Origin of the sequence: Roseinatronobacter sp. NSM, from assembly GCF_052379845.1 — a bacterium.
Classification (GTDB): Bacteria; Pseudomonadota; Alphaproteobacteria; order Rhodobacterales; family Rhodobacteraceae; genus Roseinatronobacter.
Window position 1 is genome coordinate 1 of the sequence record NZ_JBQTCF010000006.1, and the last position, 55,883, is coordinate 55,883.

Genomic DNA, 55,883 nt, shown 5'->3' on the forward strand with positions numbered 1-55,883 from the left:
ACCCCCACCCGCATGTATGCGACCGGAGAGTATTCCATCAGTGATCTTGCTGAGGTGTTCCCCGTATCGCGCCCTATAGTCTACTGCACCATCAAGCGCGCCTTATAGCGCGCGTGTTCATGCTGCCAGCAAATCAAAACTTGTCTGATCGGTCGCGTCCAGTCGCACCAATTGCTTTGGTGCGATCTCATCCCAATGCTCGGACCTGCCGTCCAGAGGCTCTGACGCAACGACCAGTCCCCCGCCCGCAAACGCGCGAGAGACATAGAGCGTTGGGCACCGATTATCACTTGCATAGCGGAAGCAATAAAGGCTTTGACCATCTGAGAAGACGCATGTTTGACGAAAGAACGCGGGCACTCCGGCAGATTGGGCCGTGTCCGTCATCTGCGCTATCACGCTACGGCAGGCATGTTCAGGATCATCCGCAAGGCCCGCCCGGAGCAACAACAGAAATATCAGTTCAGAATCTGTGCTGCCCTTGCGTAGCGCGTAGAGATCATCCGGCACGCTCGCCTCAAGGGGTCTGCGCAGGGTCGTAAACGAACCAGTCTGACCGTTGTGCATGAAGCTCCAATTGCCATAGGTGAAAGGATGGCAGTTTGCGCGCGCGGTTTCGCCTTCGGTCGAGGCACGCACATGTGCCAGAAACAGCGGCGCGCAGATATGCTGGCATATGCCAGCGTGTTCGGACATGCAACGATGACCACCGCCTTTCTCTATCGCTTCACTCCTCGCGCTTTGGCCATCTCAGCCACGTCGGGCTGCAGGGGGGCGCGGGCATCAGTGGCGCAGAAACAGGCTGTATTGGAACGATTGCGTGTGTCCCCACGGAGTTGTGTGGTTGTAGGCGCGCTTGTCGACAAGGGCGAATTGCCCCCCCCAATGTTTCGGCCAGCGTGGCGGGGCTGTATCTTGTCACGCGAAGGCCGCTGCAGGTTTCGGGACCATCTGGCGCAAAAGTCGCTGTAATCGCGTGTGCGCCGGGTGCCAGCGCGCTGGACAGGGCGTCAATATATGCGGTCCTGTCTTTTGGGTCGGTCAGGAAGTGAAACACCGCGCGGTCATGCCAGAGATCATATGTCCTTGTGGGCCGCCAAAGGGTAATGTCCCCGACGATCCACGATACTGTTTGCCCACTTGTTCCAAGGCGCGCGCGGGTTGCATCAAGGGCAGCTTCGGACATGTCCAGCACCGTCGGATCGTGCGGACCGCGCGCCAAAAGTGCATCGACCACACGCGATGTGCCAGCACCCACGTCAATGGCGGACGTTGCCGCAGCCAGACCCGCTTGCGTCATCAGGTCCAAGGACACGGAAGGGTCAGTCTGGTGCCAACTGAGGTCCGCTTCCCGCTTGTGGTTGTAAACTGCGTTCTAATGGGTCTTATCGTTCATGCTGATCCCCTGTTTTTCACTCCCTCGGCCCGTGCCATGGGGCGGGTTTGCGTCCGATGGCCAACACTGCATGACCAAGACTGCCGTGACAAGGGCGCGGGGGCGCTATGGTCACATGATGCAGGAGGTTCCATGACGTCAGGAACGGGGGCTTAGGTCACTGGACGCGCGTAGATTGTCGCACAGCATGTCGATAAAGCGCTGGGACGCCGGGGATAATGTGCGCCCGCGGCGCGTAATTATGGCGGCAGGGCGCGTGACCACCGGGTCCACCAGCGGCCGCCAGACAAGGCCGGGGTCACGCACGGCGCGCGCGAGGTGTTCGGGGAAAATGCACATGCCCATGCCACAGGATGCCAGCCATGATGCGCTGTATAAAAAACCGATTTCATTTGCGACCCGCAATTTACCGCCCACATCTTGCAAGGTGCGTTCGACCAGATCGCGCACACCATAGTCGCGCCGGGATACGATAAGTGGCTCGTCACTCAGGGCGCTCCATGGCACATGATCGTATTGCGCCAGCCGATGGTCGCGCGGACACACCAGAAACAGCGGGTCGTCATGCAAGATGATGCGGTCGAACTCGGTCATATCCGCAGGGGGGGTGCCAATTCCGAAATCGGCCTTTTCTTCGCGGATGATGGAATAAAACTGGTTGGGCGCGCAATCATCCAGAACAAGCCTGACCGCCGGATAGGCCGCCCGAAACCCGCGCACCGTTTCGGGCAACAATGCGATGCCGGTTGCAGGCGTGGCCGCGACGCGGATCTGGCCGCGCTCCAGCCCGTCCAGATCACTGATGACGGACCCCAGCGTTTCAAGATCACCCAGCATGCGTTCTACAATGCCGATGATCTGCTCAACTGCCGGGGTGGGGGCAAGGGACCGGGTGGTGCGGTCAAACAGCCGTGTGCCAAGCGCGGATTCCGCCTGACTTAACAGCACGCTGACGGCGGATTGGGTTACATTCATCCGGTCTGCGGCAATGGCAATGCGCCCGCTTGCATAGACGGCGGACACGGCGCGCAGCTGCCGAAGGGTCAGGTGATGGACGGCCATTTTATTCATAACCTTATCTAATGAATTAATATGAACATTTCATAACACTGCACGATAAATGCGTATAGTCTGAACTTGCGCGACGCCCCGGAGGAGGGGGCACCCGCGCAGCGCGCATCGCGCGCCGCATCGCACAGGGAGGACAACATGATCGGACGCATTCTGGCCGTGGGGCTGGCAGTTGCCGCTGCCACGGGACTTGGCACAACCGCGCAGGCACAGCGCATCACCATCGGAACCAACCCGCAGGGAACGCTTTATTACACCGTCGGCAGCGGGATCGCGGCGGCGCTACAGGAAAATCTGGGCCGTCAGGCAACTGTTCAGCCTTTTACCGGGTCATCCGTCTATATTCCCCTGATCGCCGAGGATGAGGTCACGCTGGGACTGAATTCATCCATCGATGTTGGGGGATGGTATCGCGGTGAATTCGAGAATGAACCCTACACGCAACTGCGTGTTCTCGCGCGGCTGTGGCCCCTGCGGCAGGCGTTCATGGTGCGCGCTGACAGCGGCATGCACGACGTGTCCGACCTGGCGGGCATGCGCGTGGTCACCACAGTTTCAGGGCAGGCCGCAACGGGCAGGGTGAATCAGGCCGTGCTGCAAGCGGGCGGCGTCGCGCTGGATCAGGTTGAACATGTGACAATCTCAGGCATGCCTGCAGGCGTTGAAGGGCTTGTTGAAGGCAATCTTGATGCGCATGGCATTGCAGTCGGGATTCCGTTGACACAACAGGCACATGCCACCATTCCCGGCGGCATTCGTTATGTGTCAATCACAGGGCCTGATGCAACGGATGAATTCATCGGGGAGATATATCCCGGTGTGTATCTGTTGCAGGTGGACCCCTCGCCGCGCTTGCCAGAGGTGACAGAGCCGGTCACCGTTGCCGCATATGACGTGTTTCTGACCGCAAGCGCAAACCTGCCCGATGATCAGGTTCAGGAAATTCTTGGCGCGCTTTATGATGCACTTCCGCAACTGGTCAGCGATTATCCCGCGATGGCGGGCGCGCAGCAGGACCGGATGACAAGCCCCACGAACACGATTCCCTTCCATCCCGCAGCGGTCGAATTCTACCGCGAGAAAGGGATCTGGTCGGACGAAAACGCACAGCGCGACGCGTCCATCGACTAAGGCAGCAGGTGGAAACCCATACCGGGTTTCCACATCACCCCTTTTTGTTTCTGTCCCTTCGGTCCTCGATGCAAGCGGCGTGGCGCTGCTTGCGTAACCTTGCCCGCCCCAAACCTGCACCCGAACCTGAAAGCTGCACCTATGAAGCCTGTCTATGTTACCGCCGCAATTCCGGTGCTTGGCCTGTTGTGGTTGCTGGATGCGCCGCGCAGGTTGGGCTTTGTTTTGCTGACGGAACAATATCTTGCCGTCATTCTTGGGGTGACGGTCTGTGTGGCCATTGTGCTGCGTCCCATGCCGGGATGGCTGCGTTGGCCTGATCTGGCGCTGGGGGTGCTGGCCTGTGCCAGCTGGGTCTGGCTTGCATGGAATTATGAGGCATGGTTGTTGACCGCCACCAGTCGCGGGCCGGAAAAATGGGTGCCTGCACTTATCGCGGTTGCCACCACCCTGGAGGCCACGCGCCGCCATTGCGGGGGCGTTCTGGCCGCGCTTGCCCTTGGGTTTACGGCCTATGGCTTCTGGGGCTGGATGGCACCTGGCCTGTTCGAGGGGGCCTATCTGCGGCCGGCGCGCTACCTGCTGTATCTGTATAACGACACCAACGGCATTCCCGGCCTTGTTCTGAATGTGGGGGCCACGCAAATTCTGGGCTTCATCATTTTCGGGGCGGTGCTGAACGCTGTTGGCGGCAGTCAGGCCCTGACGGGGTTGGCGCTGGCCACAATGGGGCACCGGCGCGGTGGACCGGCGAAGGTGGCCATTTTGTCGTCATCCCTGTTTGGCACCTTGTCGGGGTCCACTGTGGCCAATGTCATGTCCACGGGCACTGTCACTATTCCGATGATGAAGAAGGCAGGCTTTCCCGCGCGCCACGCCGCCGCAATTGAAGCGGTGGCGTCTAATGGCGGTCAGATCGCGCCGCCCGTGATGGGGGCCACCGCGTTTGTGATCGCTGAATTTTTGCAAGTGGCCTATGTCGATGTGATTACGGCCGCGCTGTTGCCGGCTGCGTTTTATTATTACCTGCTTTATCGTCAGGTGGACCGCTACGCCGCCGCAAAGGGTATCGCGGGCGAGCCGCGTGAAAACCTGCCAAAGCTGCGCAGCGCCTTGTTGGGGGCGTGGCCGCTGCTGGCCCCGCTGGGCGTGCTGGTGTGGTTTCTGTTTGTGCTGGGCTATTCGCCCGGCAAGGCCGCGCTTTACAGTGCGGGGGCTGCGGTGGCGCTGTATCTGGTCACCGCGCCGCGCGGGGCGTCGCGCCTTGCGCTGCTGGGGCAGGCGCTGGTCAATAGCGGGTCAATGCTGGTTCCTGTGCTGCTGGTTTGTGCGGTGGCGGGCATTATCGTGGGCACAATCAATGTCACGGGTCTGGGTTTTGCGCTGACATTGGCGCTGGGGCGCATCGCGGAACTGGGCGGGTTGCCTGCGCTTTTGCTGATGACCGCGCTATTGTCGATCATTCTGGGCGTGGGCATGCCCACAACAGGGGTTTACGTCATTGTTTCGGTGCTGCTGGCCCCGGCGCTGGTGCGTTTTGGCGTCACTGAAATGTCTGCACATCTGTTCATCTTCTATTTCGGGCTGCTTTCGATGCTGACGCCGCCCGTGGCGATTGCGTCCTATGCGGCGGCCAGTGTGGCAGGGTCTGACATGTGGTCCACGGGGATAACCGGCATCAAGCTGGCGCTTATGGCCTATCTGCTGCCCTTTGTATTTGCGATGAACCCCGCGCTGTTGATGGATGGCAGCTGGATCGAAATTTCCGTGTCCTGTCTGACCATCCTGGTTGCCGGTCATTTGCTGGCAGAGGTGCTGGCCAACAAGAACGCCTATGGCGGCGGTTGGCAGCGGCGCGCGGTGGCCGTTCTGGCGCTGGGCATCGGGGCGCTGACCACAGTCTTTCCACCCGAATCTTTCATTGTCCTGACATTGGCATTGCTTGCTGTGCTTGTGGCCTGGGCACTTTCGCGCCGGTTCGGCGCCCCACTTCCCGCGCGCGCAGCGCGGGCGCAAACGGAGCCTTCGAATGACTGACCGCTACCCCCCAATGCCACCGCGCAAAGCGGCCCCGCCCTATAAGCGCATAGCCGCTGAAGAAGCGTGGCTGCCCCCTGAAATCATGAACCTGTATCTGAAAGGGTTGGAAGATGGCACCATCACCGACCCCGGTTTCCGCAGTCTGTGGGGGTTTTTTGGCACCAGCACCACCGAGAAGGCCCGCGCCCATTCCCGCCGCATCCAGACCCTTGGCGCCGATCGCATTGCCGATATGGACGCATCGGGAATTGACATGCAGGTGGTCGCGCTGTCTGCGCCCGGTGTGCAGGTGTTCGACCCCAAGACCGCAAGCGCGCTGGCGCGCAGCGCCAATGACCAGCTGGCCGAAGGGGTTGCCGCCAATCCTGACCGTTTTGTTGGGCTGGCCGCCTTCAGCCCCCTTGATATTGGCGAGGCCGAGCGCGAATTGGAACGCGGGGTCACCAAGCTGGGCCTGCGCGGCGGTATCCTGAATTCCCACACCCTTGGCACCTATCTGGATGATGAACGCTACTGGGGCCTGTTTGAAGCGGCCGAGGCGCTGGATGTGCCCATTTACCTGCATCCCAACACGCCAAGCCCGCAAATGATTGAACCGTTCCTGAACCGCGGGCTGGATGCTGCGGTTTACGGGTTTGCCTGTGAAACGGGCCTGCATGCCTTGCGTCTGGTTGTGTCGGGGTTGTTTGACAGGTTCCCGAAACTGCAGATCATCCTTGGCCATTGCGGCGAAGCCCTGCCATATTGGCTGTATCGCATTGACTACATGCATGGCCATATTTCGGTGACGGGCCGCTACCCCGATGTCAAACCCCTGAAGCGGCGGGCATGGGATTATCTGATGGATAATTTCTACTACACCTCCAGCGGCATTGGCTGGGCGCCCCCCATTGAATATGTGCAAAAGGTCATTGGCATGGACCGCATGCTCTATGCGATGGATTACCCTTGGCAGTTTGTGCCCGATGAAGTGGGCGCATTGGATGCGATGAATATTGGCGATGAAGGGCTGAAAATGTTCTTCGAAGACAATGCAAGGCGCGTTTTCAAGATCTGACGCAGGGTAGGCGCTGCCGTCCCCCGCTTCTGGCAGGTTCAAATCCCCAGATGCGGGGGGCGCGCAAGCGTTATCGTGTTTTGCCAGCTGCGCCGCGCATGCGTTTGGGGTGCGCGAAATCCCACATGTCGCGGTAAACGACCAGCGCGGGACGGCCGAAGGCCATGTTTGCCCCGATAATGCCGGGCTGCAGCGCGTGCAATGCCGCTGCAAACTGCGCTTCGGCTTGGACGGAAACGGGCCGCACACGGTATGCGAGGGTCAGATGTAGTGGACCGCGCAGGCCATGGTCGCTGTGACGCAGTGCACGGGCCAGCCTGTCACGCAGCCGGTCCAGTTGAGTGGCGCGCGCGCGCCCTTCGGGCTGCAGGGTCAAGCGGATATCGCCGGCCCCGGTCAGGTCCAGCCCTTGCACGACCAGCCGCAACGCGGGCGGCAGCGCCACTGGCCACAAGCGGTCCTGCATCCGCGCCACCAGATGCGACAGGCACGCCCCGCGCGCCAATCCGCGCGGCCATGCGTCCTGACGGCGGCGCAGGTTGACGCCGCGCAAGACTGTCATGTGCCAGCATGACGCGGGCAGAAAACTGAACGGTCCAGCCCCCGGCAGATTCTGCAGCGTGGCACACAGGCGGTGCAGCTTGGCGATGGTGCAAGGATCACGTCGCAAGGGGGCGCTGATGGTGATACCCGCATAGGGGCGCGGCCACCCGTCGGGGCGGAACTTCGCGGCGCTGACAGGATGGACGGGGCGCATCATGCAGGCTGCACCGTCACGGCAATCAGGTCATGATCGGAAATCGCCTGCCCGCTGGTATCAGTGGCGGCCAGGGTCGCGGGTGCGGTGCCCTGCACCCCACGCCCCAGAAACCAGTCATACCGCGCGGTGTTTTGTTGTCGGGCGTTCGTCACGCGGCTTATGCGGCTGGTAGGCCCCGGCGCGTTCAGCGTATTCCAGTGATAGCCTTGGCGAAGGGCCTCGGAAAACAGCGGGTCGGTCAGGGTGTCGCGCGCGCCATCGCCTGCGCCTGCGTTCAGATCCCCGCCTATCAGCACCGGATCGCCTGCGGCAAAACTGTCCAGCCGGTCCAGCAGATAGGCCAGTTGCGCAGCCCGCCCCGCACCGTCTGTGTCGCTTTCCAGATGCACGGCACAGACCACCAGCGCGTCCGCCCCCTGTCCGAACCGTGCGGCCAGCGCCATGCGCCCGCCCAGCCGCCGCTGCCCGCGACGGGGCGCGATGAACCAGTCCGCCATATCCGGCAGGCGGATCAGCACGACCTCTCGCGGGGGGGTGCGTGCCGTGATGGCGTTGCAGTGCCAGCCCAGATCGTTTTCGGGGGCGTTGCGCAGTTCCAGAAATTCGGGCGCATAGATTGCCCCGTGACCCTGCGCCGTCGCCAGTTCGGCCACAGTGTCGCGCTGCCCGGTGCGGCCCATGCCGATATCCAGTTCGGTCAGCAAGGTGACATCCAGCGCCGCGCCGCGCAGCAGTGCCGCACTGTCGGGGCCGAAATGGCATTGCTGCACGTTCCATGCGCCCACGCGCAGCGCGCGGGCTTGGGGGGGGGCGGGTGCATGGGGGGCGGGGAACGGGTGCAGACCGATCTGGCGCAGCGCGGGCACGCGCCCCTCAGCTAGGCGGCGCAACCGTGCCGTGGGGGTTGCGGGTTCAGCCAGACGGGCGCGGCAATCGCGCGGCACGGGTGTCAGGGCGGGCACGGGGGGCGTGGGGGGGGGCAACTGCGGTTCAGATATGCGGGAAAAGGGGCGCTGGCGCGTCATCTGCGCCCCCTTGCGGCCAGCGTGGCCAGCGCCATTACCGCCACCATGCCCAGCACAATGGGGCTGTATAGAAAGACCAGATGATCCCCCTGCGCCAGTTTCACCGCCAGCCGGTAGTTGTCTTCCAGCATCGGCCCCAGAATTAGCCCCAGAACCAGCGGCGCGATGGGGTATTGCGCGCGGCGCAGCCAGTAGCCCACGACCCCCAGTGCCAGCGCGACAGCCATATTATACCCCGCCTTGATCGGGGCCTGCCCGTCCACCGCGAAGGTGCCGACGCAAGACAGGATCAGAACACAGGGGATCAGGAACGACAGCGGCACCCGCAACAGCAGCGGAAACAGCCGCACGCCCAGCAACTGGAACACGAACATTGCCATCAGCGCCGCACCCATGCCAAGGAAGATCGCATAGACCAGCGGCATGTCATTGGCAAACAGCGCCGCGCCGGGAACCACCCCTTTGATCATCAGCGCACCCAGAAGCACAGCGGTTACAGCGTCGCCCGGAATGCCCAGCGACAGAACCGGGATCAGCGCGCCGCCGGTCACGGCATTATTCGCGGCCTCGGGTGCAATGACGCCCTCAATCCGCCCTTCGCCCACGGCGGGTTCGCCATCAACGGGGCGGGAGGTCTTGCGCGCCCGCTCATGCGCCAGAAACACCGCGACGCTGGCCCCGGCCCCGGGGATTGCCCCGATCAGCGTGCCGATGCCGGTGGATTCCAGAAATACCCGCCACATGCTGCGCAGCCGTGCCCATGATGGAAAGACATTGCCGATACGCGCGACAGGTTCTGCGCCAGTCGTATTGCGCAACCGCGCCAGATCCAGCAGCGCCTGTGAAATCCCGAAAAGGCCGATAAGCGCGGGAATAAGCTCGATCCCGTTGTGAAACGGCGTGCTTGCCAGCGTGTCGGCAAAGGGCAGGCGCGCCGCATTGGTGAACGGGTCCGATCCCAGCAACGACAGGCACACCCCCAGCGCGCCCATGGCGATGCCGCGCAGCAGGTTTCCTTCGGACATGGCTGCAATGATCAGCAGACCAAGGGCGGCAATGGCGAATTTCTCCGTCGCACCGAAGGCCAACGTCGCCGCCGCCAGATAGGGCGCGAACAAGATCAGCACCATCAGACTTAGCACCCCGCCCACCAGTGACGCCACCGCCGCCGACCCCAATGCCAACCCCGCCTGTCCGGCGCGGGTCATGGCATGGCCATCGCGCACTGTGGCCAGCGCGTTGGGATTGCCCGGAATGCCCAGCAAAATAGCTGGTATGGACGCCCCCGCGACTGCGCCCGTATAGACCGCCAGCAGCATCGCCATGCCAGTGGCCGTGGGCAGGTAGAAGCTGACCGGCAGCATCAGCGCCACGCCCATTGTGGCCGTCAACCCCGGCAGCGCGCCCAGCACAATGCCAAGAATACTGCCAAGGGCGATCCAGAACAGGGTTTCAAACGTGGCAATCATCGCGACGCCCGCCAGAAGATCATCCATCGCGTGTGTCCCTCACCAGTTCAGAATGCCGGGCGGCAACTGGATCAGGAACAGTTGCCGGAACATCAGATAAATTGCGAAGGTCGTGCCGATAGCCACCTGAACTGCCGCCACATGGGGCAGGTGCCGCCAGCGTCGGCAGATCAACACCATCAGACCCAGTGTTCCCATAACGATCAGGGTTGCCAGTCCAGTTTGCACCGCCGGTTCGCGCAGTATGGGCAGGCCATGGGTCCGCGCCAGCGCAAAACAGGTGCGGATCACCCACCGCAGGGCTGAAAACACCGCGACCGACCCCGCCACCACCGCTGCCACAGCGCCCAGAAAGGGCCACAGCCGAAATGGCTGGCCCATATGTCGCTGGTTCAGCGCGATCAGCCCGAACAGCACCAATGCGGTGCTTAGCACAAAGCCCAAAGGGCGAAACGCGATCAGATAGGCGATCAGGATTGCCACATGCGCCAAGACTGGCCCCGTTTGAACTGGCCCTGCCAGCCCTGACACCGGACGCGCAGGCCAGCGCCGCACCACATCGCCCAGCAGCGCCGCAGCCAGCACGACCCCCGCCGCCACCGGCAGGAACCGGCTGCCCGGATCATAGCCGAAGCGGTCACCGATCATCCCCTCGGATGGCAGGGTCCAGGCATAGGCCAGCCAGATCAGTGCAAACCCGATCAGGCCCAAAGGGACCAGAAGGGCAAGATCATTGCGCATCATGAACCTCCTGTAGCGGGCCGGGGGCAAGCGCCCCGGCCCGGCGTGGTGTTGTTCCAGATGTGGCGGTCAACGGCCAATGCCTATTGTGCATACAGGCCCGAGGCCCGCACAATTGGTTCATATCCGGTGACCAGATCATCGAAATACGCCTGCGCATCTTCCAGCTTTGCAAAAGTCGAGATGATGCCCTGTTCGGCCATGAAGCTTTGGTAGCTGGCAGAATCGTAGGCAGCAGCAAAGGCCGCTGCAATCGCTTCGCGCGCCGCATCGGGTGTGCCCTGACGCACTGCGATTGACCGGAACGACCCACCGGGCACGTCCAGCGCGTCGAAACCGGCCTCAACCAGGTTTGGCACATCGGACAGGCCGTCCAGCAGGCTGCGATCTTCGGTCAGAATGACCAGCGGACGGAAATCATCGGGGTTGGTCAGGATTTCCGATTGCGAGAAGATGCCCGCATCGCAGCGCCCGCCCAGAACATCGGTCCGCAGGTTCTGGCCGCCATCAAAGGGCGTGACGTTGAAAATGCCGTCAAACGCAAGGTCGATCGCAATCGAGGCAACGCCGGTCGCGCCGCCCATGCCCGCATTGCCCAGACAGATCGTGCCCGGCGCGGCCTGCGCGGCGTCAATCAGGTCGGACATCGACTCGATCTTGCTGTCGGCCAGCACGGCCACGATGAACGGGTCCCAGTTCAGCGCAACAATCTGGTCAAGTTCGCGGTAACCATCAGTCAGGCCTTGCATGGTGGCCGCAATAGTATGGGTGCCCGATACCAGCACAGCATAGCCGTCAGCAGGCATGTTCAACACTTCATTGGTGCCCGCAGCACTGCCAGCGCCGCCGATATTGCTGATCTGGATGCGCACCGCCAAGTGGTTGCGCAGTTCCTCGATCAGGGGCCGCACGGCGGAATCCGTGCCGCCGCCTGCCGCGTAAGGCACAACAACGGTCAGGACAAGTTCTTCGTTCGGCCATTCCTGTGCCTGTGCAGGCAGGCTTGCGGCAGCAAGCAGCAGGGCAGGGGCGAGAGCGTCGAGATATTTCATCTTTGTCTCCTTGGGCTGGGTGGATGACCTTGGACTAACCGCCCATTTTGAAACAAACATGACAGTTTTGTAGATAAATTGCAAAAATCAATTTAATATGCGGGCCAGTGGCCTACCCCGCCCCAGGGGCCGTTCTGCCTTGTGGCGGGTTCAGTCCAGCGGTCGCTGACGGGGTGTTACTTTTGGTCCTGCGCCGTGCCGGTCAGGGGCGCAAAGCCATGATACAGCGGCAGAAAAGCCGCACCTTTGGCTGCGGCCAGCGGACCAAGTTGGGACACCCGAATACGGCGGTCGGGCCGGTCCATTTGCGCGGCTGACACTTCGGCAAATAACATATTTGCCAAATCCACCGGCAATTGCCCCCCCAGCACCAGTTCATCGGGCGCGATGATCAGATCGACCATGTTCATTGCATGGGCCAGTTGCTGCCCGGCCCGGCGCACCCAGGCGCGCAGCACAGGCGGCGGGTCAGCGCACAGATCGGCCAGCGCCGGGGTGGAGGTGACCGGATGCCCCGCCGCGGCCAGTGTATCGCCCAGGTCCAGCACCGACGGGCGCGGCGTGCCGCGTGGATACATGCGTCCGATCTCGCCGGCATTGCCGGCGCGGCCCCGGTATAGCCGCCCCCCCACAATGAACCCCGCACTAAAGCCATATCCCACATTGATCAGACCCAGTGTTCTGGCTTGTCGGTCCGGCCGGTGGTAGAATTCGGCCAACGCGGCGGCGGTGCTGTTGTTTTCGATCCATGTGGGCAGTCCGAACCTGCCCGAAAGGCCCGACAGATCCTGCCCCGACAGCGCCGACAACGCCGCAAACGTTTCCACCTTCGGCGGGGTCGCATGGTTGAAATAGCCCGGCAACGCCACCCCAAGACCTAGTGGAGGCTGCGTGCCCTGCGGCCCAGAAGCCACAAGTGCGTGGACCAGGCGGGCACATTGCGCCAGTATCACTTCGGCATCGCCTTCAGGCAGGGGCACGACCCGTTCAGCGATGCAGGTGCCCGCGAAATTAATGCCCACCACTTCGATTTCGTGCAGTGAAAACGACAGCCCCACGGACCACGCCGCGCCGGGGTTCAGCGACAATGGCAGCGGTGGCTGGCCGCGCGCGGCGCGGATGCGCGTGCCCTCATGGACAAGACCGGCCTCGATCAAATCGCGCATCAACCGGCTAAGCGCGCCGGGGTTTATGCCGGTTGACGCCGCGATTTCGCTGCGCGCCACCGCACCGCCGTCGCGGATATATTCCAGAACCAGCCGCTGGGTCGAAGAAGGAAGAAACTGCATTCATGATCCGATCGTCGCGTCACGGTGCCGCATCAGCGCGATGCGGGCGTCCCTTGTCGATACAGAAACTGCCACAGACCGCCAAGACCAGAACGCCCGCGCACCGCATCAGACATGGGTTGCCGGTCTTTGGGTGCCGAAACGGGGATGTGTCCGCCTATTGGCGTAGACGGCAGACCGTTGGCGCAATTCTGTGTTTTCCCGAAAGACAACCCGCTCGCGCCGCCGCAATTGCAGGACGCGTCATGCCGGCTGGGGGCCGGATGTCCGACGCATGACGTGCAGGTGGCTGAACCGCAAGTCCAGTTCAGCCACCTGCACCAACCTTGCGTTTTATCTTCTGTTCCGGCGACGCTTCTTTGCTCTGGTCACACAGCCACCGGATAAACTTGAGTTCCGCATCCCTCGGGCGACGGCCGGGAGCATGGAACGCGAAAATTTCTGGCCCCGGAATTCGATATTCTGGCAAGGGTTCGACCAGTTCGCCCCGCGAAATGATCTCGGACAAGGTAATTACGGGGCCAACGACCGCACCTTCGGCAGCAAGCGCCGCTTCCAGCGCGATGTAGAAGTGATGAAAACACTTTCGTTCGCGGGACAGGCGGACTTGTCGCCGGCTTTGGGCAATCCAGTTTTCAAGCTCTCTTGGGCGGCTTTCTGACGCAATAAGCGTGATGGCGGACAAGTCGATCTTCCTTTGGTTCCGGATCGTTTGCACCAGCGCAGGCTTTGCCAGAAGCCCCAGCTTCTCGGAAAAAAGGTGAACTGCATCTTCTGGACGATGACCCGGGTTCGCCTGACGAATTGCCACATCATAGTCGATTGTCGGAAGTGGCGTGTTTGAATGGGTCGGGATCACATCGACGCGGATATGCGGGTGCTGTCGCAAAAGATGCCACAATCGTGGAATAAGCCAGCGCATTGCAAATGTCGTTGGCACAGCAACACGGATTGTCGTTTCCGGTGACTGGGGTTGGACCTCATCAATGACAGATGCAAGCATGTCGCGGGCCTGGTCAAAGGCCGCTGCAAGAATGAACGCTGTTTCGCTGGGTTCCACAACGCCCGACAATCTGGTGAACAGAATCAGTCCAAGCTGGGCCTCCACCTCGGCGATTTTTTTGCTCACAGCGCTGGGTGTTACATGAAGCTCGCGTGCCGCTGCAGTGAAGCTTTTGTGACGGCACACGGAGGATACGACAGACAAGCCTTTGAATGGAATTCGTTTTCTTTTTGTCGTTTCCATTTTTGCACTCCTCGGTTCCTTTAATTCCTTTTGCGATCCGGCGCGCCTGACCGACACAGGGGCAGTTACTGGAACAGGATATCTGGCGAATGCTACATCATGACGACGCACTTGGGTCGGACCACTGGAATGACAAACGAATTGACGTGAACGGCAGGCAATACGCCCTTCCGTGCAAACCTGTGGCCGTGATCTGCATAGACGGTTTCGACCCCGAATACCTTGATGCGGCGCTTGCCGACGGCACAATGCCCACGCTTGCGGCCTGGGTTCAAAACGGGTTCGCCTGCACTGTGGACGCGGCCATGCCGACCTTCACCAATCCCAACAATATCTCGATTGTGACAGGTGTGCCGCCGTCCGTGCATGGTGTTTCTGGGAACTATTTTCTGGATCGCGACACCGGTATCGAAACTGTTATGGTGGACGAGTCCTTTCTTCGGACCGGAACCATTCTGGCCGCTTTGGCAGGTGCAGGCGTGCCCGTCGCGTCGATCACAGCGAAGGACAAACTGCGCAAGGCGCTTGGTGCCGGCCTGAAGGGGATTTCCTTTTCGGCCCAACACGCTGGCGCCACGACGCTGGAAGAAAACGGCATCGAGGCTGCCGAAGCCCTTGTGGGACGTCCGGCACCGGACCAGTATTCGGCGGATTTGTCGCTATTCGTGCTGGATGCAGGGATCGCTTTGCTGAAAGAAGGCCGGGCGAAGTTTCTGTATTTGTCACTGTCTGATTTCATTCAGCACGCGCATGCCCCGCGCAGCGCGGAATCAGATGATTTCCTGCGCGCCATAGATGACAGGCTTCAGGCCATAGAAACGCTTGGCGCTCGTGTCGCGCTGACCGCTGACCATGGAATGAAAGACAAGGCCGATGGCGCGGGCAGGCCCAATGTCATCTATCTTCAGGACTATCTGAATGCAATTTTCGGCGATGATGCGGTGCGCATCATATGCCCGATTGCTGACCCGTTCGTGCGGCACCATGGTGGTCTTGGATCATTTGTGCGCGGGTATGTGCGCGACGGCATATCGGTCGAGGATGTGCTGGTTGCGGCACGCAAGGCACCGCTGGTCGCCGAAGTCCTGTCCGCCGAAGCGGCCGCGCAGCGCTTTAGCTTACCCATCGACCGCGAAGGGGATTTCGTCGCTTTGGCCGCGGACATTGCGGTGATTGGCGCCAGTGCTGACGAACATGACGTGTCAACCCTGGCCGGGCAGCGCCTTCGTTCCCATGGCGGGATTTCCGAACAGCGCGTTCCGCTTATCGCATCGCACCCGCTAGTGCCGGGTTCCGCTGACGGAATTCTTCACAACTGGGACGTGTTCGACGTTGCCCTGAACCGGATGGTGCGATCATGACACAGCGTGCGATCGTTATCATTCTGGATGGTCTGCGCCGCGACTGGGTCAGTCCCGCGCTGACACCGGAAATCTGGGCCTTCGCAAGCCATGCAACCCGGTTTGACAAGCACCGCAGCGTGTTTCCGTCGTGTACGCGGGTGGTGTCATCTTCTGTTGCCACAGGGTGTCTGCCCGCCCGACACGGGATTCAGGGAAATATGCTGGCCCTGACAGAAGCTGGTCGCCCGGTTTTGCATGATGTCGGGCCACCGGGCTTTTTTGAGCATCGCCGCGCAGTGACAGGGCAGGCGATGGAACGGCCCACATGGGCAGAACGTCTTGCGGGGCGGGGCGGGTCGGTCGTCTATTCGAACGTGTCCCCCGGCGCGGCATATGCCCAAGACCCCGACGGGTGCGGGCGGGTGTATCACCGCGCTGGTTCCTACGGTCCCGGCCGTAGTCCTATTGTCGGCGAGCAGGCGCTTGACATCACGCCCGACACTGACGGCGACGCGGCCATGATGGACCGTTTTCGCCGCGACATGCTGGATGAACGCCAGTCTGCGCTGGGCGTGCTTTGGTGCGGCAATCCCGACACCGCGCAGCATAAACTGGTTCTGGGGTCACCCGAACATCATGCCGTTCTTGCCACGGTGGATCGCAATATCGGGCGGCTGCTGTCCGCAATAGGGCGTGATGACGAAACACTTGTCGTGCTTGCAAGTGATCATGGGCACGAAGCGGTCAGCGGCGCGGTCGATGTTGTCGCGGCCTTGGTGGAAGCTGGTCTGAAGGACAGCACCGAAAGTCACGATGTCGTCGTCGCGCCAAATGGTTCGGCGTGTCTGATTTACCTTGGACCACAGGCACAAGCCAAGCGGTCCGCGATTTCCGGCTGGCTGTCGGCGCAGCCTTGGGCGGGGCAGGTTTTCGACGCGGACAACCTTGGTGAGCTGGGCCTTTCTGACCGCGACGGGTTGGCCTTTGCGGTTTCGATGGCGGGCAGCGATGCGCCCAACGCTTACGGAACTCCCGGCGCGACCCTGGTGGCCCTGAAGCCCGGACAGGCAGGACCGGACCTTGGCACCGGGACGCATGGCGGAATTGGCGCTTGGGCACAGTCCCCCTTTCTTATGATCCGTGGTCCCGGCTTTGCACCTGGCAGCGTTGCGCATGATGGCACAAGCGCGATCGACCTTGCGCCCACAGTTTTGCGCCACCTTGGGCTGGCGACGACCGACATGGACGGCCGGCCCCTGCAAATCTAGCAGCTTCTTTCAAAATAACCTTAAGGAGACTTCGTATGATACGTCTTGATCCAATCCGCCGCCGCCTGTTGCTTTCGGTGGCCGCTGCAACCCTGCTGCCGCTGGCGTGGCCTGCCATGGCTGACGACCCTGTTCGTGGCGGCGTGCTGCGCTATTCCACAACCGGCCTGGATACTGCTGATGCGCATCGCCATACAGGGTCAATCGGTGTTGTCCAGGCGTATGCCGAAGCGCTGACCAGCATTGCGCCCGATGGCAGTGTGGAGCCGTTTCTGGCCCAATCCATTGACGTTTCCGATGACGGTCTGGAATATATCTTCATTCTTCGGGACGGTGTGCGCTTCCATAATGGTGATCTGTTGACCGCAGAAGATGTGGTCGCCAATTTTGCCCGCGTTCGTGACAATATCAGCCGGGGCTGGCTAAGCGGTGCGATGCAGCTTGTCGAGGAATTCGAGGCGGTTGATCAGCGCACCTTCCGGCTGATCATGACAGAGCCATATGCACCGCTACTTAATCTGCTGTCCGAGTTGTGGATTTTGTCGCCGCAATCCGAAGGCTGGGATGGCCAGCTTGTCACCCCGATTGGAACGGGTCCCTTCGTTTTTGACGAGTGGCTGCCAGGCGTGCGTCTTCATGCGCCGCGTTTCGATCAGTATTGGAAGGCGGGGTTGCCCTATCTTGATGCTGTGGAATTCAACCTGCGCGAAGACATCGACAAGGCGCTGGCGTTGCGGGCGGGCGATCTGCACATCGCAAGTGTGACGCGCGACACATTGCCTGAACTGCGCGCCGATCCGAATATCGATATCCGCTTTATGAAGGACACAAGCTGGAATTTCGTGTCCTTCAACAACCGCTCGCCGCGCCCACCGTTCGATAATGTCCGCGTTCGTGAAGCGGTGGCATATGCGCTTGACCGGCCGGGTTTCATGAATTTTGTTGCCGGGGATGATGGCGTTGTAACCAACCAGATGGTCCCGCCGGGCAACTTCTATTTCGATCAGGCCATGCATGACGCCGATCGCCACCATACGCGCGACCTTGATCGCGCGCGTGAAATCCTGGCCGAGGAAGGCGTAAACCCCGCCGACTTCAAGCTGCGGGCGGTTTCATGGCAAAACCCCTACACTCAGGTCGCAGTTCAGATGGTGCGCGAACTGGGATTCGAGATTGAACATCTGGCACTGGATGATCTGGGCGCCATGCAACGCCTGGGCGAATATGACTGGGATATCGCGCCTTTTGGCAGCGGTCCGCGCGCCGATATTTTCATGCGCTTCATCCGCATGATGAGCGATGGCCCCAACCCCGGCCTGTGGGGGGGGGTCCAGGATGCGGAATTCGATAGCATGGTCACGGCAGCGGTCCGCGAAGCTGATCCTGACCGCCGGCGCCAACACTATCTTGATGCCTGGCAGCACGCCTTGGACAACTACTACACAGTTGTCATGGGACATTCGCAAGGTGCCATCGTCAACCGCACTGAAGTTCGGGACTGGGACCCCGGTTTCACCTATGCGCCCAACTGGGCCAGCGGTGGTATTGCACATGTCTGGCTTGGTGAAAGCTGATGCTCTCGGCACAGAAGACCGGCGCCCCCCGCATGGGGGGCGTTCGCAACCCGGTTGTTGTTCTAAGCGCAGGTTTCGTGATTTTTATTGTCGTGGCGGCGCTGGTGGGGCCTTTGCTTATCGCACATGATCCGCTGCACCAGAACCTGATGGCGCGCAACGCCGCGCCTGGCGCTGATTTCTGGCTTGGGACTGACAATCTTGGGCGCGATGTGCTTGCGCGGCTTATCGCCGGTGCCCAATTCACGTTGCTTGTCGGGCTGGGTGGCGCGCTGATTGCCTTCGTTGCGGGGGCCGGAATCGGCCTGAGTGCCCTTGCCATCGGGGGGCCGGTGCCGCATGTCGTGTTCGGTGTGGTGGATCTGGTGCGGGTTTTGCCCGGGCTTCTGATTGTGTTGTTGTTGATCGCGTCGCTTGGACCGGGCACCGGGCCTGTCTTGTTCGCCGTTGGGCTAAGCTTTGCGCCTCAGTTTGCGTATGTTTCCCGGGCGGTCTGGATGCGCGAAATGCAGTCTGACTATGTGGCCAGTGCGCGCACGCTTGGTTACGGGCGCATCTATATATTGTCCCGGCATATCGCACCCAACATCGTTGGTGCATTGGTCACGCAAGCAGCAATCATTCTGCCGCGCTGCATCGTGACTGAATCGGTCGTCAGTTTTCTGGGCCTTGGCGCGTCCCCGGATGCCCCGACTTGGGGACGCATGATTTCCGACGCGGCCCGCCTTGCGGAACGGGCACCGCACGCTGTCCTTGCGCCGTTGATCGCGCTGGTCGTGCTGACATTTTCGCTGTCAATGCTTGGGGATCGGCTGCGCGTTAAACTTGATCCCTTGCGCCGCGCATCCGCGACAACACCCCTAAGGAAAACAATGATATGAAACAGATGGTAGCACTCGCCACCACAGTTGGACGGTCGGCGCTTCTGGTGGTCGCAATCGGGGTACTGGTGTTCTTTTTCCTGCGCATCGTGCCAGGCGATGTTGTGGATGTCTTCTCAGTCGAGGGGGACTTGACGGCGGCACAGGCGGACATGATGCGCAAAGAACTGGGCCTTGATGCCCCCCTTCCTGCGCAATTCGCAGCCTGGGTCGGGAATCTTCTGGCCGGTGAGTTCGGAACGTCAGTGCGGTATCAGCGCCCTGTCGGTGATCTGATTGTCGGTGCGATCCCCACGACACTTGTGGTCGGGTTGGGAAGTTTCGTTTTCGGGGTCACACTGGCCATTACGCTGGCAATCGGTGCCGCGCTTTGGCCGAAATCGGTATTTGCCGTAATGGTCAATGTCGTGAACGTCTGGTCGATTGCCCTACCGACCTTCTGCGTCGGATTGGTCGGAATAATTGTGTTTTCAATCTGGTTGGGCTGGATGCCCGTGTTGGGCAATATCTGGTTGCCGATCATCGTTATCGGAATGGATATCGCAGGTCAGCTTGTAAAAACCCTGCATGAAGAACTGAAAGAAGCAACGAGCAGTGCCCATGTGCGCACCGCCCGCGCAAAAGGGGTGCACCCGATAAGGCTGATCGTGTTTCATCTGCTGCCTACTGCCGCGCCCCTTGCGCTTGCTTTGTCCGGCATCGTTTTGTCGGGGCTGGTGGGGGGCACATTGACCATGGAAGTTCTGTTCGGACTGCCTGGCATAGGAAGCCTGACCTTGAACGGTATCCTTGGGCGCGACTATCCGCTGATTCAGGCAACGCTTCTGCTTCTTGCACTTGCGGTTGTGGTTTTGAACGGACTGACCGACCTGTTGCATACCCTTATAGACCCGAGGCCTGCCCAATGACCCATTTGCTGGAAATTTCGAACCTGTCCATCGACATCAACGGGGCGCGGGTGGTCGAGAAGCTTTCCCTTGCCATTGACAAAGGGGAGTGCCTTGGCATTGTCGGTGAAAGCGGCAGTGGCAAATCGCTGACTGCGCTTGCTGTATTGGGGCTGTTGCCGCTGGCGGCATCTGTTGATGCGGCGTCTGCAATCCGCATGGACGGCACCGACATTACCCGACTGGACGAAGGGGCGATGCGGCGTTTTCGTGGCGCGCGTGTCGGCATCGTGTTTCAGGACCCCATGTCATGCCTGAATCCTTTTATGAAAGTGGGTGCCCAGATCGTTGAGGCGATCCGGACGCATAAGCCGGTTTCGGGTGCCGATGCGCGCAAGCAAGCGCAAAATCTGCTGCGCGAGGTCGGCATTCGTGACCCGGAACGCCGGTTCGGAGCGTTCCCCCACGAACTGTCCGGGGGCCAGCAACAGCGGGTTATGATTGCCATGGCGCTGTCGGCGGACCCTGCGTTGCTGATCGCGGATGAGCCGACCACAGCGCTGGATGCAACTGTCCAGCATCAGATCCTGACCCTTTTGAAACGCCTTCGCGCACAGCGCGGAATGGCGTTGATGTTCATTTCCCATGATCTTGGCGTCGTGGCATCCATCGCGGAACGGGTCGCGGTTATGCGCGATGGCCGATTGGTCGAATCCGGGCCGGTTCACGACATTCTTGCAGCGCCGCGTCATCCCTACACGCGCGCGCTGATTGCCGCCCGCAGAAGGATGGTGGGCGGACGCTCGAAGGGGGCGGGGCAGGCTGCAACAACTGGCGGTGTTGTCGTAGAGGGGTTGCGCATCGTCTATCGTGCGAAACACAGTCTGGGCCGACCCTTCGTTGCGGTCGATGATGTCGATCTGGTGATAGAACCGGGCCAGGTTGTGGGTTTGGTGGGCGAGAGTGGCAGCGGGAAAAGCAGTATCGCGCGTGCGCTGGCAGGGCTTGCCAGACCGGATAAAGGCAGAATTGCCATGCTCGGGCGGGAATTCACGCGCCAGTCATGGCAGATTCCAAGGCACTTGCGGGGCAAGCGCCAGATCGTATTTCAAAATCCGACTGGCGCCCTTAATCCACGGTTGCCCATTTCCACACAATTGGCTGAGCCGCTGAATGCGATACATGGCCCCACCGGCCATGAGCGCGTCGATCGCATGATACAATTGCTTGCCGAAGTGGGGCTGAATGAAAGCTACCTTGACCGCTATCCACATGAAATGAGCGGTGGACAGAAACAACGCATTTGCATCGCACGGGCGCTGCTGTCTGATCCCGATGTGCTGATCTGCGATGAAGTCGTCTCGTCCCTGGATGTGACAACCCAGCTTCAAGTCCTTGATTTGCTGGCATCCCTTCGCGCAAAACGGGGGTTTTCCATGCTGTTCATCGGACATGACCTTGATGTTGTGGCGGCCGTGTCAGACCACATCGCCGTGATGCACGAGGGGCGGATCATCGAGACTGGTAGGGCTGCGGATATCATTGAAAGGCCCACGAATTCCTATACGCGCCGTTTGATCGACGCGATGGACGCCGTTCGATTGCCACAGGATCTGTCTGACGATTTCCACCCCGGTTTGTTGGGCCATATCGAAACCGGCGTCGGCGCGACGTCTTTTTTCGCGGCGGGCTAGGGGATCTGGCTGGTTCACACGATTTCAGAACGGCGTTTGCGGGTTTTCCGGCCCGCGCCGCTGCACGGCATAAATTGCGCCGTGCCTGAAGGCCAATAACCGCGGCACGCTGCAACCCGGGCATGGCGGCAAAACACCCGCACTTGCGGGTGGTGCCTGAAACATGACATCCGGCCTTGCGGCCTTTGTTGGTGGCATTGACGGTGCCCGGCCCTTGACTACGCGGGCGGTGCTGCGCATGTTGTATGCGTGCGTTGCAATTGTTCAAGTGACGTGCGCAGGATGGGCCTTATCCATTTGCGACACGAAAACCGGGTGCAAATACGACCACCGTTTATCAGCAAAGGACGCCGTTATGACGTCGATCACACAAATCCCGAAGGGAATCGCCCGCGATCTTGGCTTGCCCGGACGCGACATATTGCGCGGTGTGCGGTCAACCCTTGCCCCTGCAAAAGCGCTGCTGCCAGCGCCAGTCCGCCTTGTCTTACGAAAGTTCGATGCGTCACTCACGCCATCTGGTTTGCCCGACAGCCTGACGCCAGATGCGGATTTCTTTTCAGGCAAACACGAACATACAGCGCAGTTTGCGATGGTCGCGCATGCGGCACTGACCGAGGTTTTGCAGCTTATGCAGCGCGATCATTTGATGGTCAGCGAAACTGTTCTGGCGCTTGGCCTGCGGCGGGCGGCGTTGCCGTCGCGCAAGCATAATTGCGCCAGTCAGGTGGCTGCAGATGTCGCAAAAAGCATCATCAAACATCATGCCGTAGGCTGCGTGCCGGGCACCCCTTACGGAATGCAGCAAGAGGATCTGGACGATACAAGCGTGGCGGTTTTCACCGTGCTGTTGTGGTTGCTGGTCGACAGACCGGAACCCGGGCAACGTGAAGCGGCGCTTTTGAAGCTGTGCCATGATGTTGCGGTGACCCAGCGCGCCGATATTTTGGCCGCTTTTGGCGCATATGACACTCTGGCGGCGTTGCTTGATGCAAATGCGCGCCTGATCTGATGGCGCGCCATGTCTGACACAAGCCTTCAGGTTCACGGCACCGACCGCCCGCCAGTGCGCAAGGCGGTGCAGCGCCTGCGCTGGTTTCACAAGTCTTTTCATGATCAGGTCGCGCAATGTGCGCAGACGACGGGTGTTTCGTTTGCTGTTGACGACAAAAAACTGACAGCCGGGTTTATTGAATGGCTGCGCGCCTTTGAGGCGCAAAAACCCCAGAATGCAGATAGTCGGCGCGCCTATGTCGGGTTTGCGGCGGGGCTGATGCTGCGCACGATGATCCGGCACACCCCACTGACCGCCACGCGGCTTCCAGACAGGTTTGATGCGACGGACCCGGCATATTTCTGGCCGGAAGGCTATGTTTATGTGACATTCTGCCTGAATATTCGCGCGGCGGTGCTGGAACAGGATTTCCACGAAGACCAGCGCCTTGCCCCCGAACTGACGGATTTGCGCAGTTGGTGGTCGTTCCGTGAGAATATCAGGCATGATCCGTCCTTGGCGATTGCTTTTCTGGACCTGTTCGCGGGCGAAGTGCCAAATTGGACAATGTCTGCGGTGTTCCAGTCGGCGCAGCTGCGCGATGCGCTTGGTCAGGATCGTGCGGGAAGGCTTGAAAACCAGTCCTGACGGTGGGGGCGGTTTTTGCCATCTTGTCTAAATTGGCAAAAACGATCAAAATCTATCATACATGAATTGGTATGTTAGGGGGCCGGAATGTCAAGAAAAACGACGGCGCGGGTCGATTTGCTGCCCGCGCAGCGCCATGCGCTTATTTTGGATGTGCTGCGCGATTTCGGGGCGGCATCTGTTCAGGATCTTGCGGACCGGCTGGATGCGTCGGTTTCCACTGTCCGGCGGGACCTCGATTATCTGACCGAACAGGGGTATCTTGACCGCACCCATGGGGGGGCTGTCATCCGTTCCGTCCCGTCCGCACGGTTCGAGCCGGAGGCCTCCATTTCAGCGGAGCTTGCGAAAAGCCAGAAAAGCCTGATCGGTGCCGAAGCGGCGCGGCGGGTGAAGGCCAACCAAAGCATTCTGTTTGATGCAAGTTCCACGGTTCAGGCTGTCAGCCATTGCCTGTTTTCCGCCCAGATCCCGATAACCGCTGTTACGAATGACCTGATAACTGCCGGTATTTTAAGTAAATCATCAAAGATCGAGACGATTGTGACAGGCGGCGTTGTGCGGTCTGGCACGGGCACGCTGATCGGGGCGCCGGGCGATCCGTTCCTGACAACGATCCATGTCGATATTGCGTTTATTGGTGTGCACGCCATCTCGGATCAGGCGTTTACTGAAACCAGTCTGGCGCTTGCGGCAATGAAGCGGCGGATGATCGAGGCCGCGGCGCAAGTCATCGTGTTGGCAGATTCCAGCAAGTTTGGCCTGACCAGTTTTTGTGACATCTGCACGCTGGCCGATGTGGACGAGGTTATCACCGACAGTGGGGCCAGCGCCGGGCAGATTGACGCTGTGCGCGCGGCTGGCACGACATGCACTGTTGTGGATGCTGTGACGGGTCAGGTGCGCTGACGGAAAATCCGACTGCAAACTGTATTGACAGATATTGAACTTTATTGCACATTCTTGAACGAAGATGGAGTATTTTGGCGGAATCGTTTGTCTAATGGCGTTCAAGGTTTCGCAGGGAAGCAGCGCATGAAACTTGCCATCACAATGGGCGATCCCGCTGGTATCGGGCCAGAGATCACGTTGAAAGCCTTGCAAAAGATGCACGGCCCCGACGCGCCGGAACTCATTATCCTTGGGTGTGCCGGGGCGCTGGATGTGGCGGGCCGCGCCCTGGGCCTGCCAGTGCCGCCGCGCATTGCCGAAGGTCAGGTGGCCACCCATCGCGGGCATGGCGTTGTTGCGCTTGACCCTGACAGTGCAACGCCAGAACCGGGCGTTGTCAGCGCCAGCGGCGGGCATTTTGCGTTCCGCGCCATTCGTGTGGCGGTGGATCTGGCGCTTGCGGGAACCGTTGCCGGGATTGTAACGGCCCCGCTGAACAAGGAAGCGCTGAATCTGGCCGGTCACGCCTATGCCGGTCATACCGATATGCTGGCTGACCTGACGGGCACATCCGGTACGGTCATGATGCTGGCCCACGGCAATTTCCGCGTGGCGCATCTGACAACGCATGTCGCGCTGGCCGATGTGCCCAAATTGTTGACCCCGCAGCGCCTGAACCGGGTTATTGAGCTGACCCATACGGCGCTGAAACAGCTTGGCCTGACCAATCCCCGCATAGCAGTTGCGGCGCTGAACCCGCATGCGGGCGAAGGCGGGATTTTCGGCCGAGAAGATATCGACATTTCCGCGCCGGTTGTGGCCGAATGGGTCGCGCGCGGCATGCATGTCGAAGGGCCAGTTCCCGGTGATACGGTGTTCGTGAAACTCAAAGGCGGCCGTTATGACGCAGTTATCGCCATGTATCATGATCAGGGGCATGTTCCGGTCAAACTGCTGGGCTTTCGGACCAATCCCGAAACCGGCGCCTGGGAGGCGCTGAATGGGGTCAATGTAACCTTGGGGCTGCCCATTATCCGCACCTCGGTCGACCATGGAACCGCGTTCGACATCGCGGGGCAGGGCATCGCCAGTGCCGACAGCATGGTGGAAGCGATTGAATATGCAGTCGCCCTGGCAACCGCACAAAAGGCGGGGCTTTCGGCAGCCTGAAAGCGCCCCGCCCCAGAATAGATGGAGGAAAAACGATGAACATACCACTTCCCGGGCCCGAGATGCTGGTCAACGGCAAGTTCCGCCAAGGGCCCACGCAGCGCGATGTCATCAACCCGGCCAGTGGGCAGGCATTCGCCAATGTGTATATGGCAGATGCGGCCATCGCACATGAGGCCATCGCCAGCGCGCGCGGCGCACAACCGGCATGGGGGGCGCTGGCGCCATTGCAGCGCGCTGCGGTCATGCGCGAAATCGCGCGCCTGATCCGGCAGGACGCCGAAGATTATGCGCGCCTGATCGTCAGCGAACAGGGCAAGACCATCAAGGAAGCGCGCGGCGAAGTGGGCGGCGCGGCAGAGTTCTTTAGCTATTTTTCAGAGTTTGCGCGCCGTATTCAGGGGGAAATTCTGCCGTCAGACCATGCGGGCGAACAAATCTGGGTGCAGCGCCTGCCCTTGGGGGTGGTCGGTGCGATTATCCCGTGGAACTACCCGTTTGCGCTGGTTGCGCGCAAGGTTGCGCCAGCGCTGATCGCGGGCAATACGGTCGTGCTGAAAAGCCATGAGGAAACGCCGCTGTCAGCGCTGGCCATGGCGCGTATATTCGACCGTGCAGGGGTGCCCGCTGGTGTTGTGAATGTGCTGTCAGGCACCGGCCCCGAGGTTGGCGAGGCCCTTTGCACCGCGCCTGACATTGACCTGATCACGATGACCGGCAGCGTGCCAACAGGCAAGCGCATCATGGCAAATGCCGCGCAAAACCTGACCCCTGTATCGCTGGAACTGGGCGGCAAAGCCCCGTTTATTGTTATGGCCGATGCTGATCTGGATTTGGCTGCACGCTCCGCCGCGACATCGCGCTACATGAATTGCGGGCAGGTCTGCATTTGCAACGAACGCACCTATGTTGAACGTCCGGTGTATGATGCGTTTGTCGAGAAGTTTCTGGCCGTCAGCAGGTCCTTGCGTGTGGGCGATCCGATGGACCCGGCCACCGATATCGGGCCAAAGGTCAATCTGGCCGAACTGGAAAAGGTTGAAGCACGCGTGGCACAAGCCTTGTCGGACGGCGCTGAATTGTTGATGGGCGGGCACCGTCCTGAACGCAGCCCCACCGAAGGCGGGTTCTATTATACACCGACAGTTTTAACCGGGCTGCGCCCCGATATGGCAATTCTGCGTGATGAAACCTTCGGGCCGGTGGTGCCCATCGTGCCTTTCGACACGTTCGAAGATGTTGTGGAGCAGGCCAATGACAGTCGGTATGGGTTATCCGCATACCTGTTCACCAATGATATGCGCCGCACAATGCGCGCTGTAAACGAAATCGACTTTGGCGAGATTTATGTGAACCGTATCGGACCGGAAAGCTTGCAAGGGTTTCATACGGGCTTTCGCAATAGTGGGCCCGGTGGGGATGACGGGGTGCATGGTCTGGACAAGTATCTGCGCAAGAAAACCGTCTACATCAATTACTCTGGGTCGAACACAGTCGACCTTATGCCTTACCCGGCAGGGTAAGCCGCGCGCGGCCAAAGCGTGTCAGCAAATATGAACTTTTGCGTTGACAGATTTACAAATGTGCGATTGCATGAACGATATACCAAACCGGCCGGAGGAGCCCGTTTCAGGTAAATCGCCAAATATCGCAGCCTTGGCCGGCTGCCGAAACATCACGAACGAAACGGGAGGAATGGATGCAAGAGAAACGACCCTTATTAGAGGTCAGGAACCTTGAGAAGCGATTTGGCGGTGTCCGCGCGCTTCAGGGGGCTTCACTGGCCATTGAAGCAGGTGAAACCATCGCGCTGGTTGGCGATAATGGCGCGGGCAAATCGACATTCGTGAAGTCGATCGCTGGTGTACAGCCCGCCGATACGGGCGAGATTTTGTTGAACGGCACGCCGGTCAGCATTCGCACCCCCAAAGATGCTGGGGCCTTGGGTATCGAGGTGGTCTATCAGGATCTGGCATTGGCCAATTCGCTGGATGTGGCTGCGAATGTCTTTTTGGGGGATGAACCGAAGCTGTTGAACCTTGGATGGTTTTCCATCCCTGACACCAAAAAGATCGCGCGGGAGACGACAGAAACCCTCAAGCGGCTGCGCATCAATATTCCTGATCCCAATCGCCCCGTAGCCAACCTGTCGGGCGGGCAGCGTCAGGCGGTTGCGATTGGCAGGTCCGTCCGCAAGGGACGGCGCGAATTGCTGATCCTTGACGAACCCACTGCCGCGCTGGGCGTCGAGGAAGTGCGCAAGGTTCTTGCACTGATTGAATCGCTGAAAGAGTCGGGGCAAACGATGCTGATCATCTCGCATGATCTGGAGCATGTTTTCCGGGTTGCGGACCGCGTTGCCGTCATGCGTCAGGGCCGCGTGATTGCCACACGACGGATTGCGGACGTCACAAAAACGGATGTCGTTCGCCTTATTGTTGGTGATCTTGAAGGAGCGGTCGCATGACAAACCCAGCCCAAACCATGCCGGGCAATGCGTCCAAAAGCAACTCCTTGTATCGGCTTACGGCTTTGCCCTATTTCAACGTGGCCGTGGCGATTGTGGTGATTTATGTCGCGCTGACGATTATAACTGGCGACACATTCAATACCGTAAACAACCAGATCACCATCATGCGCGCCGCGTCGGTGTTCCTGATCTTGGCGGTTGGCCAGACGCTGGTTATGAACACTGGCGGTATCGACATTTCCACGGGGTCGATGATCGGCGTTGTCGGGGCAATTGTCGGGTCCACACTGCAAAGCGGGGCGCTTGACCCCATGCTGGCCATCCCTGTGTCCATTCTGCTGGGGGCATTGCTGGGGGCGTTCAACGGGTTCAATATCACGGTTCTGGGTGTGCCGCCCCTGTTGGCCACGCTTGGCACGTTTGTCGCCTATCGTGGGTTTACACAGCATTACATGGGCGTCAACCTTGTTACGAACCTGCCGGATGTGGTGACAACTGTTGGCCGTTCCTGGGTGTTGGGTATGCCCCTTGCGGTCTGGATTGCGCTGTTTGTCACCTTGGTGGGGTGGTTTGTGCTGACCCAGACGCTTTACGGGCGGTATATCACGGCAATCGGGTCCAACCCCAAAGCTGCGGAAGCCACGCGCCTGAATGTCAAACTGCTGACCGCGTCAACCTATGTCATTCAGGGCGCTTTGGCGGGCCTGGCGGCACTGGTGCTGATGGGGCGGCTGAATTCATCGTCCGCCGCAATGGGCGAAGGGTTGGAATTGCACATCATCGCCGCGGTCGTGTTGGGGGGCACCTACCTGTTTGGCGGGCGTGCCACCATGGTGGGAACGCTTCTGGGTGTCTACCTGATTGGCATGCTGGAGAATGGACTTATCCAGACGGGCGCGGGCTTCTTTGTGCAAAAGATGATCCTTGGCTTGCTGATCATCGCAGCGGTCGCCCTGCAACTGCAGCAAAAGCGCAACTGACAGCGCCTGTATCAGACTGAATTCCCGGCGGCAGTGCGTCTTGACGCCGGGCACAACACGCAAAGACGCATGTTCAATCTTTCTGGGAGGAGAGAAGAATGAAATCCGTGACTACACTATTGGCAACAGCGGCATTTGTCGGAACCGCAGGAATGGCCATTGCACAGGATGCGCCGTTGCGCATCGGGTTTGTCTCGCACCAGCATGACATCACCGACCTGTTCGGTCAGCTTGAAATCGGCTTTCGCAACCGGCTGGACGCTGAAAACCTGGAATATGAGCTGTTTCAGGCGGCGCCCAGCGCATCGGGGCGGCATGATGAAATGCTGAATATTCTGGAAAACATGGCAAACCTGAACCTTGACTACATGGTGTTCGGGCCGTCCAGTCTGGACCAGAACACCCCCGGTCTGGTTGAAGTGGCGAATTCCGGCACCAAGCTTTTGATGGTGGACTATGAACCGGCCGAAGGGGCAACATTCCCGTTCGGGGAGTCGGTTCTGAACTGGTCGGTCTATAACCACGGCCAAATGGGCGAAGCTACCGGCGAATGGATTGCCAATCATTTCATGGAACAAGGCCAGTCCGAAGCCAATGTCATCATGATCTGGGGGCCAATCGCGTCCGAGATCAGTCAGGCGCGCGGCAATGGTGTGTTGCGCGCAATGGAGGCCGCCGAAGGGTTTACCGCCAATATCCTGTATGAAGGCTATGCGGATTTCCAGCGCGAATTGGCGTATGCCGAGATTGAGCGCGCGCTGATTGCCTATCCCAATGTTGAAGTCGTGGTCGCAATGAATTCGGTCATGGCGTTGGGGTCAATGGCCGCATTGGAAGGGCATGGCGTTATCGATGACGTGGTCGTAACTGGCATGGGCGGACAAGCCGATGAACTGGAAATGGTCGCACGCGGTAAAATTGGTGTGGCCGTGTTCCGCGACCCGCGCAGCATGGGGGCCAATTCCGCTGAAGCGCTGATCATGGACCTTCAAGGGCGCACCGATGAGATACCGCCCGTGCTGTATACCGATCTGCGCACACTGGATACGATTGATGCGATCCGCACCTATGTTCCCATCGAAATGCTGGATATCGACGCCAAACTGGGCAACTGACCGTTTCCCCCTGACCATAAATGCCGGGCCATCGTTGGCCCGGCGTTTTTTGTTTTCCGATAGGCTGTGCAAAAGGCGCGCCAAAGCATGTCGCGTTCATCCGCATTCAGGCGACATGCGCTAACTTATTGATTTCGAAAGCTTAAGGAGTGCAAAATCGGCTTCCACTTTTGCGCGACATACTCTAAAGCCCTTCCAGCCCGCAAATCTGGCGTTTGACGCGGGCTATTGCGCCGGGGGACATGCTAAGCTCGGTTACGCCTGCCGCCACGAAAAGCGGAACCAACGCAGGGTCGGCGGCAGCTTCGCCACATATGCCGACCCAAAGCCCGTGTCGGGTTGCGGCGGTGCAAACGGCCTTGATGGCGGCCAGAACAGACGGGTGGTCCGCGCGGCACAACTGCGCGACATTCGGGTTCAGCCGGTCGGCGGCCATAAGATATTGGGTCAGATCATTCGTGCCGATGGAAAAGAACGCCGCTTCCTGCGCCAGCAGGTCGGCGGTCAGAACGGCTGCCGGGGTTTCGATCATGATACCAAGGTCAAACAGGCCATGCGCGGTGCCTTCCTGCGCAAGTTCCGCGCGGCATTGGTCGATTAACGCGTGGGTGGCGCGCAGTTCTGACAGGTCGCTGACCATGGGCAGCATCACCTTCAGGTGCCCATGCGGGGCCGCGCGCAACAGGGCGCGCAATTGCGGCTTGAACACATCTGGCCGCGACAGGCACAACCGAATGCCGCGCATCCCAAGTGCGGGGTTTTCTTCCGCGGTTGGTGTCAGGCCGCGCAGGGGTTTGTCGGCCCCGATGTCCAGTGTGCGGATGATGACGGGGTGGTCAGGGAAACGCCCCAGAATGGCGCTGTAGGCCTGATACTGGTCATCCTCGGTGGGGGGGCTGGCCGCGTCGATGAACATCAATTCGGTGCGGAACAACCCAACCCCCATGGCCCCCGCCGCGCAAGCGCGGTCCAGTTCGGCCACAGACCCAAGGTTTGCAGCCACTGTGATGGACCTGCCGCCCGGTGTTCGGGGCGCCACATCACGAAAGCGCAGAAGGTCGGCAGCGTCTTTTTGCGCGGCCTGCGCGGCGTTTGCAAACTGCTGTTCGGTGGCGGCATCAGGGTCGGGGACCACAAGCCCGCGCGTGCCATCCAGCGCGATGCGCTGCGCTGCAAACAAGCGGTCTCGTAGCGCTTCGGCCCCAAAAACGGCGGGCACACCATAGGCGCGCGCAATGATTGCGGCGTGGCTGGTTACGGCACCTTTCAGGCACACAATGCCGCCCAGCCGCGCCAGATCAGTCTTGCCAATGTCCAGTGCAGGCAATTCCTCGGCCACGATGATGGCACCATCAGGGGCAGCGTCCAGGGTCAACGGTTGTTGCCCTTGCAATTCCAGCGTCATCAAATGGGCGACACTGCGCATGTCTTCGGCGCGCGCGCTGGCATAGGGATCATCCAGCGCAGCAATCTGGCGGGCGTTTTCGGCGCCCGTCTGCTGCACGGCTGCGACGCTGGACATGCCCGCGCGCACCCGCCCTTCCAGTGTGTCCAGCCATTCAGTATCGTCTGCCAGATCGCTTAGGGCCTGCAATATCTGGCGGGTTGCGGCATGCGCTGTGCGTGCCGCGTCCGCACGGATGCGCGCCGTCAGGCGCGCCGCAGCGCCCTGCAGGCGGCGCAGTTCGGCTTCAACGGCAAGGGGGTCAATATAGTCGGGTTCGGGCTGCACCACGGGCTGCACGAAGTGAAATGCCGGGCCAATGGCCAGGCCTTCGCTGGCCGCTATGGCGGGTTTGGCGGGGGGGCTGGCCGTTGCTGGTGCCCCGTCCAGAAACTGGCAAATCTGGTCCATGGCAGTTTGTGTGTCGTCCCCGCGCCCGCGCAGGGTGACAGTCTGCCCTTCTTTGACGCCCAGCATCAGAAGTTTCATGGAGGACCGCGTCAACGCCGCGCGTCCGTCATGCAGAATTTCGATATCGGCCCGGAAAGCGCGCGACAATCGCACCAGTTCCGCTATTGGCCGGGCATGCAGCCCCCCTTTTACCCGCACATTGACATTTCGCTGCATGCGCGCGCCTCCCTTGTTGTGATGCTTTGCCTGCGTGGGGCATGGTCTAGCGTGACAGGATTTCAGTGATCTTTTCCAACTCGCGGTCTTTGCCAATGCCGGTCAGGAATGCCAGCGTTACAATCGCGGGGCGCGGCAAGTCCTTTGGCAGTGGCGTGGTCGAGATGACCAGATCGACATCCCCAATCTGTCCGGGCACTTCGGATGCCTTGCATTGGCGCGTAATGATGGCGATGCCGCGATCTTGCATCGCGGCTTGCACCGCCTGCGCGACAACTGTTGACGTGGCAACGCCGGTGCCACAGGCAACAAGCACTTTTTTGGGTTCGGTCATGTCCGGTTCCTTCGGTTTTCAGGTGTCAGGGCAGCAGCGCCAGCGCCTGTTGCGGTGTTTGCGCCTGCCACAGCAGACGGGCACGCGCTTCATCTTGCAAAACTTCGCCAATGGCCTGCAGGACCCCAATTTGCGCGTCCTTGTCCTGCAGCGCCAGCAAAAACACCACATGAACGGGAACAAACATGTCGGGGTCGTCCATGCTGCCAAACGCAACCGGATGGGCCAGCGTGGCAAGGGCGATGGTCGGACGCAGGACATGTTCAGGGTCTGTATGCGGGACAGCCACGGCAAATTCGTCCGAGAGCGGCAGGCCGGTGGGCATGTCCCGTTCGCGGGCGCACACCGCTTGCGCAAACCCCGGATGCACGAAACCGCCCATTTGCAGTTTGCCTGCCAGCAGGGTGATAACCTGTTGGGCAGTTTCAACGCGGTGGGACAGCACAACGTTTTCTGGCCGGATGAATGTGCTTAGGTGTCTGGTCATGTCAGTCCTCTTTTGGTGGATCATCTGCGCCCGCAGCGCGTTCCCATGCTGCGCGGTGGCGGTGCAGCAGTGCAAATGCCCCGGCGATCAGCGCCGCGAAAATTGCAAGCCCGGCATATCCAAGCCCCTGCATCAGCGCGACAGCCACATAGCTGACCCACACGAAGCCATCGCCCATCGCGGTCAATTCGGTTCCGTTGGCGGGCTGTGCAATGCCTGCATCCACCGCAGCCAGCGTGAAGGTGCCAGAAAGTGCAGTTGCGATATAGAAGCCCAAAGTCAGCGTTACTGTCCCGATCACCACCATACGCACCACATTTCCCTGCACAATGGGCGCGGCCAAGGCCACGATGAAGGGAATGACCACAAGATCCGTGAACACCAGCACGCGGTTTCCCGGCAGCAGAACGGACAGGATAATTGCCACAGGTATCAAGATCAGCGCGCTTGCCATGGCGGAGGGGTGCCCGATGACAATGCTTGAATCCAGCCCGATTGTGACCTTCCGCCCGCCAAGGCGGCGTTCCACGAACTGGCGCGCGCCATCGGTCACGGGGATTAACCCTTCCATCAGGATTTTCAGCACATAGGGCAGAAGCATCATGCCCGCCGCAAGGCTGACCCCGACAGCAAACGCACGCACGCCCGTTGTGACGGGATCATCCAGATCCCAAAACCCTATCCCGCCCAGACCAAGACCAAGGAAAAATCCCAGCACTGTGGGGTCCCCCATTATACCAAGGCGGCGCGTCACCGTGTCGGCCGTGACGTCCAGACCGCGCAGGAACGGTATTTTTTCGATCACCCAATTCACGGCAATCGCAATTGGCAAGACCTGCACCGACAGGATGTGTGGCACCGACACGCCCGGAATGCCATAAAACCGCTGGACCGCACGGGCGCACCAGTCCGAAAAAAACAGTGAAAGCGCCGCAATCAGCGCCACAGTGCCCAGCCCCATGACAAGTGACCCGGTGGCCGCCATCACAAGCGCCCCGATCAGCGCAAAATGCCAGTAATTCCAGATATCCACATTCATGGTGCGCGTTACGCCCGTCAGCAACAGCGCAATATTCACCGCCAGCCCTATGGGAATAACCCATAGACCGACTTGCGATCCGAATGCGATGGTCGCAGCCGTGGGCCAGCCCATATCGATGACGTTACGTTCAATTCCGGTGCGCGTGGCAATCGCCACCGCGACGTCGCCCAGCACCGACCAGAACATGCCGATAACCAGAATGACACCAATAAACGCAATGCCCACGCTTAGCGCCGCGCGGGCGGCTTTTACAGGTTTGGTTCCGAAAACAAGCGCAAGGCAAAATATGACAACCGGCAGATATGCCATGCCATACAGGCCCTGTAATGCTGGGCCAAAGCTGAAGCCAAGGTCTGGACCAGTGAGAATGCCATCCATGCCGCGCTCCCGCCTTGTTGCATATCACCTTGTCCAGCCTGCCGGCAAAGTTTCAGCATTTTGAACATATGTTGATTGTATTTTACACATGTTGCATCAGCTTCGGGGCAAGATCAACAAATGATTGCGCCTAAGTGTGCACGCAGCCGCGCCCTGTGCAACAGTTTATTTTGTTTTTACCTTGGCCGTTACAAGGCGCTGCCCCATAATCTGGCCTGATGATGTGCGGATGCGTGGCACAGCTTGATGATGGCCAGAGGGTTTGAACTTAATTATTGACGATATAACATTTGTTCAGTAGCTTTCAGCCATATCTTGCAAAGATTTGCATTGAACCGCAGCGGTGATCTGCAAAACCGTTCTGTTTGCGCACTGTGTTGCGATGCAGGGTGACGAAAATGAAAGGGCTGTGAACATGTCTCGGGTGGTGCAGGCGGCGACAGGCAACCTTCCCTTCGCAATCAGGCAGTATGCGCCCGCGCAGCTGCGCGCGGCCCTGAAGAAAATGTATCTGATCCGCCGCTTTGAAGAAGGGGCAGAAGAAAGCTATGCGCGCGGTCTGATCCACGGCACGATGCATCTGTCCATCGGGCAGGAAGCGTCGGCGGTCGCGTCCTGTCTGGAACTTACAGATCAAGACAAAATTACATCCACCCATCGCGGCCATGGGCATTGCATCGCCAAAGGGGCAGATGTGGGCCGCATGTTCGCCGAGTTCTTTGGAAAGCAAACCGGCTATTGCCACGGGCGCGGTGGGTCGATGCATATTGCGGATGTCAAAACCGGCAATCTGGGGGCCAACGGGATTGTCGGGGGCGGGCTGCCAATTGCCGTGGGGGCCGCGCTGACGGCCAAACGGCAGGGCAAGCCCGATGTGACAGTGTGTTTTTTCGGGGATGGGGCCAATAACGAAGGGGCCTTCCACGAAGCGCTGAACATGGCCAGCGTCTGGCAGTTGCCCGTTGTTTTCATTTGTGAAAACAACAAATACGGCATGTCCACATCTGTGGAACGGTCCACGGCTGTTGCGCGAATATCGGACCGTGCGGCGGGCTATGCCATGCCGGGCGAAACTGTTGACGGCAACGACTTTTCTGCAGTTGCCCAGGCTGCGCATACAGCAATTGCGCGGGCGCGAAGCGGGCAGGGGCCAAGCCTGATTGAAAACCTGACCTACCGCATCAGGGGGCATTCCAAGTCTGATCGCAACCGCTACCGCACCAAGGACGAAATTGAAAGCTGGGTGGCAAAAGACCCGATCACCCGGTTTCGCGCCCAACTTGTCAGTCATGGCATTCTGACCGATGAAGATGCAGCCGCCTTGCTGCGTCAGGCCGAGGCAGAGGTTGCCGCGGGTATCGAATTCGCCAAATCCAGCGCCGCGCCGGATGTAGCAGATGTAACACGCTATGTTCACGCCGAGGACGCGATATGAACGCGCCCGCACATCCCTCGCGCACGCTAAGTTTCGCAGAAGCCCTGCGCGAGGCCATGGCACTTGCGCTGGAAAGCGACCCGAATGTGGTGCTGATGGGCGAAGATATTGGCGTTTATGGCGGCGCGTTTCAGGTAACCGGCGATCTGATTGACCGTTTCGGGCCTGACCGGGTGATGGACACGCCAATCTCGGAACTGGGGGGGGCCGGTGTGGCGGTTGGGGCGGCACTGACTGGCCTGCGCCCGATTTACGAGTTTCAGTTTTCCGACTTTGCGGCGCTTGCGATGGAACAGATTGTCAATCAGGCCGCGAAGATGCGCTTCATGCTGGGCGGGGAGGCGTCAGTGCCGCTGGTGTTTCGTATGCCTTCTGGGTCGGGCACGGGGGCAGCTGCACAGCATAGTCAAAGCTTCGAGGCGTGGTTTGGCCATGTGCCGGGCCTGAAGGTCGTGCAGCCGTCAACACCGCATGACGCCAAAGGGTTGCTGCTGGCCGCTTTGGCCGACCCTGATCCGGTGATCATTTTCGAACATAAGCTGCTTTACAAAATGAAGGGCAATGTTCCTGCGGGCCATTACACAATTCCCATCGGAAAGGCCGAAATCCGGCGCGCGGGAACGGATGTCACCATTATTGCAGGTGCGATCATGGTGCATCGTGCCCTGGAAGCGGCGGAAATACTGGCCGCTGACGGTATCAGCGCCGAGGTGATCGACCTTCGGTCTGTGCGCCCTATTGACAGCGCCACGATCATTGCATCGGTCTGCAAGACCGGGCGCGCGCTATGTGTCTTTGAAGGCGTGCGCACATTGGGGCTGGGGGCCGAAATCAGTGCATTGATTGCCGAAAGCGACGCGTTTGATTATCTGGAAGCCCCTGTCCTTCGCCTTGGGGGGGCCGAAGCGCCCATCCCCTACAACCCTGACCTTGAACGCGCGGCTGTGCCGCAAGTTGACGGGATTGAGCGCGCAGTGCGTAAATTGGTCGGGGGCGCGGTTTGACATGCCCACCGAAGTGATCCTGCCCAAGGTCGATATGGACATGACTGCGGGCACCCTGTCGGTCTGGCATGTCGCAGAAGGACAGTTCGTGGCGAAAGGGGCGCCCTTGTTCGACATTGAAACCGACAAGTCCGCAATGGAAGTGGAAAGCCCCGCGTCCGGTCACGTTCACAACATGGTCGCCCCGGGCCAAAGCGTCGCGGTGGGGGCGCCAGTTGCGTGGATTTATGCACCAGATGAAGCGGTAACCGCCCCCCCGGCCAGCGCTGCGCCTGCTGCCGCAACCCGCTTGCAGCAGCCTCGCCCCGCCGCGCCACCCCCGTCGGGCATGCCCCAGGATCCGCGTGTGCGTGCCACACCCGCTGCACGACAGTTGGCCCATAAAACGGGGGTTGATTTGCGACATGTCGCTGGTAGTGGCCCGAAGGGGCGGGTGCAACGTGGCGATATCGCCAATCGCGCGCCTGCGCTGTCACAAGGGGGGGGGGCTGTGCCTTCTGACTGGTCCGCCCAATCAGGTGACCTGCATGTGACCAGACGCGCGGGGCGCGATACTGCGCCACTGTTCCTGATCCATGGCTTCGCAGCAGAGCAGACAGGCTGGGCACCGTTGGAACGCGCGCTTCCAAAGGACCAGCCATTGCTGCGACTGGATTTGCCCAGCCATGGCAAATCGCCCCGCCGCAGCCTGCGCAGCTTTGCGGAACTGGCGCGCGCAGTTGTCGCCGCGTTTGATGCAAGCGGCACAGAGCAGGTTCATTTGGTTGGCCACTCGCTGGGGGGGGCGTTGGCGCTGGCGCTGGCGGATATCCGGCCACGCAAGGTTGCAAGCCTTACGCTGATCGCACCCGCGGGGCTTGGGCCGGAAATTGACGCGCCGGTATTGAGGGGAATCGCGCGCGCCAGCCGCGCGGAAAGCCTGCTGCCATGGCTTCGGTGTCTGACCGCCGATCCTGAAGGGCTGGGCGAGGACTACGCCCGCGCGGCCCTGCGCGGACGCCTTGATCCGCAGTTGCGCGCGGCCCAGCTGGAACTGGCAGGCGCGCTTTTCCCCGATGATGTGCAGGCCTTCGACCTGACCGCCGCCTTGCGCCGGGTGCGCGTGCCCACCGCCCTTGTCTGGGGGCGCGCGGACCGTATTATTCCATGGCGTCACGCCCTTGCGGCGCGCGGTGACATGGCGCTGCATTTGTTGCCCGACTGCGGGCATATTCCGCATGTTGACACCCCCGAAACCGTGGCAGGCATTCTGGCCCGGCAGTTGGCGTAATTATTCGCTTGCCCGGCGCGGCGGGATGCTGAAATGTGCGGATATGACCAAGGAAAACACACCCGCCCGGACCTTTGCCGAAATGCTGCCCCAAACTGACGTAGATCGCCTGCGGGCGCGCGCGGTATGGCTTTATTTTGTGGAGGGGCGCACCCAAAGCGATGTCGCAACCTTGCTGGGATTGAACCGCGTGGCGGTTGTGCGGCTTCTGGCGGATGCGCGCCGCAGAAATGAAGTGCGGATCACCGTGTCCGCGCCCCTTGCAGAGTTGGTGAAAGTGGAACGCGCGTTGGAAGAACGCTTCGCCATCAATCACGTCATTGCTGCGCCAGTGTCCGATCCGACCGCCGACCCGGTAAAGGTGATTGCAGCGGCAGCGGGCGCCTTCATCAACCGCACCATGCAATCGGGTATGTCGGTCGGTGTGGGCTGGGGGCAGACCCTCTATAACACACTGCCATTCATCGCGGGCCGCACACTGGACGATTTTCGTGTGGTGTCGTTGTTGGGCGGAATCTCTGCAGCGCGGCGGTTCAACCCGGCGGAGTTTGCATGGCAATTCGCACAATTGTTTCAGGGCGACGGTTTTCTTATTCCTGCCCCGGCGCTGGTGGACAGTGCGGAAACCAAACATGCCTTGTTGGAACGCTGCGGATTGGCCGAAATATTCCAGATGGCCGACCATCTGGACATGGTGCTGGTCTCGGTGGGGGGGATATCGACGATAACGACATCCTACAGGCTGGGCCACCTGTCTGAACCCGAACGCCGGTCCTTGGTGGATGCGGGTGCTGTGGGCGATGTGCTGTATAATTTCATCGATGCGCACGGCCGGTTGGTGGACAATCAGGTGAACGGACGCGCGATTTCGGTTGATCTGCCGCAGTTGCGCAAAACCCCGGAACGGGTTTTGGTGTCGGGTGGGCCCGAAAAGATCAGGGCGCTTCTGGGGGCGATAAAGGTGCTGGAACCGACCGTTCTGATTACCGATGAGGTGAGCGCGCGGGCCTTGCTGGAACAGCAGAACTAGGTTTTGCCGCCTGCATTGGCAGTCATGCGCCCCAATCCGGCGCTGTGCTGTTGCGCGTGCAGTGTCAGACCCCCTTCGCGTTCAAGAAACGCGATGACCGCATCAACGCCTTGCCCCTGTTTCAAGCAGGCAAGGACATAGGGCAGGTGGCCGCGCGCGCGCCGCGTGTCCTGTTCCAGCAACACTGGATCAACGCCCACATGGGGGGCAAGGTCAATCTTGTTGACGACCAGCATATCGGATTTTGTGACCCCCGGTCCGCGCTTGCGCGGAATATCCTGCCCTGCGGCAGTGTCGATGACATAGATGGTGATGTCGGCCAGTTCGGGCGAAAAGGTCGCGGCCAGATTGTCGCCGCCAGATTCGATAAGGATCAGGTCCAGATCGGGGAAGCAACTGTTCAGGTCGGCGATGGCAGCAAGGTTGATGCTGGCATCTTCGCGGATGGCAGTATGCGGGCAACCGCCGGTCTCTACGCCCCGAATGCGGTCCGAGGGAAGCACCTGTGCACGCACCAGCGCGTCGGCATCTTCGCGGGTGTAGATGTCATTGGTGATGACCGCCATGGAACAGCGCGGCGCAAGGGCGCGCGCCAGATGTTCCGTCAGGGTGGTTTTCCCCGCCCCGACGGGGCCGCCGATACCCACGCGCAACGGGCCGTGCATGTTGGAAGGCGTTGTGTTCATGTCCGGTATAGCCTTGTTTCTTTGGTTTCGTGTCGCATTGCAGCCAGATCGGCGGCAAGGCAGGAATTCGCCAATGCGTCCAGCTCTGCCGTTTCGGCACGGCTGGCAACGGATATGATGATTGCCAGAAGATCGGCCAGCACCTTTTGGCCCGCAGTTTGGCCAAGGGGAATATGTTTCACGCCCATGGTGACAAGGTTACTGGAAAATGCCTGTAGATACAGGGCGATCACATCGGCGGCGGGCAGGTCCAGCGGGCGGGCCGCTTCCGCCACAGCCAGCGGCAAAGCCCGTGCGGGGCGCGGCGTGCCGGTCATGGTGCCAAGCGTTCGCGTGAAGGACGCGCCTTGTTCGCGCGCTTCCTGCAGGCGCTCCGCGCAGGGTTGCAGCGCTGTGCAAAGCGCGTCCAGCGCGTCCGTATCGGCCCCGTCGCGCAAGGCGTGGGCCATAAGAACCGCGTCTTGCCAGCCGGTGCCGAATTGCACCACATCGGCCAGCCAGTCGCGCAGGCTGTCCGCGTCATGCACGCAGCCATCGGCAATGACCTGTTCCAACCCGTGGCTATAGGCAAAGGCCCCGGTCGGGAATGCGGGGGACAGCCATTGAACAAGGGTCAGCGCGGCGGGTGACAGCATGGTCAGGCGTGCGTGTGATGGTGATGGCTGTGGCTATGGGCCGTTTCAGGCCCATGCGAATGGCCCATGGTGCGGCCATGGCCATAGGCGCCCCCTTCGGGGGTGAAGGGGCCACTGACGGGGCGCAGGCTGGCGCCGAGCTGGCTTAACATGGCTTCGATCACATGGTCACGCCGGATCAGCAGGCGGGAGGCTTCGATCTGGCAGGGAGTGTGGCGGTTGCCGATATGCCATGCAAGGCGGGGCAAGTCGCCCGTCACCTCGATCAGCGGTTCATCAGCGGCGACGATTTCCAGCAGGGTGCCGTCTGTCAGCTCGAACCCCCAATAGGCATCCAGATTGGTGACTTCGGGCAGGTTGACCATGAAGCCGCGCCCTTCGGCGGTGGTCAGGCGTTTGCGCCGGATCATGCGGGCGTCATAATCCAGAATAACCGACCCGTCACAGCGGTCGGGGCGGGTTTTCAGAAGCCGGTTCAGGGGGGGCAGATCGGTCATTTTGCACCTGTGTGGAAAATATCGCGGTAAACATGGGCCGCCAGAGTGCGCCGCGACAGGCCCATGGCGGCAAGCGCGCCATCGGGCAGGCGGTCAAGGCGCGCGAATTCGGCTTCGCGCGCGCTGCGGCCAAGGGACGGGTTGCAGCCGAAACCCGTTGCGGCCAGAAAACAGTCCAGCCGGCGGGATTGGCGCGGGCTAAGATTGGAATTTGCCGGTCGTTGTCGCATTTCACCCTCCGTCAGGTAGAAACACTCCTCCCACCGGCAGACACTATCACAGCGGGCCGTAAAATTCTTATGAACACTGCGTGCGCTATGCCGCGCTGCGGCATTTTCTGGGCGAGTGTTGCACTGCTGCGCCAGAGCTGCATGAAACATGGGCATCAGAACAGGAAATAGCGCTGTGCAAGCGGCAGTTCGGTTGCCGGTTCGCAGGTTAAAAGCACACCATCAGCGCGCACTTCATAGGTTTCGGGGTCCACGTCAATATGGGGGGTGGCGCTGTTCAGGCGCATGTCAGACTTGCCTATTTCGCGGCAGTTTTCCACTGCAAGCGTGGTTCTTGCCAGCCCCAGTTCCGCCCCAATGCCCGCCGATTGCCCCGCCTGCGACACAAACACCACGGCAGAGTGTTCAACCGCCCGCCCGAACGCACCAAACATGGGGCGTGAATGCATGGGCTGCACCGGAATGGACGCGTTCGGGTCGCCCATTTGCGCCACAACAATGGACCCGCCCAACAGCACCATTTCAGGCTTCGCGCCAAAAAATGCGGGCGACCACAGCACCAGATCGGCGCGCTTGCCTTCTTCCACGCTGCCGATATGGCGCGACAGGCCATGCACGATTGCGGGGTTGATGGTGTATTTCGCAATATAGCGGCGCACGCGGAAATTGTCGTTATTGCCGGCTTCCTCGCTCAGTCGCCCGCGTTGCAGCTTCATCTTATGGGCGGTTTGCCATGTGCGGGTGATCACTTCGCCCACGCGGCCCATGGCCTGACTGTCTGATGAGATCACCGACATGGCCCCCATGTCGTGCAAGATATCCTCGGCTGCGATGGTTTCGCGCCGGATGCGGGATTCGGCGAAAGCCACATCTTCGGGCACCTTGCGGTCCAGATGGTGGCAGACCATCAGCATGTCGAGATGTTCCTCGATGGTGTTGACCGTATAGGGCATGGTCGGGTTGGTGGAGCTGGGCAGAATGTTCTGACTGCTGACCACCTTCAGAATATCGGGCGCATGGCCGCCCCCCGCCCCTTCGGTATGGAAGGCGTGGATAGTGCGGCCCTTGATGGCGGCCAGCGTGTTTTCCACAAACCCCGATTCATTCAGCGTGTCCGTGTGGATCATGACCTGAATATCGGATTCATCCGCAACACTCAGGCAACAGTCAATCGCGGCGGGGGTGGTGCCCCAGTCTTCGTGCAGTTTCAGCGCTGCTGCGCCCGCGCGCACCTGTTCGTGCAGTGCATCCGGCAGGCTGGCATTGCCCTTGCCCGCGAAGGCCAGATTCATGGGAAACGCATCCGCGGCCTGCATCATGCGGCCCAGATGCCACGGGCCGGGCGTGCAGGTGGTGGCCAGCGTGCCATGCGCAGGGCCAGTGCCGCCGCCCAGCATGGTGGTCAGGCCCGAATGCAGCGCATCGTCAATCTGTTGGGGGCAGATGAAATGGATATGCGCATCGAACCCGCCAGCGGTCAGGATTTTGCCTTCGCCCGCGATGATTTCGGTGCCCGGCCCGATGATGACATCAACACCGGGTTGGGTGTCGGGGTTCCCGGCCTTGCCGATCCTGGCAATACGCCCGCCGCGCAGGCCCACATCAGCCTTGATGATGCCGGTGTAATCCACGATCAGCGCGTTGGTGATGACCGTGTCCATGGCGCCTTGTGCGCGCGTCAGTTGCGACTGGCCCATGCCGTCGCGGATAACCTTGCCGCCGCCGAACTTGACTTCCTCGCCGTAGCCGCCGCGTTCTGCAATCAGGTCGCGTTCCACCTCGATTATCAAATCGGTATCGCCCAGCCGCACCTTGTCGCCCACAGTGGGGCCATACATGTCCGCATAGGCTGCGTGTGTAATCTTGTATGACATTTACAGCGCCCCCATAACCTTGGCATTGAACCCGTAAACCACGCGCGCCCCGCCATAGGGCACCAGCGACACCTCGCGCCGCTGGCCCGGTTCAAAGCGCACGGCGGTTCCCGCGGCAATGTCCAGCCGCTGCCCGTGGGCGGCGGCGCGGTCAAATTCAAGGCCCGCATTGGCTTCGGCGAAATGGAAATGGCTGCCCACCTGAATGGGGCGGTCGCCGGTATTGGCCACCATCAACCTGGTCACCGGTTGGCCTGCGTTCACTTCGATCTCGCCATCAGGGGTAAAAATCTCTCCGGGGATCATGCGCTTGCCCTTTCGCGGATGGGGTGGTGAACCGTGACCAGTTTGGTGCCATCGGGAAAGGTGGCTTCGACCTGCACAGAATGGATCATGTCGGGAATGCCCGGCATGCATTGATCAGCGGTGATGACATGCGCGCCAGCCTGCATCAGGTCGGCCACGGTTCGCCCGTCGCGCGCCCCTTCGACCACATAATCGGTAATCAGCGCGATGGCTTCGGGGTGGTTCAGCTTGACCCCGCGCGCCAGCCGGTTGCGCGCGACCATGGCGGCCAGTGCCACCAGAAGCTTGTCTTTTTCACGAGGGTTCAGGTTCATGAAGTTCTACTCACATTTGCCAGACACGGGGAAGGGGGGATGGGCGCAGCGCCTGCAACAGCCGCACCATCTGTTTGCGCAGGGGCCAGTTGTCGCGCGCCATCAGGCGCACGACCAGCCGCCCCGGCATGGCGGATGCGGCGGCGTTTACATCGGGGTCGGGGGGCAGGGCGGCGCGCGCCAGCGCCAGCTTGTCCGCCGCACCATCGCCCACCAGAACCAGTGTGGCAAAGGCGCGCATGCCCGCCAGCCCTGCGGCGCGGCTGTTCAGGCGCGGGGCGTCCAGCGCGAAGGCTTCGGCATGGCAAGGGGTGTCGCCGCGCTGCACCAGCCGCCAGTCGTGGAAATCCAGCGCGGTGACCTGCTCGCCCATGGCCGCGCGCCCCAGAACCACAGTTTCGGCCATCAGGCAGCTTGCGCCCGCCCCAAGGGTTATGACAGTGCGCCTGCGCAATTGCGCGGCATCAAACAGGATGGTTTCCTGCGGCAGCCAGTCCAGATGCGCGCCGTCCCCCACATGCATGGCAATATCGACATGCGCCGCCCCTGATACGCTGCGATAGGCGCGTTCTGCGGTCTGGGTGGTGGCGGTCAGGCGGCAGCCCGCCCCCAGCGTGATATTCAGCGCCAGCCTGTCCCCGCCCGTCAACCCGCCAGAGGTGTTCAGAAACACCAGTTCCGGCCCGGGCAGCAAGATCAGTTTGGCCGACCCTTGCTGGAAAAGCTGGTTCAGCACTGTCCGCCCGCCCCGCGCCATGAAGCTGGCCCGGGCAATGCCCTTGCTGCGCTGGTGGGGGTCGGGCAGTTTTAGCGGGATCATGCGCACCTCGTTGTTTTGTTTGTCGCTAACAAGGCCGCAGGGGCGCAATCCAGCCCCGCTGCGTGCAGGGGTGTGGAATGTGCAAACTTGCTAAGTTTTGCGCCAAAGGGTGATTAATTATTGTGCGGTGTGTTTGTTTTTTAGGCTTTCGTAAAATCTGACCCTGTGCGTTGCTGTGCTTGGGTGCCGGGCGTGCCGAATACGGGCCATGCGATGGGCGACATGCCAGCGCCCCTTCACCTTTCGCCACGAATGCGCTATGCCGCACCCACTTGATTTCAAGGAGGCCGAAATGGGCTATAAAGTCGTCGTTGCGGGTGCCACGGGCAATGTGGGCCGCGAAATGCTGAATATCCTCGCTGAACGCGAGTTTCCGGTGGATGAGATCGTGGCGCTGGCGTCACGCCGTTCTCAGGGCACTGAAATCAGCTTTGGCGACCGAACTTTGAAATGTCAGGACATCGAACAGTTCGATTTCACGGGCTGGGACATGGCGCTGTTTGCCATCGGGTCCGACGCAACCAAGAAATACGCCCCCATCGCCGCCAAGGCGGGCTGTGTGGTCATCGACAATTCGTCGCTGTATCGCTATGACCCTGACGTGCCGCTGGTAGTGCCGGAAGTGAACGCGGAAGCAGTGGATGGCTATACCAGGAAAAACATCATCGCCAACCCCAACTGTTCGACCGCGCAGATGGTTGTGGCGCTGAAACCGCTGCATGACCGCGCGCGTATCAAGCGTGTGGTTGTCAGCACCTATCAGTCTGTGTCCGGGTCGGGCAAGGACGCCATTGACGAGTTGTGGAACCAGACCAAGGGCGTCTATGTCCCCGGTCAGGAAGTCGCGCCAAGCGTTTACCCCAAACAGATCGCGTTTAATGTGATTCCGCATATCGATGTGTTCATGGAAGACGGCTCGACCAAGGAAGAATGGAAAATGGTCGTCGAAACCAAGAAGATCATTGACCCGAAAATCAAGGTCACGGCCACCTGTGTGCGCGTGCCGGTTTTCGTGGGGCATTCGGAATCCATCAATATTGAATTCGAGGATTTTCTGGACGAGGAAGAAGCGCGCGACATCCTGCGCGAAGCGCCGGGTGTCATGGTCATCGACAAACGAGAGGCCGGGGGCTACATGACGCCGGTGGAATGTGTGGGCGATTATGCGACCTATATCAGCCGCATCCGGCAGGATTCGACCATCGATAACGGGCTGAACCTGTGGTGTGTTTCCGACAACCTGCGCAAGGGCGCGGCCCTGAACGCGGTGCAGATTGCCGAAGTTCTGGGGAATCGTTGCCTGAAGAAGGGCTGAGCCCTGCAGAAGGGATCAATTGGGCACGGGGTCGCACCCGTGCCTTTTTCTTTGGGCAGGCGCAGGTTTCCCGGTCGTGGGTTTTGGTTTCCAATCGGAAATATGAAAGGCGTTTCCGGTGCCGAAAATGTCGCAATCGCGGCTGTGTATCCGATGGTGCACCGCTATAGCTGTGGCAGCAGCGACAAACGACCGCAGGGAAGAGGGACAGACATGAGCTTCAAGACTGATATCGAAATCGCCCGGGAGGCAAAGAAACAGCCCATTCAGGAAATAGGGGCGAAACTTGGCATTCCGTCTGAGCATTTGCTGCCATTCGGACATGACAAGGCGAAGGTCAGTCAGGAATTCGTGGCCGAAGCGCGCGGGCGCAAGCGTGGCAAGCTTATCCTTGTGACCGCGATCAACCCGACCCCTGCGGGCGAGGGGAAGACCACCACAACTGTGGGGCTGGGTGACGGGCTGAACGCCATTGGCAAGAAGGCCGCGATCTGTATTCGAGAAGCCAGCCTGGGGCCGAATTTCGGCATGAAGGGCGGCGCGGCGGGGGGCGGCTATGCGCAAGTTGTGCCGATGGAAGACATGAACCTGCATTTCACAGGGGATTTCCACGCCATCACATCCGCGCATAACCTGCTGTCTGCGATGATTGACAATCATATCTACTGGGGCAATGAACTGGAAATTGACGAGCGCCGCATCACATGGCGGCGGGTCATGGACATGAATGACCGCGCCTTGCGCGATATGGTCATCAGCCTTGGCGGGGTGTCGAACGGGTTTGCGCGCCAGACCGGGTTTGACATTACCGTGGCGTCAGAAGTGATGGCGATCCTGTGCCTTGCGGCGGATCTGGAAGATTTGCAGCGCCGTCTGGGGGATATTGTGATTGCCTATCGCCGCGACAAAACCCCTATCTATTGCCGCGATATTGGCGCCGAAGGGGCAATGACCGTCCTGTTGAAAGATGCGATGCAGCCCAATCTGGTGCAGACGCTGGAGAATAACCCCGCCTTCGTGCATGGCGGCCCGTTTGCCAATATCGCGCACGGGTGCAATTCGGTGGTGGCCACGCAAACTGCGCTGGGGCTGGCGGATTATGTGGTGACCGAAGCCGGTTTCGGGGCCGATCTGGGGGCAGAGAAGTTTTTCAACATCAAATGCCGCAAGGCGGGGCTGACCCCCTCGGTTGCGGTGATCGTGGCCACGGTGCGCGCGATGAAGATGAATGGCGGCGTGGCCAAGGCGGATCTGGGTTCGGAAAATGTAGATGCGGTGAAGAAAGGCTGCCCCAATCTGGGGCGCCATGTTGAGAATGTGAAATCCTTTGGCGTGCCGGTGGTTGTGGCGATCAACCATTTCCATTCCGACACGGATGCCGAAATTGCGGCAGTAAAAGACTATGTCGCAACGCTGGGGGCCGAAGCGATCCTGTGCAGGCATTGGGCGCAGGGGTCGGCGGGGGTTGCGGAATTGGCGACACGGGTTGCGGAAATCGCTGATGGGGACCGCGCACAGTTTGCGCCCCTGTATGGGGATGACATGCCGCTGTTTGAAAAGATCGAAACCATTGCGCGGCGTATTTACCGCGCTGATGACGTGCTGGCCGATGGCAAGATCCGCAGCCAGTTGAAGGAGTGGGAAGCCGCAGGCTATGGGCATTTGCCCATTTGCATGGCCAAGACGCAATATTCCTTTACGACCGACCCCAACCGGCGCGGTGCGCCGATCAACCATTCGGTGCCAGTGCGGGAAGTGCGGCTGGCGGCCGGGGCGGGGTTCATCGTGGCCATCTGCGGGGAAATCATGACCATGCCCGGCCTGCCCAGAAAACCGGCGGCGCAATCGATCCGGTTCAATGATGATGGGGTGATTGAAGGTTTGTTCTAAGGGCTGAGGGGGGATGATGGTCGGACGCTCGTGCCCGTTTCGGGCACATCGCCCCGCCCACCATCCCCTATGGGCCTATTGCACAAACGGATGACCCGCGCCTTGATACAGGTGTTCCGGGTTAAAGCTGAAAGAAGGATCGACATATGAGCGCAGCTGTTATCGATGGCAAGGAATTTGCGGCGCGGGTGCGGGCGCGGGTTGCCGCCCATGTCGCGCGCCTAAAGGCAGATCACGACCTGACCCCCGGACTGGCGGTTGTTTTGGTGGGTGAAGACCCCGCAAGCCAGGTTTATGTGCGCTCCAAGGGCAAGCAGACTGTGGAAGTGGGCATGAATTCCTACGAGCACAGGTTGGCCGATGATGTGTCGGAAGCGGAGTTGCTGGCGGTGATTGAGCGCTTGAACAGTGACCCGCAAGTGCATGGAATTCTTGTTCAATTGCCGCTTCCGGCGCATCTGGATTCGGATCTGGTGATCAATGCGATTGATCCTGCCAAGGATGTGGACGGGTTTCATATTTCAAATGTCGGGCTGTTGGGGACCGGACAGAAAAGTATGGTGCCCTGCACGCCGTTGGGTTGTTTGATGATGCTGCGCGAATATCATGGGGATTTGTCGGGCATGCATGCTGTGGTCGTGGGGCGGTCCAATATTGTGGGCAAGCCCATGGCGCAGCTTTTGCTGGGGGACAGTTGCACCGTGACCATCGCCCATTCGCGCACAAAAGATCTGCCTGCCATGTGCCGCAGTGCCGATATTCTGGTTGCAGCGGTGGGGCGCGCGGAAATGATACCGGGGGAGTGGATAAAGCCGGGCGCGACGGTCATTGATGTGGGCATCAACCGTGTGGAGCGCGAGGGGCGCACCAAACTGGTGGGGGATGTGCATTTTGACAGCGCGGCCACTGTTGCGGGCGCAATCACCCCGGTGCCGGGCGGCGTTGGCCCCATGACCATTGCCTGTTTGCTGGCCAATACAGTGACGGCGGCATGTCGTGCCAAGGGGTTGGCCGAACCTGAAGGGTTGACCGCGTAAAGCATGTCCCCGACTGCGAATGCACGCGGCAGGCCTTAGCCCCCGAGCAAAACCGCGTGCATGATGCGGCCGGGCGACAGGGTGAACGCGCCTGCGATCACCAGACCGCCCCAGACAATGCCCAGCATCATGCCGCGGTGGCGTGCGACGTGGCCGCGCCTGATCTGGATAATTGCGTAAAAGATGCCCGCGATGACCCAAACAGACAGCAGATGTATCCATCCATAGCCCCAGACAGGGCCGCCATGCGTGATTCCGAAGCTGGAGATGGCGACTGCCAGCATGGCACCAACCCACATCCAGCCAAGGACACGGTGCGCGCCTGACCCCCTTGGGCGTGTGAAAATCAGCAATGTTGCAAGTATCGCAACCACGGCGCTGGCGGTATGAAGCTGGATCGCCAAAGTGGCGTTCAGAAGCGGGTGCAGGTTCAGGGTCATTTATATACCATTCCATCTGTTGAATTCTTGCGGCAGGGTTTGCATTGGGCAGGGTCGCGCGGCAATAAAGGCTGCGTGGACTGGCGGGGGATTTCGTGAATGGCTGCTTATTTCAAGGCACTGCAGATCACGCTTCGTGAACGGCGCTGGCTTGGTGTCTTGTGGGCGGGATTGACAGGTCTTGCCACTTTGGCCGGTCCGTTCGGGACAATGGGTGCTTTGCCCTTGCTGCCGCGCGCTGTCTACTGGGGTGGGGTGATTGCCGGGGCCATCGCGCTGCATTTCGTCACCCGGCATTTGCAACATTATCTTCCAGCGCATCGGGCAAGTTCTGTCGCGGCCAGCGGGGTCTATGCGGTCATGCTGGGGGCGCTGGTGTTTGGGGTGAATGTCTGGCTGTTTCCCGGCTGGCAGGCGGGGAATATTGGCGGTCTTTTATGGCTGATCATGATTGTGGTGCTGATTGCGGGGGCGATTCATGTTCTGCTGGCATGGTTGCGCCCTGCCACTGCCCCGGCCACCGCGCAGGTGCCTGAAGCTGCGTTTCTGGCGCGGTTGCCCTTGCATAAACGCGGGCCGCTGATCCGGCTGGAAGCGCAGGATCATTACCTGAATGTTGTCACGCAAAACGGGTCGGAACTGGTTTTAATGCGTATGGCCGATGCCGACGCGATGTTGCAGGGAATAGGCTTGCGGGTGCATCGGTCGCATTGGGTTGTGCCTGCCGAAATTCGGCAGGTGGTGCGGCAGCAGGGCAAGACAAGCCTGATTATGGTTGATGGTGCAAGCGTTCCGGTAAGCCGGTCACATCTTCCAGCCCTGCGTGCCGCCGGCGTCGTGCCGCGATAGCGGCTACACGCGATAGCGCAGTGTCGGTGTCACCAGCGCCGCAAACAGCACACCCGCTATGAACCCGCCAAGATGCGCTTCCCATGCCAGCAAGCCCGATAGCAGCACCCAAAGAACCACATTCAGCACCGCAAGGCCGAGAAGAGACATCCATAGCGGCCGCATGGGGCTTCCGAAATGTTGGCGGGCTTGCCATTCCCAGAATTTCCATGCGCCAATCAGGCCGAAAACTGCGCCTGATGCGCCAACCATGGGGGTTTGGGTGCTTGACAGAAGCGCGAAACCTGCAGCGCCGCCGATGACGCTGATGGCATAAAGCAGCAAGAACCCCTTTTGGCCAATGCGGGCCACCACGATACCGCCAAGCGCCAGAACCGCCACCATATTGCCCAGCAAATGCATAAGCCCGCCATGCAAAAACGCATGGCTGATAAACATGACTTCACGCTGCAACGGATACAGGGGGTTCCATCCCTGCAACAATCCGTTCCAGAACGCCCCATAGGCAATTGTCGTCATGCGCCATTCATTCGCGCTGCTGATGATCACGCCAAGCAAGGTCAGCAAGATTTCCGGCGCACATGTCACAGCCACCAGCACCAGCACGGCGGGGCTGTTGGTTCTGGTGGGGAAAGTTACGTTTCTGGGGGCCATAAGCGCCGCTTTGACATTGTCTTCTACCCGTTGCAAGCGGTCTGGGTCATTTTGGGGTTGCCCCGAAGGTTTTGCAATCAAACGCATGATTGTTCAAATTCCGCGGCGGCACAAGACCACCAGAACGGTTTTCCAGACAAGGCGCAGGTCCTGTGCGAAACTCAGCGTTGCGCCATAGGTGGCGTCAATGCGGGCACGTTGTTCAAAACTGGCGTCATTGCGTTCTGTCACCTGCCACAGCCCGGAAATACCCGGACGCAGCGCCAGATAGACAGGCAGCGTCGCGCCATACAGGGACCGTTGTTCCGGCAGCATTGGGCGGGGACCAAGCAAGCTCATATCACCGCGCAGCACGTTCAAAAGCTGGGGCAATTCGTCAAGGGAGGTTTGCCGCAGGATATGCCCGAATCTTGTGATCCGGGGGTCGTTGCGCAGTTTCTGCTTGTCGTTCCATTCCGCGCGCAAGGTGGCGTCGGCGGCCAGAATGTCGTTCAGGCGCTGTTCTGCATTGGCATGCATGGTGCGCAATTTCCAGATGCGGAACACCTTGCCATGCTGGCCAATACGCGTTTGCGCGAAAAACGGGCTGGACCCGCTGGCGGCAAGCAGGACCGCGCAGATGGCAATCACAGGAAGGGCGATCGGCAACAGCAGCACAACCAGCGCAATGTCCATCAGTCGCTTGCCACCATTGGCATACAGCCCCTTGGGCGCATCAGGGGCCAAGCGCGACTTATGCGGCTGCGCACGGGTGCCCGAAAGGGGAAGGTCTGATGAAGTGAAAGCCATAATACCTGTCCTGATCAACCTGACATTCCGACATGGCCTTGGCCCAATCCAAGGATTACCGAAGTCTTAACACATAAAAATTTATACAAGACTTAAAGGTTCTGACGACAGGAAATCTGCCGCGCAAGGACAGACCCGGCAGATTTTTCCGGGGTGGGGCCGTGCATTGTTCATGACCTATGGCTTGTTATGATGTAGTGATATGATTGTTGTCATTTTGCTGCGTAATCCGCCCGTGCATTTGGGGGGTGTGCCGCGATTTTGTCCAGATTGCGCCAGAATTGCTGCCCCTGCCGGTTTGCGAATCGAATCATGGGGGGGCGGGCGCAGTATTGCGGCGCAGTGCCATTACCTTGACTTGTTTCAGCTTGAATTTCGTCACATCCGGCTTGTAGACCAATATAAGTAGATTGCGATCAGCCCAGCGTATCGGCCACATGGACACATGACACATAGATTTAGTTCATATCTGGAACATTTTGGGCTGCATCAGCGCCCGTTTTCCCTGACGCCTGACCCGGAGTTTTTGTTCTGGTCAGACGCTGCGCGCGGGGCCTATGCGATGTTGCAATACGGGTTGGCCACACGCTCGCCCATAACCATGCTGACGGGTGAAATTGGCGCGGGCAAAACCGTTTTGCTGCAGCATTTCATCGAAGAAGCAGAAGACGACGATTCCCTGTCGATTGCGTTGGTCACCAACACCCGCCCCAACACGCGCGACATTTTGCAATGGCTGCTGCCAGAACTGACAAAATCTGACCTGAGCGAGGAAGGGAAGTTCCTGAAGGTTCAGGAATTTCTGATACAGGAATATAACGAAGGCCGCCGCGTGCTGCTGGTCATCGACGAAGCGCAAAACCTGTCGCCCGAAGCGCTGGAAGAATTGCGCATGTTGACCAATATCAATCTGGGCAAGGAAGAAGTGTTGCAGCTTTTCCTGATTGGCCAACCCGAACTGCGCGACCATGTGCGCCGCCCTGATCTGGTGCAATTCGCGCAGCGTGTCGCGGCAAACTATCATCTGCCGTATATGAAGCCCGAAACCGTGGCCTATTACATTGCCCATCGCCTGAAAATTGCGGGCGGGCGGTCCAGCGTGTTCAGCAAACAGGCCGCGATGCTGATCTTTGATGTTACCGGCGGTGTCCCGCGGCTGATCAACCAGCTTTGCGATATGTCACTGACATATGCATTTGCGCAAGAAGACCCGGTTGTAAAACGCGCCACCGTCCAGTCGGTGCTGGACGATGGCATTTTCTTCGCGCCGGTGCAGCGCGCCTGAGCGGCGCGTTACCAATGCCCGGTATTGCCCATGCTGGCCCAGGGTTCCTGCGGGGGCAGGGCATCACCTGCCTGCAACAGTTCGATTGACACATTGTCTGGCGACCGCACAAAGGCCATGTGGCCGTCGCGGGGCGGGCGGTTGATTGTGACACCAGCGGCCTGCAACGTCGCGCAGGTGGCGTAGATGTCGGCCACTTCATAGGCCAGATGGCCGAAATGGCGGCTGTCAGATGGCAGGCCGTCATCCCCATCCCAGTTATAGGTCAGTTCCACCGGGCATTCGGGCTGTCCGGGCGGGGCCAGAAAGACCAGCGTGAAGCGGCCCTTTTCGCTTTCGTGGCGGCGGGTTTCTTCCAGCCCCAGAAGTTTGAAAAACGCGATCGTGGCGTCAAGATCTTTGACGCGGACCATTGTGTGTAGATATTTCATGTTGCGCACTCCTATTATTGAACATGGTAACTGAATTTCCGCCCGGTTCAATGCCCTTGGGGGTTCCAGAATCAGCACGTTCCCGCCATTGTGCGCCGAATACACCACATCTTGCGGGGCGGGGGCATAGTGAAGCAGTATCTGGATGCGTTGCAGCATATTCTGGACCATGGTGTGCCATCCGATGATCGCACCGGAACCGGCACCTTGTCGGTGTTCGGGATGCAGATGCGCTATGATCTGGAAGGCGGGTTTCCGTTGGTGACAACCAAACGTGTGCACCTGAAATCCATCATCCATGAACTGCTGTGGTTCCTGTCAGGTGACACGAATATTCGCTACCTGCAGGAAAATGGCGTCAGTATCTGGGATGAATGGGCCGATGCGTCGGGTGATCTGGGGCCGGTTTACGGGCGTCAATGGCGGGATTTCGGCGGTGTTGACCAGATCGCGGAAATGGAACGCATGATCCGGCAAACCCCCGACAGCCGCCGCATGATTGTTTCGGCGTGGAATCCGCCCGATGTGCCGCATATGGCGCTGCCGCCGTGTCATACCTTGTGGCAGGTGCGGGTTCTGGCGGGCAAGCTGCATTTGCAACTGTATCAGCGGTCTGCTGATATGTTTCTGGGGGTGCCGTTCAACATTGCATCCTATGCGCTGCTGCAAATGATGCTGGCGCGTGTGGCGGGGCTGGGCCTGGGCAGTTTTGTCCACACGATGGGGGATGCGCATATCTATTCCAACCATATGGAGCAGGTGCGCACCCAACTTGCGCGCGACCCACGCCCCTTGCCGAAAATGAACATCCTGCGCACACCCGACAGTGTGTTTGATTTCCGCTATGATGATTTCCAGATCGATGGCTATGATCCCCATCCGGCGATCAAGGCCCCGGTGGCGGTGTAGCGCATGATCAGTCTGATTGTCGCACGCGCCCGCAACGGGGCCATCGGGCGGGGCAATACCATTCCATGGGACGCGCCCGAAGACCTGAAATTCTTTCAGCGCGAAACCTTGGGGGGTGCTGTCATCATGGGGCGCAACACATGGGACAGCCTGCCAAAGCGCCCCTTGCCCCGGCGGTTGAACATTGTTGTCACATCGCGCCCCTCTGCGGGGGGGGATGCACTGTTTGTGCCCTTGGAGCAGGCAGTAACGACCGCGCGGCAGGCGGGCTATTTTCGCATTTACGCCATCGGGGGGGCGGGCATTTATCGCGCGTTTCTGCCCTTGGCGGACCGTTTGCTGATTACGGATGTTGATATTGACGTGCCAGACGCCGATACATTTTTCCCGCCCGTTGCGCGCGATGACTGGACGATGACCGCCGAACTGGGCCTACGGATGGACGCACCAGCCTGCATTGTGCGCGAATTCCGGCGAAATGCTGCGCGCCAATCTTGAAGCAGGGGCGAAGGATGCATACCCTTTAGGTGTAAGAACAAGCCAAAAGGGCAGGATATGCATATTCAGGTCAATACGGATAACACAATCGAAGGGCGCGAGGACGTGACCCGCTTTGTCACGCAGGTGATCGAGTCCAAGCTCGGCGCAGTTTCCGGGTCCATCACCCGTGTCGAGGTGTATTTGCGCGATCAGAATGCTGCAAAAAGTGGCCCCGAGGACAAGCATTGCAAGGTAGAAGTCCGCCTTGAGGGGCGCCAACCGGTCACTGCCGAACATGCCGCCGACAATATTCAGTCTGCTGTGACCGGCGCGACCGACAAGATGCGCAATGTTCTGGACAGCGAACTCGGCAAACAGCGCGCGCGCCGTTGATTGGCTGGCGCGGTCTGCGACGCGGTTGTAGCATATGTGCAACATGTGCTGCCTGTGCGGGATGCCACGACATATAGTCATTCAAGGGGCGCAGGCGGCTATCTGCGCCCCTTGCTTTTGGCGCAGCGGTCCGAAACATAGTTAACCGCCCAAGGATTGCGCGCCTTTTGCCGCCAGCCTGCGCCATTTGCCGAAGCCGGTCGGGACATGGTTTATCAATCGTTGCAATGCGTCCTGCACTGGGGTAATATTTGAACCAGAAATTAACATAATCAGCATCAAACGCTGTAGATTGTCGATAAGGTCACCCGTTAGAGGTGGTCAATCGTGTGGGCATGGGCAAGTAATGGGCGGGTCATTTGACCGGCTTCGCATGTGTAACATCAGGGTGCTTGGCATCTCTGGGGGTGTTCGTGTGGGGTGTGCCCGAACAGGCAGGACAATGTTTAAAGATTATTGGTTTGGTGAACTGACCGGCGCTTTTTCCACGGGCGCAGCGCGTATGCGGCTGGCGGGGCTGTGCGTGATTGCCGCGCTGGGCGTGTCGGCCTGCGATGGGGGCTTTCTTGCCAGTCTGGACGGGTCCAGCCCCACTGAACTGGCCGAAGCGGTCACAGAATTTCGGGTTGTGCCCGCATCGCGCGCGTTGATCAGCGTGCCTAACGCCCTGATTGTGCTGGAGCGAGAGCTTGATGGTGCGTTGGAACAGCGTATCACGTTGCCAAATGCAACCAGCCTGCAAGGCGAAAACACCATCATCCTGCGCGCCCAGACCGGGCTTACCGCCAGCCGGTCGCGCCTGGTGC

Annotated in this window: 56 protein-coding genes (1 of these 56 running past the window's edge); 30 read left to right on the plus strand and 26 right to left on the minus strand. The window is 60.2% G+C overall.

Going from position 1 to position 55,883, the window contains the following annotated elements:
- Window positions 1–117 precede the first annotated feature (117 nt).
- The 3 genes from ACTZWY_RS04645 to ACTZWY_RS04655 form a co-directional block, all read right to left on the minus strand.
- Window positions 118–696 carry a class II glutamine amidotransferase gene (locus ACTZWY_RS04645; protein ID WP_444789524.1) on the minus strand — a complete coding sequence of 193 codons (579 nt, stop codon included), beginning with the start codon at window positions 694–696 and terminating at the stop codon, window positions 118–120.
- Window positions 697–727: 31 nt separating this feature from the next.
- On the minus strand, window positions 728–1,300 hold the full coding sequence (locus ACTZWY_RS04650; RefSeq protein WP_444789525.1) for a class I SAM-dependent methyltransferase: 573 nt from the start codon (window positions 1,298–1,300) through the stop codon (window positions 728–730).
- A 234-nt stretch (window positions 1,301–1,534) separates the two neighbouring features.
- On the minus strand, window positions 1,535–2,467 hold the full coding sequence (locus ACTZWY_RS04655) for a LysR family transcriptional regulator (protein WP_444789526.1): 933 nt from the start codon (window positions 2,465–2,467) through the stop codon (window positions 1,535–1,537).
- Window positions 2,468–2,605: 138 nt separating this feature from the next.
- On the opposite strand from ACTZWY_RS04655, the gene ACTZWY_RS04660 reads away from it, so the two are divergent.
- The 3 genes from ACTZWY_RS04660 (at window position 2,606) to ACTZWY_RS04670 (ending at window position 6,695) form a co-directional block, all read left to right on the plus strand.
- A complete protein-coding gene (locus ACTZWY_RS04660; protein ID WP_444789527.1) occupies window positions 2,606–3,598 on the plus strand; it encodes a TAXI family TRAP transporter solute-binding subunit in 993 nt (330 codons plus the stop codon).
- 141 nt (window positions 3,599–3,739) lie between these two features.
- Window positions 3,740–5,635: a TRAP transporter permease gene (locus ACTZWY_RS04665; RefSeq protein WP_444789528.1), complete on the plus strand. Its 1,896-nt coding sequence runs from the start codon at window positions 3,740–3,742 to the stop codon at window positions 5,633–5,635.
- Window positions 5,628–6,695, plus strand: a complete 1,068-nt coding sequence (locus ACTZWY_RS04670; protein WP_444789529.1) for an amidohydrolase family protein — start codon at window positions 5,628–5,630, stop codon at window positions 6,693–6,695. The genes ACTZWY_RS04665 and ACTZWY_RS04670 overlap by 8 nt, the downstream gene beginning before the upstream one ends.
- A 70-nt stretch (window positions 6,696–6,765) precedes the next feature.
- Here the strand turns inward: ACTZWY_RS04670 and ACTZWY_RS04675 are convergent, their stop codons facing one another.
- The 7 genes from ACTZWY_RS04675 to ACTZWY_RS04705 form a co-directional block, all read right to left on the minus strand.
- On the minus strand, window positions 6,766–7,455 hold the full coding sequence (locus ACTZWY_RS04675) for a DUF1868 domain-containing protein (RefSeq protein WP_444789530.1): 690 nt from the start codon (window positions 7,453–7,455) through the stop codon (window positions 6,766–6,768).
- Window positions 7,452–8,480, minus strand: a complete 1,029-nt coding sequence (locus ACTZWY_RS04680) for a hypothetical protein (RefSeq protein WP_444789531.1) — start codon at window positions 8,478–8,480, stop codon at window positions 7,452–7,454. Before ACTZWY_RS04680 ends, ACTZWY_RS04675 begins: the two co-directional genes overlap by 4 nt.
- Window positions 8,477–9,976 carry a tripartite tricarboxylate transporter permease gene (locus ACTZWY_RS04685; protein WP_444789532.1) on the minus strand — a complete coding sequence of 500 codons (1,500 nt, stop codon included), beginning with the start codon at window positions 9,974–9,976 and terminating at the stop codon, window positions 8,477–8,479. Before ACTZWY_RS04685 ends, ACTZWY_RS04680 begins: the two co-directional genes overlap by 4 nt.
- 12 nt (window positions 9,977–9,988) lie before the next feature.
- On the minus strand, window positions 9,989–10,690 hold the full coding sequence (locus tag ACTZWY_RS04690) for a tripartite tricarboxylate transporter TctB family protein (protein WP_444789533.1): 702 nt from the start codon (window positions 10,688–10,690) through the stop codon (window positions 9,989–9,991).
- Window positions 10,691–10,773: 83 nt separating this feature from the next.
- Window positions 10,774–11,742 carry a tripartite tricarboxylate transporter substrate-binding protein gene (locus tag ACTZWY_RS04695; RefSeq protein WP_444789534.1) on the minus strand — a complete coding sequence of 323 codons (969 nt, stop codon included), beginning with the start codon at window positions 11,740–11,742 and terminating at the stop codon, window positions 10,774–10,776.
- Window positions 11,743–11,918: 176 nt separating this feature from the next.
- Window positions 11,919–13,031: an ROK family protein gene (locus tag ACTZWY_RS04700; protein WP_444789535.1), complete on the minus strand. Its 1,113-nt coding sequence runs from the start codon at window positions 13,029–13,031 to the stop codon at window positions 11,919–11,921.
- A gap of 307 nt (window positions 13,032–13,338) precedes the next feature.
- Window positions 13,339–14,277, minus strand: a complete 939-nt coding sequence (locus tag ACTZWY_RS04705) for a LysR family transcriptional regulator (RefSeq protein WP_444789536.1) — start codon at window positions 14,275–14,277, stop codon at window positions 13,339–13,341.
- 89 nt (window positions 14,278–14,366) lie between these two features.
- Between ACTZWY_RS04705 and phnA the strand changes: the two genes are divergently transcribed.
- From phnA to ACTZWY_RS04775, 14 genes are all read left to right on the plus strand, one after another.
- The gene (phnA, locus tag ACTZWY_RS04710) at window positions 14,367–15,638 is read left to right on the plus strand and encodes a phosphonoacetate hydrolase (RefSeq protein ID WP_444789537.1); all 1,272 of its coding nucleotides are present in this window, start codon (window positions 14,367–14,369) and stop codon (window positions 15,636–15,638) included.
- Entirely contained in the window at window positions 15,635–16,888 is a 1,254-nt protein-coding gene (locus tag ACTZWY_RS04715) for an alkaline phosphatase family protein (RefSeq protein ID WP_444789538.1), read from the plus strand. Before phnA ends, ACTZWY_RS04715 begins: the two co-directional genes overlap by 4 nt.
- A 35-nt stretch (window positions 16,889–16,923) precedes the next feature.
- Window positions 16,924–18,462 carry an ABC transporter substrate-binding protein gene (locus tag ACTZWY_RS04720; protein ID WP_444789539.1) on the plus strand — a complete coding sequence of 513 codons (1,539 nt, stop codon included), beginning with the start codon at window positions 16,924–16,926 and terminating at the stop codon, window positions 18,460–18,462.
- Entirely contained in the window at window positions 18,462–19,343 is an 882-nt protein-coding gene (locus ACTZWY_RS04725; RefSeq protein ID WP_444789540.1) for an ABC transporter permease, read from the plus strand. Before ACTZWY_RS04720 ends, ACTZWY_RS04725 begins: the two co-directional genes overlap by 1 nt.
- Window positions 19,340–20,251, plus strand: coding sequence for an ABC transporter permease (locus ACTZWY_RS04730; protein ID WP_444789541.1), 912 nt, complete (start codon window positions 19,340–19,342; stop codon window positions 20,249–20,251). The genes ACTZWY_RS04725 and ACTZWY_RS04730 overlap by 4 nt, the downstream gene beginning before the upstream one ends.
- Window positions 20,248–21,924, plus strand: coding sequence for a dipeptide ABC transporter ATP-binding protein (locus ACTZWY_RS04735; RefSeq protein WP_444789542.1), 1,677 nt, complete (start codon window positions 20,248–20,250; stop codon window positions 21,922–21,924). Before ACTZWY_RS04730 ends, ACTZWY_RS04735 begins: the two co-directional genes overlap by 4 nt.
- Window positions 21,925–22,279: 355 nt before the next feature.
- Window positions 22,280–22,936, plus strand: a complete 657-nt coding sequence (locus tag ACTZWY_RS04740; protein WP_444789543.1) for a hypothetical protein — start codon at window positions 22,280–22,282, stop codon at window positions 22,934–22,936.
- A 9-nt stretch (window positions 22,937–22,945) separates the two neighbouring features.
- Complete coding sequence (locus tag ACTZWY_RS04745; RefSeq protein ID WP_444789544.1) at window positions 22,946–23,566, plus strand: hypothetical protein; 621 nt, start codon at window positions 22,946–22,948, stop codon at window positions 23,564–23,566.
- A gap of 87 nt (window positions 23,567–23,653) precedes the next feature.
- Window positions 23,654–24,475, plus strand: a complete 822-nt coding sequence (locus ACTZWY_RS04750) for a DeoR/GlpR family DNA-binding transcription regulator (RefSeq protein WP_444789545.1) — start codon at window positions 23,654–23,656, stop codon at window positions 24,473–24,475.
- Window positions 24,476–24,601: 126 nt separating this feature from the next.
- Entirely contained in the window at window positions 24,602–25,627 is a 1,026-nt protein-coding gene (pdxA, locus tag ACTZWY_RS04755) for a 4-hydroxythreonine-4-phosphate dehydrogenase PdxA (RefSeq protein WP_444789546.1), read from the plus strand.
- A gap of 35 nt (window positions 25,628–25,662) precedes the next feature.
- Complete coding sequence (gene aldA / locus ACTZWY_RS04760) at window positions 25,663–27,150, plus strand: aldehyde dehydrogenase (RefSeq protein ID WP_444789547.1); 1,488 nt, start codon at window positions 25,663–25,665, stop codon at window positions 27,148–27,150.
- A 176-nt stretch (window positions 27,151–27,326) separates the two neighbouring features.
- The gene (locus ACTZWY_RS04765) at window positions 27,327–28,094 is read left to right on the plus strand and encodes an ATP-binding cassette domain-containing protein (protein ID WP_444789548.1); all 768 of its coding nucleotides are present in this window, start codon (window positions 27,327–27,329) and stop codon (window positions 28,092–28,094) included.
- Window positions 28,091–29,077 carry an ABC transporter permease gene (locus ACTZWY_RS04770; RefSeq protein WP_444789549.1) on the plus strand — a complete coding sequence of 329 codons (987 nt, stop codon included), beginning with the start codon at window positions 28,091–28,093 and terminating at the stop codon, window positions 29,075–29,077. Before ACTZWY_RS04765 ends, ACTZWY_RS04770 begins: the two co-directional genes overlap by 4 nt.
- A 98-nt stretch (window positions 29,078–29,175) precedes the next feature.
- Window positions 29,176–30,192 carry a sugar ABC transporter substrate-binding protein gene (locus ACTZWY_RS04775; RefSeq protein WP_444789550.1) on the plus strand — a complete coding sequence of 339 codons (1,017 nt, stop codon included), beginning with the start codon at window positions 29,176–29,178 and terminating at the stop codon, window positions 30,190–30,192.
- 184 nt (window positions 30,193–30,376) lie between these two features.
- Here the strand turns inward: ACTZWY_RS04775 and ptsP are convergent, their stop codons facing one another.
- The 4 genes from ptsP to ACTZWY_RS04795 are packed head-to-tail and all read right to left on the minus strand — an operon-like array spanning window position 30,377 to window position 34,504.
- A complete protein-coding gene (gene ptsP, locus ACTZWY_RS04780; protein WP_444789551.1) occupies window positions 30,377–32,263 on the minus strand; it encodes a phosphoenolpyruvate--protein phosphotransferase in 1,887 nt (628 codons plus the stop codon).
- Between the two features lie 46 nt (window positions 32,264–32,309).
- Window positions 32,310–32,597 carry a PTS sugar transporter subunit IIB gene (locus ACTZWY_RS04785; RefSeq protein ID WP_444789552.1) on the minus strand — a complete coding sequence of 96 codons (288 nt, stop codon included), beginning with the start codon at window positions 32,595–32,597 and terminating at the stop codon, window positions 32,310–32,312.
- A 25-nt stretch (window positions 32,598–32,622) separates the two neighbouring features.
- Window positions 32,623–33,084, minus strand: a complete 462-nt coding sequence (locus ACTZWY_RS04790; RefSeq protein WP_444789553.1) for a PTS sugar transporter subunit IIA — start codon at window positions 33,082–33,084, stop codon at window positions 32,623–32,625.
- A gap of 1 nt (window position 33,085) precedes the next feature.
- Window positions 33,086–34,504 (minus strand): PTS galactitol transporter subunit IIC, encoded by a 1,419-nt coding sequence (locus ACTZWY_RS04795; protein ID WP_444789554.1) that lies wholly within the window; start codon window positions 34,502–34,504, stop codon window positions 33,086–33,088.
- 415 nt (window positions 34,505–34,919) lie between these two features.
- Between ACTZWY_RS04795 and ACTZWY_RS04800 the strand changes: the two genes are divergently transcribed.
- From ACTZWY_RS04800 to ACTZWY_RS04815, 4 genes are read left to right on the plus strand one after another with little or no spacing between them, the layout of a single operon-like run.
- Window positions 34,920–35,939, plus strand: coding sequence for a thiamine pyrophosphate-dependent dehydrogenase E1 component subunit alpha (locus ACTZWY_RS04800; RefSeq protein ID WP_444789555.1), 1,020 nt, complete (start codon window positions 34,920–34,922; stop codon window positions 35,937–35,939).
- Entirely contained in the window at window positions 35,936–36,943 is a 1,008-nt protein-coding gene (locus ACTZWY_RS04805; RefSeq protein WP_444789556.1) for an alpha-ketoacid dehydrogenase subunit beta, read from the plus strand. The genes ACTZWY_RS04800 and ACTZWY_RS04805 overlap by 4 nt, the downstream gene beginning before the upstream one ends.
- A gap of 1 nt (window position 36,944) precedes the next feature.
- Window positions 36,945–38,213: an acetoin dehydrogenase dihydrolipoyllysine-residue acetyltransferase subunit gene (locus ACTZWY_RS04810; RefSeq protein ID WP_444789557.1), complete on the plus strand. Its 1,269-nt coding sequence runs from the start codon at window positions 36,945–36,947 to the stop codon at window positions 38,211–38,213.
- On the plus strand, window positions 38,161–39,243 hold the full coding sequence (locus ACTZWY_RS04815; RefSeq protein WP_444789558.1) for a sugar-binding transcriptional regulator: 1,083 nt from the start codon (window positions 38,161–38,163) through the stop codon (window positions 39,241–39,243). The genes ACTZWY_RS04810 and ACTZWY_RS04815 overlap by 53 nt, the downstream gene beginning before the upstream one ends.
- Here the strand turns inward: ACTZWY_RS04815 and ureG are convergent.
- The 8 genes from ureG to ACTZWY_RS04855 form a co-directional block, all read right to left on the minus strand.
- The gene (gene ureG, locus ACTZWY_RS04820; RefSeq protein WP_444789559.1) at window positions 39,240–39,929 is read right to left on the minus strand and encodes an urease accessory protein UreG; all 690 of its coding nucleotides are present in this window, start codon (window positions 39,927–39,929) and stop codon (window positions 39,240–39,242) included. The two genes, ACTZWY_RS04815 and ureG, sit on opposite strands and share 4 nt — an antisense overlap.
- Window positions 39,926–40,561, minus strand: coding sequence for an urease accessory protein UreF (locus ACTZWY_RS04825; protein ID WP_444789645.1), 636 nt, complete (start codon window positions 40,559–40,561; stop codon window positions 39,926–39,928). Before ACTZWY_RS04825 ends, ureG begins: the two co-directional genes overlap by 4 nt.
- A gap of 5 nt (window positions 40,562–40,566) precedes the next feature.
- Window positions 40,567–41,061: an urease accessory protein UreE gene (locus ACTZWY_RS04830; protein ID WP_444789560.1), complete on the minus strand. Its 495-nt coding sequence runs from the start codon at window positions 41,059–41,061 to the stop codon at window positions 40,567–40,569.
- Window positions 41,058–41,291 (minus strand): hypothetical protein, encoded by a 234-nt coding sequence (locus ACTZWY_RS04835; RefSeq protein WP_444789561.1) that lies wholly within the window; start codon window positions 41,289–41,291, stop codon window positions 41,058–41,060. Before ACTZWY_RS04835 ends, ACTZWY_RS04830 begins: the two co-directional genes overlap by 4 nt.
- A gap of 155 nt (window positions 41,292–41,446) precedes the next feature.
- Window positions 41,447–43,165: an urease subunit alpha gene (gene ureC, locus ACTZWY_RS04840; protein ID WP_444789562.1), complete on the minus strand. Its 1,719-nt coding sequence runs from the start codon at window positions 43,163–43,165 to the stop codon at window positions 41,447–41,449.
- Window positions 43,166–43,471: an urease subunit beta gene (locus tag ACTZWY_RS04845; protein ID WP_444789563.1), complete on the minus strand. Its 306-nt coding sequence runs from the start codon at window positions 43,469–43,471 to the stop codon at window positions 43,166–43,168.
- A complete protein-coding gene (locus ACTZWY_RS04850) occupies window positions 43,468–43,785 on the minus strand; it encodes an urease subunit gamma (RefSeq protein WP_274350381.1) in 318 nt (105 codons plus the stop codon). Before ACTZWY_RS04850 ends, ACTZWY_RS04845 begins: the two co-directional genes overlap by 4 nt.
- A 10-nt stretch (window positions 43,786–43,795) precedes the next feature.
- On the minus strand, window positions 43,796–44,605 hold the full coding sequence (locus ACTZWY_RS04855; RefSeq protein WP_444789564.1) for an urease accessory protein UreD: 810 nt from the start codon (window positions 44,603–44,605) through the stop codon (window positions 43,796–43,798).
- Window positions 44,606–44,897: 292 nt separating this feature from the next.
- Between ACTZWY_RS04855 and ACTZWY_RS04860 the strand changes: the two genes are divergently transcribed.
- The 3 genes from ACTZWY_RS04860 (at window position 44,898) to folD (ending at window position 48,847) form a co-directional block, all read left to right on the plus strand.
- Complete coding sequence (locus ACTZWY_RS04860) at window positions 44,898–45,920, plus strand: aspartate-semialdehyde dehydrogenase (protein WP_444789565.1); 1,023 nt, start codon at window positions 44,898–44,900, stop codon at window positions 45,918–45,920.
- 213 nt (window positions 45,921–46,133) lie between these two features.
- Window positions 46,134–47,810, plus strand: coding sequence for a formate--tetrahydrofolate ligase (locus tag ACTZWY_RS04865; RefSeq protein WP_444789566.1), 1,677 nt, complete (start codon window positions 46,134–46,136; stop codon window positions 47,808–47,810).
- Between the two features lie 146 nt (window positions 47,811–47,956).
- Complete coding sequence (folD, locus tag ACTZWY_RS04870) at window positions 47,957–48,847, plus strand: bifunctional methylenetetrahydrofolate dehydrogenase/methenyltetrahydrofolate cyclohydrolase FolD (RefSeq protein ID WP_444789567.1); 891 nt, start codon at window positions 47,957–47,959, stop codon at window positions 48,845–48,847.
- A gap of 35 nt (window positions 48,848–48,882) precedes the next feature.
- Here the strand turns inward: folD and ACTZWY_RS04875 are convergent, their stop codons facing one another.
- Window positions 48,883–49,287, minus strand: coding sequence for a DUF2306 domain-containing protein (locus ACTZWY_RS04875; protein ID WP_444789568.1), 405 nt, complete (start codon window positions 49,285–49,287; stop codon window positions 48,883–48,885).
- A gap of 99 nt (window positions 49,288–49,386) precedes the next feature.
- Here ACTZWY_RS04875 and ACTZWY_RS04880 point away from each other — a divergent pair, with 99 nt between their 5' ends.
- The gene (locus tag ACTZWY_RS04880) at window positions 49,387–50,136 is read left to right on the plus strand and encodes a LytTR family DNA-binding domain-containing protein (protein WP_444789569.1); all 750 of its coding nucleotides are present in this window, start codon (window positions 49,387–49,389) and stop codon (window positions 50,134–50,136) included.
- Window positions 50,137–50,139: 3 nt separating this feature from the next.
- Here ACTZWY_RS04880 and ACTZWY_RS04885 read toward each other — a convergent pair whose 3' ends face one another.
- Both ACTZWY_RS04885 and ACTZWY_RS04890 read right to left on the minus strand, forming a co-directional pair.
- On the minus strand, window positions 50,140–50,790 hold the full coding sequence (locus ACTZWY_RS04885; RefSeq protein ID WP_444789570.1) for a rhomboid family intramembrane serine protease: 651 nt from the start codon (window positions 50,788–50,790) through the stop codon (window positions 50,140–50,142).
- A 93-nt stretch (window positions 50,791–50,883) separates the two neighbouring features.
- Complete coding sequence (locus ACTZWY_RS04890; protein ID WP_444789571.1) at window positions 50,884–51,579, minus strand: sugar transferase; 696 nt, start codon at window positions 51,577–51,579, stop codon at window positions 50,884–50,886.
- Between the two features lie 445 nt (window positions 51,580–52,024).
- On the opposite strand from ACTZWY_RS04890, the gene ACTZWY_RS04895 reads away from it, so the two are divergent.
- Window positions 52,025–52,864: an ExeA family protein gene (locus tag ACTZWY_RS04895; RefSeq protein ID WP_444789572.1), complete on the plus strand. Its 840-nt coding sequence runs from the start codon at window positions 52,025–52,027 to the stop codon at window positions 52,862–52,864.
- 8 nt (window positions 52,865–52,872) lie between these two features.
- Here the strand turns inward: ACTZWY_RS04895 and ACTZWY_RS04900 are convergent, their stop codons facing one another.
- Window positions 52,873–53,295: a VOC family protein gene (locus tag ACTZWY_RS04900; protein WP_444789573.1), complete on the minus strand. Its 423-nt coding sequence runs from the start codon at window positions 53,293–53,295 to the stop codon at window positions 52,873–52,875.
- 129 nt (window positions 53,296–53,424) lie between these two features.
- Between ACTZWY_RS04900 and ACTZWY_RS04905 the strand changes: the two genes are divergently transcribed.
- The 4 genes from ACTZWY_RS04905 to ACTZWY_RS04920 form a co-directional block, all read left to right on the plus strand.
- Window positions 53,425–54,204, plus strand: a complete 780-nt coding sequence (locus ACTZWY_RS04905; RefSeq protein WP_444789574.1) for a thymidylate synthase — start codon at window positions 53,425–53,427, stop codon at window positions 54,202–54,204.
- 3 nt (window positions 54,205–54,207) lie between these two features.
- Window positions 54,208–54,702 (plus strand): dihydrofolate reductase, encoded by a 495-nt coding sequence (locus tag ACTZWY_RS04910; protein ID WP_444789575.1) that lies wholly within the window; start codon window positions 54,208–54,210, stop codon window positions 54,700–54,702.
- A 57-nt stretch (window positions 54,703–54,759) separates the two neighbouring features.
- Window positions 54,760–55,077 carry an HPF/RaiA family ribosome-associated protein gene (locus tag ACTZWY_RS04915; protein WP_444789576.1) on the plus strand — a complete coding sequence of 106 codons (318 nt, stop codon included), beginning with the start codon at window positions 54,760–54,762 and terminating at the stop codon, window positions 55,075–55,077.
- Window positions 55,078–55,519: 442 nt separating this feature from the next.
- Window positions 55,520–55,883, plus strand: partial view of a hypothetical protein gene (locus ACTZWY_RS04920; protein ID WP_444789577.1) — the 5' portion only. It continues 296 nt past the right edge of the window; only the first 364 of its 660 coding nucleotides appear in the window; its start codon is at window positions 55,520–55,522; its stop codon lies off the right edge, out of view.

Coding starts and splice junctions, on each gene's coding strand:
- ACTZWY_RS04645 (WP_444789524.1), bottom strand. CDS start 696: ATGTCCGAACACGCTGGCATATGCCAGCATATCTGCGCGCCGCTGTTT.
- ACTZWY_RS04650 (WP_444789525.1), bottom strand. CDS start 1,300: ATGACGCAAGCGGGTCTGGCTGCGGCAACGTCCGCCATTGACGTGGGT.
- ACTZWY_RS04655 (WP_444789526.1), bottom strand. CDS start 2,467: ATGAATAAAATGGCCGTCCATCACCTGACCCTTCGGCAGCTGCGCGCC.
- ACTZWY_RS04660 (WP_444789527.1), top strand. CDS start 2,606: ATGATCGGACGCATTCTGGCCGTGGGGCTGGCAGTTGCCGCTGCCACG.
- ACTZWY_RS04665 (WP_444789528.1), top strand. CDS start 3,740: ATGAAGCCTGTCTATGTTACCGCCGCAATTCCGGTGCTTGGCCTGTTG.
- ACTZWY_RS04670 (WP_444789529.1), top strand. CDS start 5,628: ATGACTGACCGCTACCCCCCAATGCCACCGCGCAAAGCGGCCCCGCCC.
- ACTZWY_RS04675 (WP_444789530.1), bottom strand. CDS start 7,455: ATGATGCGCCCCGTCCATCCTGTCAGCGCCGCGAAGTTCCGCCCCGAC.
- ACTZWY_RS04680 (WP_444789531.1), bottom strand. CDS start 8,480: ATGACGCGCCAGCGCCCCTTTTCCCGCATATCTGAACCGCAGTTGCCC.
- ACTZWY_RS04685 (WP_444789532.1), bottom strand. CDS start 9,976: ATGGATGATCTTCTGGCGGGCGTCGCGATGATTGCCACGTTTGAAACC.
- ACTZWY_RS04690 (WP_444789533.1), bottom strand. CDS start 10,690: ATGCGCAATGATCTTGCCCTTCTGGTCCCTTTGGGCCTGATCGGGTTT.
- ACTZWY_RS04695 (WP_444789534.1), bottom strand. CDS start 11,742: ATGAAATATCTCGACGCTCTCGCCCCTGCCCTGCTGCTTGCTGCCGCA.
- ACTZWY_RS04700 (WP_444789535.1), bottom strand. CDS start 13,031: ATGCAGTTTCTTCCTTCTTCGACCCAGCGGCTGGTTCTGGAATATATC.
- ACTZWY_RS04705 (WP_444789536.1), bottom strand. CDS start 14,277: ATGGAAACGACAAAAAGAAAACGAATTCCATTCAAAGGCTTGTCTGTC.
- phnA (WP_444789537.1), top strand. CDS start 14,367: ATGCTACATCATGACGACGCACTTGGGTCGGACCACTGGAATGACAAA.
- ACTZWY_RS04715 (WP_444789538.1), top strand. CDS start 15,635: ATGACACAGCGTGCGATCGTTATCATTCTGGATGGTCTGCGCCGCGAC.
- ACTZWY_RS04720 (WP_444789539.1), top strand. CDS start 16,924: ATGATACGTCTTGATCCAATCCGCCGCCGCCTGTTGCTTTCGGTGGCC.
- ACTZWY_RS04725 (WP_444789540.1), top strand. CDS start 18,462: ATGCTCTCGGCACAGAAGACCGGCGCCCCCCGCATGGGGGGCGTTCGC.
- ACTZWY_RS04730 (WP_444789541.1), top strand. CDS start 19,340: ATGAAACAGATGGTAGCACTCGCCACCACAGTTGGACGGTCGGCGCTT.
- ACTZWY_RS04735 (WP_444789542.1), top strand. CDS start 20,248: ATGACCCATTTGCTGGAAATTTCGAACCTGTCCATCGACATCAACGGG.
- ACTZWY_RS04740 (WP_444789543.1), top strand. CDS start 22,280: ATGACGTCGATCACACAAATCCCGAAGGGAATCGCCCGCGATCTTGGC.
- ACTZWY_RS04745 (WP_444789544.1), top strand. CDS start 22,946: ATGTCTGACACAAGCCTTCAGGTTCACGGCACCGACCGCCCGCCAGTG.
- ACTZWY_RS04750 (WP_444789545.1), top strand. CDS start 23,654: ATGTCAAGAAAAACGACGGCGCGGGTCGATTTGCTGCCCGCGCAGCGC.
- pdxA (WP_444789546.1), top strand. CDS start 24,602: ATGAAACTTGCCATCACAATGGGCGATCCCGCTGGTATCGGGCCAGAG.
- aldA (WP_444789547.1), top strand. CDS start 25,663: ATGAACATACCACTTCCCGGGCCCGAGATGCTGGTCAACGGCAAGTTC.
- ACTZWY_RS04765 (WP_444789548.1), top strand. CDS start 27,327: ATGCAAGAGAAACGACCCTTATTAGAGGTCAGGAACCTTGAGAAGCGA.
- ACTZWY_RS04770 (WP_444789549.1), top strand. CDS start 28,091: ATGACAAACCCAGCCCAAACCATGCCGGGCAATGCGTCCAAAAGCAAC.
- ACTZWY_RS04775 (WP_444789550.1), top strand. CDS start 29,176: ATGAAATCCGTGACTACACTATTGGCAACAGCGGCATTTGTCGGAACC.
- ptsP (WP_444789551.1), bottom strand. CDS start 32,263: ATGCAGCGAAATGTCAATGTGCGGGTAAAAGGGGGGCTGCATGCCCGG.
- ACTZWY_RS04785 (WP_444789552.1), bottom strand. CDS start 32,597: ATGACCGAACCCAAAAAAGTGCTTGTTGCCTGTGGCACCGGCGTTGCC.
- ACTZWY_RS04790 (WP_444789553.1), bottom strand. CDS start 33,084: ATGACCAGACACCTAAGCACATTCATCCGGCCAGAAAACGTTGTGCTG.
- ACTZWY_RS04795 (WP_444789554.1), bottom strand. CDS start 34,504: ATGGATGGCATTCTCACTGGTCCAGACCTTGGCTTCAGCTTTGGCCCA.
- ACTZWY_RS04800 (WP_444789555.1), top strand. CDS start 34,920: ATGTCTCGGGTGGTGCAGGCGGCGACAGGCAACCTTCCCTTCGCAATC.
- ACTZWY_RS04805 (WP_444789556.1), top strand. CDS start 35,936: ATGAACGCGCCCGCACATCCCTCGCGCACGCTAAGTTTCGCAGAAGCC.
- ACTZWY_RS04810 (WP_444789557.1), top strand. CDS start 36,945: ATGCCCACCGAAGTGATCCTGCCCAAGGTCGATATGGACATGACTGCG.
- ACTZWY_RS04815 (WP_444789558.1), top strand. CDS start 38,161: ATGTTGACACCCCCGAAACCGTGGCAGGCATTCTGGCCCGGCAGTTGG.
- ureG (WP_444789559.1), bottom strand. CDS start 39,929: ATGAACACAACGCCTTCCAACATGCACGGCCCGTTGCGCGTGGGTATC.
- ACTZWY_RS04830 (WP_444789560.1), bottom strand. CDS start 41,061: ATGACCGATCTGCCCCCCCTGAACCGGCTTCTGAAAACCCGCCCCGAC.
- ACTZWY_RS04835 (WP_444789561.1), bottom strand. CDS start 41,291: ATGCGACAACGACCGGCAAATTCCAATCTTAGCCCGCGCCAATCCCGC.
- ureC (WP_444789562.1), bottom strand. CDS start 43,165: ATGTCATACAAGATTACACACGCAGCCTATGCGGACATGTATGGCCCC.
- ACTZWY_RS04845 (WP_444789563.1), bottom strand. CDS start 43,471: ATGATCCCCGGAGAGATTTTTACCCCTGATGGCGAGATCGAAGTGAAC.
- ACTZWY_RS04850 (WP_274350381.1), bottom strand. CDS start 43,785: ATGAACCTGAACCCTCGTGAAAAAGACAAGCTTCTGGTGGCACTGGCC.
- ACTZWY_RS04855 (WP_444789564.1), bottom strand. CDS start 44,605: ATGATCCCGCTAAAACTGCCCGACCCCCACCAGCGCAGCAAGGGCATT.
- ACTZWY_RS04860 (WP_444789565.1), top strand. CDS start 44,898: ATGGGCTATAAAGTCGTCGTTGCGGGTGCCACGGGCAATGTGGGCCGC.
- ACTZWY_RS04865 (WP_444789566.1), top strand. CDS start 46,134: ATGAGCTTCAAGACTGATATCGAAATCGCCCGGGAGGCAAAGAAACAG.
- folD (WP_444789567.1), top strand. CDS start 47,957: ATGAGCGCAGCTGTTATCGATGGCAAGGAATTTGCGGCGCGGGTGCGG.
- ACTZWY_RS04875 (WP_444789568.1), bottom strand. CDS start 49,287: ATGACCCTGAACCTGCACCCGCTTCTGAACGCCACTTTGGCGATCCAG.
- ACTZWY_RS04880 (WP_444789569.1), top strand. CDS start 49,387: ATGGCTGCTTATTTCAAGGCACTGCAGATCACGCTTCGTGAACGGCGC.
- ACTZWY_RS04885 (WP_444789570.1), bottom strand. CDS start 50,790: ATGGCCCCCAGAAACGTAACTTTCCCCACCAGAACCAACAGCCCCGCC.
- ACTZWY_RS04890 (WP_444789571.1), bottom strand. CDS start 51,579: ATGGCTTTCACTTCATCAGACCTTCCCCTTTCGGGCACCCGTGCGCAG.
- ACTZWY_RS04895 (WP_444789572.1), top strand. CDS start 52,025: ATGACACATAGATTTAGTTCATATCTGGAACATTTTGGGCTGCATCAG.
- ACTZWY_RS04900 (WP_444789573.1), bottom strand. CDS start 53,295: ATGAAATATCTACACACAATGGTCCGCGTCAAAGATCTTGACGCCACG.
- ACTZWY_RS04910 (WP_444789575.1), top strand. CDS start 54,208: ATGATCAGTCTGATTGTCGCACGCGCCCGCAACGGGGCCATCGGGCGG.
- ACTZWY_RS04915 (WP_444789576.1), top strand. CDS start 54,760: ATGCATATTCAGGTCAATACGGATAACACAATCGAAGGGCGCGAGGAC.